The organism is Leptolyngbya sp. NK1-12 (genome assembly GCF_032598965.1).
Taxonomy (GTDB): domain Bacteria; phylum Cyanobacteriota; class Cyanobacteriia; order Elainellales; family Elainellaceae; genus Elainella.
In genome coordinates, this window is the sequence record NZ_CP053587.1 from 227,761 (window position 1) to 285,431 (window position 57,671).

At 48.0% G+C, this 57,671-nt stretch carries 33 protein-coding genes (1 of these 33 running past the window's edge); 18 read left to right on the forward strand and 15 right to left on the reverse strand.

All coding sequences use genetic code 11. The features are described 5' to 3' along the window. Positions 1 to 190 precede the first annotated feature (190 nt). Entirely contained in the window at positions 191 to 1,009 is an 819-nt protein-coding gene (locus tag HJG54_RS29520; RefSeq protein ID WP_316436666.1) for an alpha/beta fold hydrolase, read from the forward strand. An 82-nt stretch (positions 1,010 to 1,091) separates the two neighbouring features. On the opposite strand, the gene HJG54_RS29525 is transcribed toward HJG54_RS29520, so the two are convergent. From HJG54_RS29525 to HJG54_RS29540, 4 genes are all read right to left on the reverse strand, one after another. Continuing rightward, positions 1,092 to 2,945 carry a vanadium-dependent haloperoxidase gene (locus HJG54_RS29525; protein ID WP_316436667.1) on the reverse strand — a complete coding sequence of 618 codons (1,854 nt, stop codon included), beginning with the start codon at positions 2,943 to 2,945 and terminating at the stop codon, positions 1,092 to 1,094. A gap of 956 nt (positions 2,946 to 3,901) precedes the next feature. After that, entirely contained in the window at positions 3,902 to 4,129 is a 228-nt protein-coding gene (locus tag HJG54_RS29530; RefSeq protein WP_316436669.1) for a hypothetical protein, read from the reverse strand. Between the two features lie 11 nt (positions 4,130 to 4,140). Continuing rightward, positions 4,141 to 4,371: a hypothetical protein gene (locus HJG54_RS29535; RefSeq protein WP_316436670.1), complete on the reverse strand. Its 231-nt coding sequence runs from the start codon at positions 4,369 to 4,371 to the stop codon at positions 4,141 to 4,143. Positions 4,372 to 4,378: 7 nt separating this feature from the next. Beyond that, positions 4,379 to 5,485, reverse strand: a complete 1,107-nt coding sequence (locus tag HJG54_RS29540) for an aliphatic sulfonate ABC transporter substrate-binding protein (protein ID WP_316436671.1) — start codon at positions 5,483 to 5,485, stop codon at positions 4,379 to 4,381. 971 nt (positions 5,486 to 6,456) lie between these two features. Here HJG54_RS29540 and HJG54_RS29545 point away from each other — a divergent pair. From HJG54_RS29545 to HJG54_RS29560, 4 genes are all read left to right on the forward strand, one after another. After that, positions 6,457 to 8,364 (forward strand): iron uptake porin, encoded by a 1,908-nt coding sequence (locus tag HJG54_RS29545; protein ID WP_316436672.1) that lies wholly within the window; start codon positions 6,457 to 6,459, stop codon positions 8,362 to 8,364. 126 nt (positions 8,365 to 8,490) lie between these two features. Beyond that, a complete protein-coding gene (locus HJG54_RS29550) occupies positions 8,491 to 9,963 on the forward strand; it encodes a polysaccharide pyruvyl transferase family protein (protein WP_316436673.1) in 1,473 nt (490 codons plus the stop codon). A 390-nt stretch (positions 9,964 to 10,353) separates the two neighbouring features. Further along, on the forward strand, positions 10,354 to 11,973 hold the full coding sequence (locus tag HJG54_RS29555; protein ID WP_316436674.1) for an FAD-binding protein: 1,620 nt from the start codon (positions 10,354 to 10,356) through the stop codon (positions 11,971 to 11,973). Then, entirely contained in the window at positions 11,970 to 12,296 is a 327-nt protein-coding gene (locus tag HJG54_RS29560; protein WP_316436675.1) for a ferredoxin family protein, read from the forward strand. Before HJG54_RS29555 ends, HJG54_RS29560 begins: the two co-directional genes overlap by 4 nt. A gap of 284 nt (positions 12,297 to 12,580) precedes the next feature. Here the strand turns inward: HJG54_RS29560 and dacB are convergent, their stop codons facing one another. The 3 genes from dacB to HJG54_RS29575 form a co-directional block, all read right to left on the reverse strand. Beyond that, positions 12,581 to 14,092: a D-alanyl-D-alanine carboxypeptidase/D-alanyl-D-alanine-endopeptidase gene (gene dacB / locus HJG54_RS29565; RefSeq protein WP_316436676.1), complete on the reverse strand. Its 1,512-nt coding sequence runs from the start codon at positions 14,090 to 14,092 to the stop codon at positions 12,581 to 12,583. A gap of 239 nt (positions 14,093 to 14,331) precedes the next feature. Continuing rightward, the gene (locus tag HJG54_RS29570) at positions 14,332 to 15,507 is read right to left on the reverse strand and encodes a serine hydrolase domain-containing protein (protein ID WP_316436678.1); all 1,176 of its coding nucleotides are present in this window, start codon (positions 15,505 to 15,507) and stop codon (positions 14,332 to 14,334) included. 703 nt (positions 15,508 to 16,210) lie between these two features. Next, the gene (locus tag HJG54_RS29575; RefSeq protein ID WP_316436680.1) at positions 16,211 to 16,984 is read right to left on the reverse strand and encodes a penicillin-insensitive murein endopeptidase; all 774 of its coding nucleotides are present in this window, start codon (positions 16,982 to 16,984) and stop codon (positions 16,211 to 16,213) included. 1,278 nt (positions 16,985 to 18,262) lie between these two features. On the opposite strand from HJG54_RS29575, the gene HJG54_RS29580 reads away from it, so the two are divergent. From HJG54_RS29580 to HJG54_RS29610, 7 genes are all read left to right on the forward strand, one after another. Next, a complete protein-coding gene (locus tag HJG54_RS29580; RefSeq protein ID WP_316436681.1) occupies positions 18,263 to 21,316 on the forward strand; it encodes a hypothetical protein in 3,054 nt (1,017 codons plus the stop codon). Positions 21,317 to 21,742: 426 nt separating this feature from the next. Further along, positions 21,743 to 23,923 (forward strand): putative Ig domain-containing protein, encoded by a 2,181-nt coding sequence (locus tag HJG54_RS29585; protein WP_316436682.1) that lies wholly within the window; start codon positions 21,743 to 21,745, stop codon positions 23,921 to 23,923. Between the two features lie 427 nt (positions 23,924 to 24,350). Further along, positions 24,351 to 26,687: a tachylectin-related carbohydrate-binding protein gene (locus tag HJG54_RS29590; protein ID WP_316436683.1), complete on the forward strand. Its 2,337-nt coding sequence runs from the start codon at positions 24,351 to 24,353 to the stop codon at positions 26,685 to 26,687. Between the two features lie 16 nt (positions 26,688 to 26,703). Then, positions 26,704 to 28,239, forward strand: coding sequence for a serine hydrolase (locus HJG54_RS29595; RefSeq protein WP_316436684.1), 1,536 nt, complete (start codon positions 26,704 to 26,706; stop codon positions 28,237 to 28,239). Between the two features lie 55 nt (positions 28,240 to 28,294). Next, the gene (locus tag HJG54_RS29600) at positions 28,295 to 33,628 is read left to right on the forward strand and encodes a tachylectin-related carbohydrate-binding protein (protein ID WP_316436685.1); all 5,334 of its coding nucleotides are present in this window, start codon (positions 28,295 to 28,297) and stop codon (positions 33,626 to 33,628) included. Between the two features lie 727 nt (positions 33,629 to 34,355). Further along, a complete protein-coding gene (locus HJG54_RS29605; protein ID WP_316436687.1) occupies positions 34,356 to 36,086 on the forward strand; it encodes an AAA-like domain-containing protein in 1,731 nt (576 codons plus the stop codon). Between the two features lie 97 nt (positions 36,087 to 36,183). Next, positions 36,184 to 39,849: an AAA-like domain-containing protein gene (locus tag HJG54_RS29610; RefSeq protein ID WP_316436688.1), complete on the forward strand. Its 3,666-nt coding sequence runs from the start codon at positions 36,184 to 36,186 to the stop codon at positions 39,847 to 39,849. 328 nt (positions 39,850 to 40,177) lie between these two features. On the opposite strand, the gene HJG54_RS29615 is transcribed toward HJG54_RS29610, so the two are convergent. Next, positions 40,178 to 41,194 (reverse strand): AAA-like domain-containing protein, encoded by a 1,017-nt coding sequence (locus tag HJG54_RS29615; protein WP_316436689.1) that lies wholly within the window; start codon positions 41,192 to 41,194, stop codon positions 40,178 to 40,180. 1,079 nt (positions 41,195 to 42,273) lie between these two features. Between HJG54_RS29615 and HJG54_RS29620 the strand changes: the two genes are divergently transcribed. From HJG54_RS29620 to HJG54_RS29630, 3 genes are all read left to right on the forward strand, one after another. After that, positions 42,274 to 43,050, forward strand: coding sequence for a phosphatase PAP2 family protein (locus tag HJG54_RS29620; RefSeq protein WP_316436690.1), 777 nt, complete (start codon positions 42,274 to 42,276; stop codon positions 43,048 to 43,050). A 519-nt stretch (positions 43,051 to 43,569) separates the two neighbouring features. Beyond that, entirely contained in the window at positions 43,570 to 44,880 is a 1,311-nt protein-coding gene (locus HJG54_RS29625) for a 2OG-Fe(II) oxygenase (protein WP_316436691.1), read from the forward strand. A gap of 71 nt (positions 44,881 to 44,951) precedes the next feature. Further along, the gene (locus HJG54_RS29630) at positions 44,952 to 46,109 is read left to right on the forward strand and encodes a glycosyltransferase (protein ID WP_316436692.1); all 1,158 of its coding nucleotides are present in this window, start codon (positions 44,952 to 44,954) and stop codon (positions 46,107 to 46,109) included. Positions 46,110 to 46,133: 24 nt separating this feature from the next. On the opposite strand, the gene HJG54_RS29635 is transcribed toward HJG54_RS29630, so the two are convergent. From HJG54_RS29635 to HJG54_RS29645, 3 genes are all read right to left on the reverse strand, one after another. Further along, positions 46,134 to 47,000, reverse strand: coding sequence for a helix-turn-helix domain-containing protein (locus tag HJG54_RS29635; protein ID WP_316436694.1), 867 nt, complete (start codon positions 46,998 to 47,000; stop codon positions 46,134 to 46,136). Positions 47,001 to 47,191: 191 nt separating this feature from the next. After that, positions 47,192 to 47,455 (reverse strand): DUF4327 family protein, encoded by a 264-nt coding sequence (locus HJG54_RS29640; RefSeq protein WP_420717428.1) that lies wholly within the window; start codon positions 47,453 to 47,455, stop codon positions 47,192 to 47,194. A gap of 64 nt (positions 47,456 to 47,519) precedes the next feature. Then, positions 47,520 to 48,062 (reverse strand): PadR family transcriptional regulator, encoded by a 543-nt coding sequence (locus HJG54_RS29645; RefSeq protein WP_316436695.1) that lies wholly within the window; start codon positions 48,060 to 48,062, stop codon positions 47,520 to 47,522. Positions 48,063 to 48,454: 392 nt separating this feature from the next. Between HJG54_RS29645 and HJG54_RS29650 the strand changes: the two genes are divergently transcribed. Continuing rightward, a complete protein-coding gene (locus tag HJG54_RS29650) occupies positions 48,455 to 48,868 on the forward strand; it encodes a hypothetical protein (RefSeq protein ID WP_316436697.1) in 414 nt (137 codons plus the stop codon). Between the two features lie 195 nt (positions 48,869 to 49,063). Here HJG54_RS29650 and HJG54_RS29655 read toward each other — a convergent pair whose 3' ends face one another. The 4 genes from HJG54_RS29655 to HJG54_RS29670 all read right to left on the reverse strand — a co-directional run bounded on the left by HJG54_RS29655 (position 49,064) and on the right by HJG54_RS29670 (position 54,679). Then, positions 49,064 to 49,288, reverse strand: a complete 225-nt coding sequence (locus HJG54_RS29655; RefSeq protein WP_316436698.1) for an alpha/beta hydrolase — start codon at positions 49,286 to 49,288, stop codon at positions 49,064 to 49,066. A gap of 63 nt (positions 49,289 to 49,351) precedes the next feature. Continuing rightward, positions 49,352 to 49,747 carry a response regulator gene (locus tag HJG54_RS29660; protein WP_316436700.1) on the reverse strand — a complete coding sequence of 132 codons (396 nt, stop codon included), beginning with the start codon at positions 49,745 to 49,747 and terminating at the stop codon, positions 49,352 to 49,354. A gap of 225 nt (positions 49,748 to 49,972) precedes the next feature. After that, complete coding sequence (locus HJG54_RS29665) at positions 49,973 to 50,386, reverse strand: response regulator (protein WP_316436701.1); 414 nt, start codon at positions 50,384 to 50,386, stop codon at positions 49,973 to 49,975. A gap of 1,449 nt (positions 50,387 to 51,835) precedes the next feature. Beyond that, positions 51,836 to 54,679, reverse strand: coding sequence for a cation-transporting P-type ATPase (locus HJG54_RS29670; protein ID WP_316436702.1), 2,844 nt, complete (start codon positions 54,677 to 54,679; stop codon positions 51,836 to 51,838). A 561-nt stretch (positions 54,680 to 55,240) separates the two neighbouring features. Between HJG54_RS29670 and HJG54_RS29675 the strand changes: the two genes are divergently transcribed. Both HJG54_RS29675 and HJG54_RS29680 read left to right on the forward strand, forming a co-directional pair. Beyond that, a complete protein-coding gene (locus HJG54_RS29675) occupies positions 55,241 to 55,513 on the forward strand; it encodes a GlsB/YeaQ/YmgE family stress response membrane protein (protein ID WP_316436703.1) in 273 nt (90 codons plus the stop codon). A gap of 343 nt (positions 55,514 to 55,856) precedes the next feature. Further along, positions 55,857 to 57,671, forward strand: the 5' portion of a protein-coding gene (locus tag HJG54_RS29680; protein WP_316436704.1) for a cation:proton antiporter. The gene runs 249 nt beyond the window's last position; the window shows 1,815 of its 2,064 coding nt (coding positions 1-1,815); the start codon lies at positions 55,857 to 55,859; its stop codon lies off the right edge, out of view.

The following is a 57,671-nucleotide window of genomic DNA, read 5'->3' on the forward strand; positions in this document are numbered from 1 at the left end:
ACTATACATCGATCGACATATCGTAGTTTAACGCTTAAACTCTGAGAAAGCACTCAAATTCTGAAGGAGCAAAAAAGTCCGTTTAAGCTGCTCTATCGAGTGGGGTAGCTTAACTGAAACTACCCGCTGCTAGACCTGTGATTGTAGCTTCTGCGAAAATTGAGGTTTGCACCTTAGCTAGGATGTCCTAATGCCTACCATCAAGCTGCGCGGCATCGATCTGTATTACGAAACGCACGGAGCAGGACAGCCTTTGGTTTTAATTCAGGGGTTGGGGTTAGACAGCGGTGCTTGGTCGGCTCAAATTACTTCACTTTCGCGGCGGCATCGAATTATTTGCTTCGACAATCGAGGCATCGGACGCACCGTGGCTCCGGAGCAGCTCCACTCTACAAGCGAGATGGCAGATGACCTGATTGCCCTGCTAGATGCACTGCAAATTCAGCGTGCCGATATCCTAGGTTTCTCTCTAGGAGGCTGCATTGCTCAATCTCTAGCGTTAAGATATCCAGACCGCGTGAATCGTTTGATTCTGGTTAGCACTGCTGCCAAATTTCCAGCCCTCACACTTCAGGTGATTCAAACTTGGTCAAGCATGCTTCAGGAGGTTCGTGATGGCAGGATGAATCCGAAGTTATATATAAAAGCGCAATTGCCCTGGATATTCACAGATACATTCTTCCAAGATCATCAGCAAATAGAAACCTTGATAGGCGATGCTTTAGCCTATCCCTATCAGCCAACAGTAACTGGATTTGCCAATCAAGTCGCGGCTTGTGTAGCGCATGATTCGCTCAAGCAACTACACCAAATCCAGACACCAACGTTAATTTTAGTAGGTGAAGCAGATTTGCTCACGCCTGTAGCACTCGCTCAAACGCTATCTGCGAAACTACCAAATGCTGAGCTGAAAGTGATTGCAGGAGCCGGTCATAACTTCTTCTGGGAAGTTTCTGCTGCTTTTAACCAAGCTGTGCTAGATTTCACTTCTTCTGAAGCAAGTGACTGACTTGATCATTAAGTCTACAGCAGCTTGTCAAGCATCTGCGTGCCAAAGCTATCATACCTCGACCGTACTCAATCCCAACCTGCTAGATCGTCACCTTGGTGCCGTCAAATTTAGTGAAGGTGAAGCCACCAAAGTTTTCACGGTAGGTCGCTTTTTCATCTCTGAGAATGCTAATCGCTAGCGCCTCACCGAGCGCTAACGAAGCGGCTGCATCGGAGCGCCAGTGGATTCCAGCCGCATTACGGCCATATGCATAGTTGAGTGCCAATTTGTTTAATTCGCCACCAACAGTGAGCGGTGCACCTGTGTAGGGAATTACTTTAGTTGGATCGTTTGGATCGGGCACTACCGGATCGGGAATCACAAAATTTTCATCAAACAGAGCTTTTAGCAAAGTGGCATGAGCGCCAGCAATGATTGCTGCACCGCCTGGGTAGGATGGATGGATGGGTGCACCTTCAGGATATGCTTGAGGTAATAAATAAGTGCCAAACTTGCTGAAACTGCGAGCTAATGCTTGGGAATTTAACACCTGACTGTGAATTGGATAGTCAGCTCGATTCGCCGCGTTGTGATGCACCAGTCCACCATAAGCTTCTGGGCGCAGCGTGCGATGCACATAAAACTTTTGCCAGTACGCTACGCGAATAGCTCGTGAAGTAGTTGAAGGCAGCAGCCCCTGTACATAGGCTAATCCAAATGTACTCGCTCCGCCCGCCTGAGTCTTTGAGTTGACGTAGGGATTACTGGGGTTGAACGGTGCGCCAATGCCGCCCACAACCAGATTACCAGGGCTGGGCTTTGTTCCTAAAATTGCCGCTGCTCCGCCAAATAGTGCCCCTGCATTATGCACAAATTCAGCTAAATCACGCGGTGTAGAAATATAGCGCCCGGTTGAATCAAATTGAATTTTCTTGCCTGATTCATTGCCATTCTGAACCGTTAGCCATTCCTCGTATTCAACCTGAAAATCATTGCCGGGTAAAGCGGTTTGAATCAGTGGCGAAGTCACCTGTGGTCCGACTGGAATATCTCGCAGCAGAAATTGGGAAATATATGGTCCTTCTAAAACTCCGGGCGGAATTACATAAATTGCGGACTGCCCAGTCGGATCAGCCAGATCAGCATAGGTAACGCTGCCCCGGAACAGGATTTGAGGCGTAACTCGACCATTCAGTTTGGGTCCTCGAAAGTCTACAAGCTGATTGATTTCTTCGATTGCCGCTAGCACTAACGGGTTGCTGGTGTTGTCTTGAAACTCGGCAAAAGACACATCTCGTAGCAGCGCGTTCCAGTAGAGTTCAACCGCTTCTGCTGCTCGCTCTGGGCTGTCTAGTCTGGGGGCTGGAGGAATGGCTAACTGAGTGGCATTGCATCCGGTCAAACTGACGGCAAGAGAACCGATCGGATTGAGTTGCTTGCGGGTTCCGCCTAAAATAATCTGCTCAAAATCGTTGGGATCGCCTGTTGTATAAGCTTTAACGGCGCTTTGAAACGCCTGCAAATCCACTTCGCCTCGCTCATTATGCGGCAACGCTCGACTGTCGCTACCAATTTTGTTGGCATAGCGTTCTTCATCGCCGTTGGTAGGATGCGGAGGAATTGCCACCTGATAATTTTCATCAGCAACCTTGACGCGCACCTGACGCGCTTTCAGACGAAATTGCTCATGAGAGTTTAATTCAGCCGTTTGAGCAGAGGCCGTTTGAGCAGAAGCTGATTGAGCAGAGGCAGGATTTTGTTTGGCAGCGAACGGCGAACCAACCATCCCTGCCACAACACTCGTTGTCGTAAACAAACCGGCATGACCTAGAAACGAGCGTCTACCAACCCGCAATGACCGCTTACGATGGTGTTCAATTTCAGGCTGAGGGTTAGTTTGATCAACAGTTGACCGATCGTTAGACACTGACTGATGCACATTTGAATCTGACATGAAACATTCTCCACCATAAGGAAATCAATAAAAGCGAAGCTTATTTTTTCTCATTCCAGTTCTCATTCAGACCTTATCTACTGCTTCACAAAGTTTGGGACTACCGTTAGTCCGAAAACACTCAAAAGTCGAGCTTTTACACTGAATTGCAACTAAGCAAAAACTCAATAGTTTGACCCATAAAACTAATCAGGCGTGAAGCTAGTAATACTAGATTTCTGATTCAGGCAAAGAACAACCTAACCAGAGATTGAATCCAATATGCATTTAGCTAGTTTCAACATAAACTCTATCTAAAATCGCCTAAAGCCCAGCTCCTAAGTAGAACAGAGAGCAGTTAAGAACGGTTCGAGCAAGGAAGATGTTTTTGTATACCGAAGCACCAAAAACAGATACTTAAGCCGAGTCTGAGGAAAATACTCTTCAAATCTACTCAAATTTACGGTAAGTACGTCAAGTTAAAGTAGATTTCACTTATGAGAATTACATAAATTAAATTTAAAATCAAGCTGTCAAAGAAATTAAATTGCTGTATATTCTTTAGTTATTCTTTGGGCTGATAATAGAAAAAAGCGATATCGTCCAAGACAAAATATGTAATAATACGGGATGTAACGCTTATATTCTCGACTTGTTTTCGTAGATTCGAGCGGCATCAGAGTCGCTGTCAAACTCCTGCCTTTGCAAGTGGCTCAATCTTGAAAACAGACTGAAACTTTCACAGCAAAACAATACTCACCAATGAATGCAATCACTTTATCGCTATTGACCTTTTCAATTGGATTTGGATTAATCATTGCTAAATACACTTCTGTCACTCTCAGCCGTTTGACTAACGAGGTGGAGTATGCAACCCGCTGTTTTCCGACTGGCAATGACAGAAGCTCATCGCAAGATCCTCCTTCACCATCGCCATCACCCTCACCCTCACCGTCTCCTACTCCTACTCCATCTCGTTAATGAACCTGAATGGTAACAAACTTGAATAAACCTGCTCCTCCATACCGAATTGGAGTTCCGGCTGCCTGGGCTTTGATGGGTGGTGTCGAGCCTGTGCCGCCAAAATCAATTTCACGTGCCGCTAATCTAGTAATCGTCTCGCGCCCGTCTCGATAACTCACCCATTCTGCCGTCTGCCCAATCGAATCGAGCAGGTCTTGCAGCAGTTCTGGCTTTTTGCTCAACACATACAGCGTCAGATTGCTGGTACGTTGCCGCCTTCGCGAAATGGTCCTGGCAGCTTATGGCTATAGTGCGATTCACGAATTGCCGGATCATCTGAGGCGCGCAGTGAACGAAATCGGATACCCTCTGCGGCAAAAGCGTGATCGAGTCGTCCCAAATCCAGCGCAAGGCTGGAAACAGTTGGGACAGGGCAACGAGTATACCAAAGTTCTTGAATTGTAAAACCTGGTGTTACAGCCATAGTTCAACTATGCTTTTGCTAGTATTATCTCTGGAATCACCTTGGCATACTCAGCGTCTGTCAAGAAGCCTTGCTTGACATCTACCTTTTTAGGAATCAGATTCAAGCTAAACCACAGGTCAGCTACCTCCTGTTGCTTGGTGATGATTTGCGACGTAATCGGTTTTACACCCCATTCGTCGGTTTTGTCATACATCACCTTGAGAGAGGCTGGATCAAGCTGCGTTACGGGCGCTAACAGTTCGGTGATAGCTTTAGGGTTGGCTTTTGCCCAAAGCTCGGTCTTCTCTAGTTCTTCAAAAAACACCTTTAGTACCTCTGGATGTTTTTCGAGAAATTCGCGCCGAGTTGAATAGAAGTTAGTTGTATCTCGCAGACCATTACCACCATCTAGCAAAACTCGACCAATTTTCTTTTGCACAGTTCGAGTCACAAACGGTTCCCAGATAAACCAAGCATCGACGCTACCCGAAGCAAATGCAGAGGCGGCATCCGGCGGCGGCAGAAACACAGACTCGACATCACTTAGCTCCAAGCCTTCTCGTTGCAATGCTTTTACAGTCAAATAGTGCCCAATCGACGCTTTTTGGAAAGCGATGCGTTTACCTTTGAGATCGGCAATGCTTTTAGCAGTAGAAGTAGTGGGCACTAAAAGCGAAATCAACCTACCGTTAACTGGCACTGCTGCCAAGTAGACCAACGGGGCACCTGCCGCTTGAGAAAACACCGGGGGCGACTCTGCGGTAAGCGCTAGATCAAGGCTGCCCGCATTCAGCGCTTCCAACTGTTGGGGACCTGCTAAATACTCATCCCACGAAACGGCAAAACCTAGCGGCTCCAGGGCTTTCTCCAAGGTGCCTCGTTTTTCTAATGCAGCCAAAGCTGTAAGTTGCTTGCTGCGCACAACATGAAACACTTTGCCGTCGGTTGAAACATTGGCCTGAGGACTAGCGCTTGCTTGCGGAGAATTGCTGGTCTGCTGCTGAGCCGTATCTGATTTTGCACAGCCCCAGAGCGCTGTAGAAATAGCCAAACCATAACCAGCAGTGAATAGGGCAGTCCGCCGAGTTATTTTCGACTGCATTAAGCGTTCAATTCTATTGATGTCATTCATACAATTCTTTCTCACAGCCCAATGAATAGGTTGAGGAATAGCAGGGTAGACAGCTTTAGGTAAGCCTGCCCACCCTGTGAGGAGAACCGGGTAGGGGGGAAATCATTAACAAACTGCTTCAACAACCAAATGGTGCGGAGAGCCTATCTTGTCAACCATTGGTCTTGTCACCATTTGAAGTTGTTTTTTAAGAGCCTGTTATTGCCTTTTGCTCAAACTACTAAAAATCTATCGACTTAAAGTAGATTAGTTTAAAGTCTCACATATCCTTCTTAAAAGCAAGCAAATTCAGGTCAATTTAACAATTAAATCTTTCAATAAATTGCTTTTATTATTGGTTGAAATTTCCAAGAAAAGTATTATGAAGAAGGCTGACTTGTCACTGATGAAGAAATGTAATTCTACTGACAATTTCTGAAGCAAATACGCGAAATTTATCTTGAAAAAATTGTGTATCAAAGTACATTTTTTAATTGTTCTAATTCAGTAGAAATTGACAAAAACCTTTTCCATTAAGCTTTTAGAGTTTGCGTTGAAGCCGAATCTATAACAGGAATAACTCACTGTATTTGGTTTAATCGAGTATCAGTTTTTAGCTATAATTGACTTCTTGTAAAAGCCATATAATTATGTTAATTACTTAAAAAGTACTTAAATTCGATCAATTTATCGTATTTAAATCGCAAGAGTCTTGCGATCGTTTATTCCACTTGTCTTAACTCAGGTAGACAAACTTGAGACTTTAAATGGACTTCTGTCACCTGATTCAGTTCAGGTGTCGAGGTTCGCTATTTCACTGTTGATTTTACTGCTGCAATTTTAGAACCTGTTTGAGAAAGGGGCGGATCAGCCGACGCAATCCTTTTCAAACTGCTTCTAAGGTTTCGCTTAATCTACTGGTTTTGGTGTGAGGGTTTTAGTTCATGATCAAATTCTTTTGGAGTGTTTTAACTATCTCTCCAGTGCTCTTGATGTCTGTTCCGACAACGGTTGCTTCAGCAAATACGCAAGTAGATGCCAAACCTGGTGAGCCGTCGCAAACGGTCTCGCGATCAGAGTTCTTGGAGGAACAGGAACTAGCAGATCGAAGAGATGAAGATCATAGCGATGTATCTTTGAACAGCGAGTTGGCACAGCCCCCTGTAGCCGATCTGCTGCCTGAATCGGTACCTGAGACAAGTGTGCAACCACTCTCGCAAACTGCTGCTAGCCCGACGTTACCCAGCTCTGAAAGTAATGCTGTTACTTCAACTGTTACTTCAACTGTTACTTCAACCGTAGGGTCTGATTTAGCGCCAGTTCGCTCGGACGCCCTAGAGCCAGCTAGCCCTGTCAATCCTACGTCTTCAGAGAATTCTCTCTTGAATCAGGTTGCTGATTACAGTAACCCGACCCGTAATCCGAATGGCTCCAGCAATCCCCTCGCCCAACTTACCTCGATTACTCAACTTTCGGATGTTCAACCCACAGATTGGGCTTATCAGGCTCTGCAATCGCTGGTCGAGCGCTATGGCTGCATTGTCGGCTATCCAGACCAAACCTTTAGAGGCCAGCGTGCCCTGAGTCGATTTGAGTTTGCTGCCGGTGTGAATGCCTGTTTAGATCGGATTAGCGAGCTGTTGGCCGCATCTACGGCGGATCTAGCAACCAAAGAAGATCTGGCTACGCTCCAACGGTTGCAAGAAGAGTTTGCGGCTGAGTTGGCTGCTTTGCGAGGGCGAGTCGATGTGCTAGAGGCGCGCACAGCAGAATTGGAAGCCAATCAGTTCTCTACGACCACAAAGCTATCGGGAGACGCCTACTTCACCGTTTCCGATCTATTCGGTGAGGATGTAGCCGATGACAACAACACTGTATTCCAATATCGTTCACGCTTGATTTTTACCAGCAGCTTTTCGGGCGAGGATCAGCTAGGAGTAATTTTGCAAGCCGGTAATGTACAGCGCTTCATTCAGCCTGGAAATGAAATTCGCCTAGCAGGTGAAGCCAGTACAAACGGAACTATTGTCATCGATACACTCAACTATGTATTTCCAATCGGCGATCGGGCACTAGTGGCTTTGTTTGGCAACGCGGCTGGATTGGATTCATTGAGCTTTGGTGTGATTACGCCTTTTGATATTGGTGCGGCCAGAGGGGCAGTGTCGCGGTTTGGTCAGCGTCCGCCGATTTACCGGGTTGCCAATGTCAGTACAGGAGCTGCCGTTAATCTTTTTCTCACTGACGAAATCAGTCTTCAGCTAGGCTATGCAGGCGGAGAAGCTGGCAGTCCAGAACCGGGCAATGGTCTGTTTAACGGCAATTACGGGCTGATCGGTCAGCTCAAAGCCAGAAATTTATTTGACATTCTGGATCTATCGTTGACCTACGTTAATTCCTATACGGGAATCAGCACCACCACTTCCGGTGCCATCACTGCTGGTATTCAGACGGGAACCGGCAGCTTATTGGCCGCTGTCGATGCCGATCGCCCGGTTGTAGCCAATTCCTACGGTGTAGCAGCTAATCTCAAGTTTGATGGTTTTCAAATCGGCGGCTGGGCTGGTTTCTCGGCGATTCGCGCCCTTGAACTTGGCGATGCCGATGTTTGGAACTATGGGTTGACGTTAGCTTTTCCAGATTTGGGAGGGCAAGGAAATTTGGGTGGAATTGTGGTTGGCATCCAGCCCCGCTTGACCGGCAGCACACCTAGCTTGGGCGCAGCGCTAGGACGCAGACGCGATCCCGATACCGGGCTGCATGTGGAAGCATTCTATCGAATTGCACTCAACGACAACATTGACATTACGCCTGCCGTTGTTTGGCTTACGGCTCCGAATCACAATCAAGACAATGCTGATATCTTCTTTGGTGCAGTCCGAACTACGTTCAGATTCTAGCTTTTCTGTTATCCATCAGTCCATCAACCTAAAATTCTAGAATTGGATTCAATGATGCAACTTTCTAGCACCGACTCATTTCCTGAAAGCGCACATTCGGCAGGGCCACTATCGTTATTGACTTCCATGCCATCAACGCCCCCGTTGTCATTGCCGCAAATCCGCTTCGATGATTACTTTTGGGACGATGCAATTGCCTTTTTGAGAGACCATGCTTCCCTCGAACAGCGTTTTCTGCTTCCAGACGAATTATGTAACTTGTTCTTAAATGCGTCTTCCTATCACCAAGTCCATGCCGAAACCAGCCCACAGTTTGACTGGGCGCTATTACACAAAGGTAGACTCTTTAGCCTATCGGATTCCGTTTTAGAGACGATTTGTCGATCGTTTGTTCCGGTTTTTGCTAATGAAGTATTTGTTTTGTTCTCAAGTCTTCAGATTTCTCGTCTCAAAACCATTCCTCCACTGATTCGCTCACCCCATGTCAAGGCATTACAACTCAAGCTGCGCGAACGAAACGTCAAACAATCGCTGCACGCTCAACCAATCTCCAAATTCTTAAAGCAAGGCAACACCAAGCCTAAGTTGACGCTGTTGATTGAGCAAGATAAACGCAACCATTGGTTTAGTCGTCCAGTTGATTTTGTGCCCTTGTCTTGGGCAGCCACATCGAGTAAGCATCCCTATGCCAATCTGGGTGACGCTCTTAGTCCAATTTTGGTGAGTGCTTTGTCTGGTCTACCGGTGGTTCATCGTGACTTTGATTCTTGGCAAAGACGACTAGCTTGCGCCGGAACGATTGCGCATGGGTTCAAACATGGAGCCGTGCATTTTTGGGGAACTGGAATTGACCGCAAGAAGAATCCAGTCGATGCCAACTTGCTCAATTATCAAAAACCAGCTAATACGAACTTTCATGTTCATGCGGTTAGAGGCCCATTCACAGCCGAGATTTTGCAACGGCAAGGGATTGCAGTTCCGTCCGTTTATGGCGATCCGGTCTGGTTTCTACCGTCGTTGATCAAGCCTGCCCCAGAGCAGCGGTATGAGTTGGGTGTGGTTGTGCATCTGACTGAGTTGGCAGAGCGGACCAATCGGGCTAGCGTTGACCCTAACCTGTTGCGCTATCAGATTCCACCCTCGCTGCAAGACAGCATTCGGATCATTACAACCTTAACCGAACCATCGTTTGCGGCGTTAGAAGCACGAGTTCAAGCGATCACGGCCTGCAAGCGGATTGTCAGCACGAGTTTGCATGGTCTGGTAATCAGCGAAGCGTATGGAATTCCCTGCGTGGCGCTGCGCACAACCAGACGAGGAGCCGCCTTCGCGCGACTAGAAGATGAACGGGAACGAGTCGATTGGCGAATTCGTGATTTCTACAGCGGTGTAGGAGTTCAGCAACTGTTTGTCTACGGTCAACAACGATTTGAACCCACGGACTGGGAGAATCTAATCGCGGCTATTGATCGCTATTGGAGTCCGCTGACTTGGTCGCCCGACTGTTTCTTAGATGCCTTCCCGCTACCCTTGACGTTTAACCCACTTGAAGGCAAGCCGTTTGGAAATCGACACTTGCTTGAAAAAATCAAGCTGTGAACGTTGAGGAGAATATCGCTAGATTCATAACCTGCGTCAACTATGCTACGTGAAATTCATTTGAACCCAATTGTACAGGCATTTTGGCTAATGCTGGATTGTACAGGCGTTTCGGCTAATGCTGGATTGTACAGGCGTTTCGGCTAATGCTGGATTGTACAGGCGTTTCGCCGAAACGCCTCTACGCGAACGCTGGCTGATCAACCGGATTTGATATGGCTTCTGGCTTCTGGCTCCCGTTCTATGGACTTGCTTTTTCAGGACAGCTGTGCAATACTTCTAATCAAATCTACGGTTTATTGGTAGATTTACAGTAGATTATGATTTCAGGGCGGCTTGGGCTAACAGGCGAATGGTCGCTCATGTCCTAGTCGATTGTGGAGATTCGGCATGAACAGTACCCACAGCTCAGCAGCAAGGGATTTCAACTTAGATTTACAGGCAGATGTCTTAGTGATCGGCGGCGGGCCGGCAGGAACTTGGGCCGCTTGGTCGGCAGCTTCGGAAGCAGCCAACGTCATACTGGTCGATAAGGGCTACTGTGGTACAACCGGCGCAACGGCAGCAGCAGGAACCGGCATTTGGTATGTCGCTCCAGATCCTGATGCTCGCAAAGCGGCAATGGCGAGCCGAGAAGCACTAGGCGGATATTTAGCCCATCGGGACTGGATGATGCGAGTTTTGGATCGCACCTATGCCAATGTCAATTCGCTAGCCGAGTGGGGCTACCCGTTTCCGCTTGACGACACCGGGCAACCCCAACGCAATTCGCTGCAAGGTCCCGATTATATGCGGCTGATGCGACAAAAGATTAAGCGGGCAGGTGTAACGGTGTTAGATCATAGTCCGGCGTTAGAGTTGCTCGTAGACCACGAGGGGGCTGTAGGCGGTGCAATCGGGATTCAACGACAGACAGGTGAACGCTGGCGGATACGCTCGAATGCCGTTGTGATTGCCACTGGCGGCTGTGCGTTTCTCAGCAAAGCTTTGGGCTGCAATGTGCTGACTGGAGATGGATATCTAATGGCGGCTGAGGCCGGAGCCGACTTTTCCGGCATGGAGTTTTCTAACGCCTACGGTATTTCACCAGCTTTTGCCACCGTTACCAAAACTTTGTTTTACAATTGGGCTAGTTTTACCTACGAAGATGGTACTGTGATTCCAGGAGCAGGTTCCCAGAAAGGGCGTTCGGTGATTGCTCAAACGCTGCTGACGCAACCTGTATACGCCATTCTCGACAAAGCAACCGAGGACATGCGTTCGATTATGCGCAACGCTCAGCCCAACTTCTTCTTGCCGTTCGACCGTATGGGAATCGATCCATTCACACAGCGATTTCCAGTTACGTTACGCTTAGAGGGAACCGTGCGCGGCACAGGCGGGATCAGAATTGTGGATCAGTCTTGTGCTACAGTTGTGCCCGGACTTTATGCGGCAGGCGATGCCGCCACCCGTGAGCTGATCTGCGGCGGATTTACAGGCGGCGGTAGCCACAATGCAGCTTGGGCAACTTCTTCTGGCTATTGGTCAGGACAGGCGGCTGCAATCTATGCTCGCAGATCAGGAGAGCAAGCCATACAGCGACAAGTGGAGCCAGCCGGAACGCTGCCGCCGGAACGCAAACAAACGCTCGATCCCAAGGCAGTAGTGGCAGCAGTGCAGGCCGAAGTGTTTCCCTACGACCGTAACTATTTCCGTAATCAAAGCAGTTTAACCGCTTCCTTAGAACGATTGGATTCGCTGTGGCAAACAATCCGAGAAACTGGCATGGCTACCACTGTGCAAGCGCGTGAAGCAGCCGCGATGGTGGCAACGGCCCGCTGGATGTATCGGAGTGCGATTGAGCGACGAGAATCGCGCGGAATGCACAAACACACTGACTATCCGCAGCTTGATCCGGCGCAGCAGCATCACTTAGTGAGCGGTGGCTTAGACCAAGTTTGGGTTCAATCCCAGCCGCTTTCAGATCAGGTAGTCGCAGTAAAAGTGGCAGTAGGAGCAGGACAGTGATTGAATTAGTCAGTGAATCTCGCTGCATTCATTGCAATTTATGTATTCATGTCTGCCCAACGAATGTGTTTGAGCCAGTCGCTGGCCAACCACCACGAATTGCTCGTCAGAGCGATTGCCAGACTTGCTTTATCTGCGAAGTGTACTGTCCGGTTGATGCACTGTATGTGGCACCTGAGGCAGATATGAATGTGCCGGTGAATGAAGCTGAACTAGCAGAAGCCAAGCTATTGGGCAGCTATCGAGCCAACATCGGCTGGGGAACTGGACGCCAAAAGCAGGCCCAGCAGGATCAAACGTTTCACCTGTTGAGAAAACTATAATCAATGCAACTGCTCTAAAAGATCAACATCATTAATTCGAAGATCTGTACTGTAAGCGTCTTGCTTACACGGGCAAGATGGCCACACTACATCTACCGTTTAATCTGGTTAAACTACTTAGCAACATTCCAATAGAAAACCCTTGAAGCATCATCTGCCCTCGCTCAATCATCTGCCAGGGAATGTCCTGCTATTGAGGTTTAGCTTGGCTTAGCTCTAGATGGTCTGGAAAACAAAACCAGTCTTTCAGGTTTAAATCAATCTTCAAGAAATATCTCCAATCCTCAAAGGCCTTGCTGAACAGCAACTTCCAGCGCTCCTAAGTCGCCATCCGCTGTGAAAAGCTCATCGAGAGAGGCAAGGGGCACATCTCGCAGCATCACCGCAGAAACGAGCTGACGACCGCTTTCTGCTTCGATGTAGCCAACATGGGTCAGTCCAGTGATCAGGAACCGATCGTCGGGTGTGCCGTGGATTCTACTGCCGGTTTTGGCTTGCACCTTCCCAGCGGCAGGGCTATCTTTTTGATTGGTTGCCAGTGTGCCATCGACTCCTAAAATGGGTAACCCCTCGCGGAAGGCCGCACCATAGGGCTGTTGGGCAACAGCGCGCAGGAAGGTGGTCATGTCGGTGGACGTCGTACGGTCGCGTTCGTCTGAACCAGCTCCGTCAAACATAAAAGTACTGTTTTGAGACACTCCCAACTGGGTGATGGTTGTGATCACGGGAGCAATCCCAGCCGGACAGTCGCGATCACCGTTTTGGACCGCCACCAGACACACCATCAGGTCTGCTGCCCGGTTATAGCTGACCTTGAGAATCACCTTAGTGAACTCAGACAGCGGCGGTGAGGTATGCTCTGCCAGCTTTTGAGTCTCTGAATAAGTAGCAGCAGGGGGCAACAGGTTAGTAGGGTTGGCTCCTGTGGCGATAGCGCTCACCGTAATGCCTGCCCGAGCGAGTGCTTCAATGAAGGCGGTTCGGGCAAAATCAGCCGGATTGGGAATTTGCCAGATCTGGAGCGGGTTAGCATCTGCTGCGATCTGACCGCTAATTTGCACTACGCCCGACTGCACGAGTTCGGCGTTGAGCTGAGTTTCCCCACCCGCTGGCACAATTCGGATGTCTCCGGCTCTAACGCTGTAAGCCGCGGTTTGAGGACGCCAGTCTACCGTGACCTGCTGCCCTGCCGGGGTGACGGTAATATCCAGCACGTTTTCGTTGACCCAGATCGGTGCAATTGAGCCATCGGGCCAGCCGTCAAAGGTTTCAAACAAGCGGTCGTCAATGATTACGTCGCCCTGCACCTCCCGGATGCCAGCAGCCTGCACCTGAGCAGCGAGCTGATTCAAGGCCGCGAGTGGATCGCTGTCTTTGAGCAGGACGGGACCGGGCAATCCCGTATCGGCATAATTGTGATCCACTTCTGGCAGGCTGTTGAATGCGAGGGTACCGTCTGCCTGGTCGCGTAGCCCAAAGCTAAAGTCTCCTGAGGCTACCAGCACCAAATTACCAGTCAAAACTCCGTCTTGAATCGCTCCAATCCCATAGACAGGAGTCTGAAACCGATAGTCGGGTGTATAGACAGCTAGAGCGGCAACGGTGCTGTAGGCTTTTAGAATTGAACCGGTGACAAACATCGTGTCGTTGGTCTGCGAAAGTAGAGCTTCACCCGTTGCCAGATCGCTCACCTCATATCCCCAGGTGCTGTGAGTGTAGAGCGGTTTAGAAGTAATCTGGGAGATTGTGTCAGTGACAGACGTGGACGGATTGGGAGAGGCCGGTGTACCCGTCATCTGTGCGTTTGCAGCCTGATTAGAATTATTAGTGATCAATATGCCGGTGAATAGAGAGAAAACAAAAGCTGCGATTGCGAACAGGATCAGACGCTTTAAACCAACAGAGATCTTGCGAATTCGGATTTTTGGCATTTTGGAGATAGTTAGAATTCTGAGAAATTCTGAGTAATAATGAGTAATACTAGAACGTTGATATTCAGTTAACTTGCCTGTTAACTGAATAGTTGATAGGAAAATTAACAGGGTAGGAGAGTCGGAACATGTTGCGGTGTCAGCACAGATGCAATCGCATCCCATAGCGCCGATGCAGCAGTCTTACCATTGGCACAGATATCAGAATTTCCCAAGATCACCAAGGTGGCAGCTTTTTCTGGCATATGATACACAACGGCGTTGTAGCCTGGTAATGTTCCTGTATGGCCAATCCAACCTTTGTTGTAGACCACTCCCATTCCGTACTTGTAATCCCCAGTATTGGGCGGTAGGGTGACCCACGTGAGACGATAGCGCTGCATTTCCTCAGAGAGCAGTCCTTCACCAGTCACAATTGCTTTAGCGTAGATTCTCAAATCGTCGAGTGTTGAAATCAAGTTGCCCACTCCCCAACCCCAGCTCGGATTCCAGAAAGTAGCGTCTCCCTGGGTGCCGTCCAGCGTCTGTTTGGTGTAGCCGTGGGCAAAAGGTTCGGGCATAGCAGCAGTTGTCGGAAAGACAGTTTGGCGCAGCTGTAAGGGCGCAAAAATCTGCTCTTGAAACACTTGCTGAAGCGGTTTTCTGGTCACCTGTTCGACCACCATCCCCAGCAGTACGGTGTTGGTATTGTTGTAATTCCATTCAGCGCCTGGATCGGAGAGAGGTTCATGCTTGAATGCAATGTCAACCAGTTCGCGGGGCGTCCAGGTACGCGACGGATCGCTTTTTAGCTGCTTTTGCCAGTTCTCATCAAAGGTATAGGGGTAAAGCCCACTGGTCATATTGGCCAGCATTTCTAGCGTAATTTTGTCTCCATTAGGAACAAAGGGGAGGTATTTCCCCACTGAATCGGTGGTACTCAACCGTTGCTGCTCTGCGAGTTGCAGAATAGCAGTAACCGTTGTTGTTTTCGTGACGCTACCGATACGAAAGTGGCTATTGAGGAGCATCGGAGCTTGTGTCGATAGATCGCTGGTGCCTTTTGCCGCCAGCCAGTTTCCTTGTCCCGGAATCCACACTCCAATCACAGCACCCGGAATGTTGTGGTTGGCGATGGTGCGATCAACCGCTTCGTTCAACTGTGCTTGAACCTCAGGCGGAAATTCAGCCTCTGCTCCGTCACTGCTTGAATGCGGCATTCGATTGCCTTGAAGGTAGACAGCAGCTCCTACAGTGCCTAATCCAATCAGCAGCGATCGTCGGCTTAATCTTATATACATCGCCTTTTTCCTTAGTACCTCAGTTCTATTCCATCACAGACTGACTGCACAAACGAGCTATACTTTCCCAACCGCTGAAACTAACCAGGCTGAAGTTGACAATTCATTCAAAAGGACCAGGATTTGCATCATATATAAACATATTTGGTATTAGAAGCTGTTTGCAAAGAATTTCGTCGTCTGGATCCGTCTTCTGCATCCCCCCACTGGTGGGAGACTTTGAACAGCGATGGTTCGGGAAAGTTCCCCTCTGGCGGAGTTGCGTAACGATTTGACATTTTTTGTAAACTTTGAGAATATAGCTTGAGTCAAGTTCAATTCAAAGTTGATTTAACTTAAATACGCACAGTATCGTACATACAGTATTGACGAAGTAGTTGATACGTAAGTCAACCAAGCCTACTAGAGAATCTAAAGCGCGACTCTCCAACTCAGACAGAATTAGTATTACCGTACTGCTAATGCTCTCAGACAGATACTAAATCAGAGCTACAGCGTTTTTCACTCATATGAGGTGGGGTGTGGGGGCAGTGCCCCTGCACCTCGTTTTTCGTAGTTCACTAGCCTGAAAAAGGCTGTATGTACTATAAAGCCTTCTGGCAAAAGGCTAGTTGAACAACTGCTAATCTAGCATGTCCATCTTCAAAATTACTCTATTGATCTTGCAACTTAAGCTCCAACTTAAGCTCCAACCTAGAGACGTTCAACGAGCGAGCCTTCCCACAAGTTGCGCTAATTTTGCTTGTGTCATCGGCCCCACAATGCCGTCTACATCCAATCCCTGCTCAGCTTGAAACCGTCGCACCGCCGCATCGGTTGCAACTCCAAAGTCACCATCGACTTCGATAGACATACCCACCTTAACTAAATCTGCTTGCAGCTTGCGGACTCGCTCACCTTTCATCCGAGGGGCCACCAACCGCAGATAGCCCTGTTGGTCGCTGCTAAAAGCTGCTGCACTCACTCCGGGAGAGAGAAAACTAACATGAAAATGATTGTCATGCCCTGCCCAAGGTTCAACACCTCTAATTTTAGGGTCGTTAAAGAAGACAACTCGGATACCGAGGATAGGATTATTCAAAAATAGGTCGATGAGCTGTTGAGTACGCTCGCGGGAGTATTTGGGATGCTTCCAGGTTAGTGCAATTTCCTCATTGGTATTAGCAACCAAAGCAATATCGACATCAATACCTCGATCATGTGAAGCGTGGGGCGGCATTGGACCACCATTCGGCAAACTGATGTCTCCAATTCCCACTCTTGGTCCATTTGGATACAGTTTCTCCCATTGTGCACAGATATACTTGACTGCCTCAATCACTTCCGGGAGTCCATGACGCTCACCAGAAGTTGAATAGCAATCGTAGCCAGGGCCAGCTTGTGGCATTTGGGCATAGACTCCTCTGAAGCCCCAGCTAAATTGTTCAACTTCAGCTTCAGTTAAACCAACTGCTGCAGTACAGGGAACTTTAGGCATAGCTGCTCTGCTGACGTTTGCACCAGAATCAAATTCCTGAAAAGGTGTCATTGTTCACTCCAAATTGAGGCGGCAGGTTGGGTAATGGTAGAGCCATCCCGATGGGTATACTGCTTCAACTGGTCCGCCCTTCCATCCCCGACTAACGGGGAACTCTGAACAGCAACGGCTCGGGAAAGTCTCCCAGAATAGGGAATGTAGGGAGCTTTTCAAACGGATTCTAAGCGTCGTAGTCTAAGCGTTCATTAGATGCTAGCTTTTACATCATTATGATAGTGATTTTTTAACATATCTTAATTCATATCTTTATTCTTTGCCTAGGCAATAGCTGGAGTAGTTCTCATTGCCGAGCGCTTCGATTGTTTTTGAATGCAGCGTGGTTTCCTGGCTTGAGGCAATTGTAGTTTAGCAGCTCCACTACTCCATTAATAGGGACTCGCTTAACTGCTGTGCTGCTCAGGTTGCTGCCACCAAGATCTAGGCAGATTCAACTGCAGTTATGATGAGCTTAAGTTGCAGTCTAAGTTGCAGTGTAGGAGGGGTGATGCGGTCAACGGGCATGATAGACTGATTACATTGAGTTGAAGCTTTAATCATCAAAGTTAGGCACAGCTCACTCAAAGGATTTCACGATACATCTACCACTTTCATCTTTGATTGAATCTGGGTTATGCATCTATTCCATTAGTGCACCTGAGAGAAGTGCTGAGAGACAGTGCATCTGAAAAATAGATCGAAGAACCGCTAGCTTAAATCCCAGACTCAAAAACGGCATCAAAGAATCTTCGAGATGCCCTAATCACTCGGATAGATGTTTCGTTTACTGGAATAGTTGGGATTACTTCCAATCATCGAGATACAGCCTTTTTCAGGCTAGTGAAGTACGAAAAACGGGGTGCAGGGGCAGTGCTTCTGCGTGGGGGCTTCGCCCACACACACCCTATACCTCACATGAGTGAAAAACTTTTGCAGCCAAGTGAACGGTCTAGCAGATCGCCCATTGGCTTGACCTGTTCCTCCAGAAGTTGAATCCATTCTGGTTCCTCGCTCCCATTCTCATAATACTAACGTGCTTATAGCTTTTTCCACTCTGGTAAGGTACGAGGGGTGGGGGCTTCGCCTCCACGCAGGGACCGTGCCCCTGCACCCCATTTTTTGTACTTCATTAGCCTGAAAAAGGCTGTAATTCAGCCATTACAAAGTTGATGCACAGATTGCTATGCGCCAATTTTGATGTTTTCGACAGAACCAATAGTTGAAGATAATTGAGGGAATGAGATGGTTTTTGCAAACACTAATCCCAATTACTACCGAGACGATAATGTACAAGAGTTAGATCCGGAGCTGGCTATCCTTTATCCAGCCAGAACTCTAATCTATTACACAGGCGACAACCTGAATTTAGGACAAGCTACACAAACAGGTTTCGATGAACATATTGAAGACATTAAGAGCGATCGCCACTTAACCGTATGTGCTAAGAGCATTACACTCTATGGTTCGATTACCATTCCTCGTGGCGATGTCAAGCTGTATTGCCGTAAGTTAACGGTACCAGACATCAAAGGTTTACCTGCGGTAATCAATGTATCGGCCGGAAAACTGCCCATCCAATATCTAAACGGCGATCAGCAAAAGACCTATTCAGCTCCGCCCAACACCAGCGGTCCCGGAGCAGCGGGCATGGACGCACAAGCAATGCTGGACAGCCTAAACAAAGGGAAAGACCCTAAAGACTATCAGCGGTGGGGCCAGAACGGAGCGGACGGCGGTTCAATCACGATTATTTGCGATGAAATTGACCTGCAAGGCACGCTGACCCTGAACGCCAACGGTGGTGATGGTTACCCCGGTGTGGATGGGCAAGACGGCACGAACGGTGTTCCAGGTGTAGATGGCTTGAAAGTAGAGGTGTGCTCCGAGGGGTATGAAGGACCAGCCTACTGTCATGATGAGCTGAAGAGTAGTCCGACTGAAGGGAGCCAAGGTGGGGCTGGAGGTGCTGCCCTAGGTGGTGGCAATGGTGGTGACGGCGGATGTATCAAATTTCACTACTGCTCTGGTACAGGTGAGCAAAACATCACTATTCAACTTGAATTTGGTCAACCTGGCCTTGCCGGACAGCCCGGTAAGGGCGGCAAACGGGGCAGAGGTGGCAAACTTTACTACCAAAATATTTTCAATGAAAAAGCGGTTGTCTCTCAAGCGAAGCCAACGGACAGCGACCCAGATGAGTGGGCAGCCAGTGGCAAAGCGTCTGAACTGGCTGAAACAGGAGAACATGGCGCTCACATTCTGCCGTTACAGGTTGACGATTTAATTCCTCTGGGAGATGAGTGCGACAATGTCTTTTTCCTGATGTTGCTGCAATCAATTAAATATCGTTATCTAAACTGCGATCCGCAATTGTTTCGGGGCAAGGAGATTAGTTTTCAGAGAGGCAGCAAAGAGGAATGGCAGGCGATCGGCAAAGAGATTGACTGGCTAGTGAATGTGTTAAGTGACTTTCAGGCATTTGACCCAACCTGCGATGACGCTACCAAGAAGAACTTTATTCTCAAGAAAGCCGTCACACTCCAGACTAAGTACAAGGCAAACAAAACCTTTTACAATCATTTACCATCCTGGGTACCTAGAGAAGCTTTTGATAGCTTGAGCAAGACATTCGAGCAAAACGCTGATCTACTCGACTCGTTTGAAAAAGAATTTTTGAACCTGGCAAAGAGCTACACCGATGCCAACGCAAAGAAACTGGACAAACAACAAGTTTTGGCTCAGCTTGATGCCTCTCAACATCGCAATCAGGAAAGCTTTAAGCTGATGACAGATCTTGTCTTTACTGCAAAAGGTAAGATCGATACCGCTGTGACCGCATACGAAGCCGCTAAGGTAGAGCTAAAAAAATCGGAGACAGCGTTACAAACTGCTATCACCAGCAAGTTTAACTGTAATTTTGACACTGTCATTAAAGCGCTTGAAATGATGGCAATGTCTCACGATGTTAAGACGGCAGCAACAATGGGGGCTGTGGAATTAGCCAACATTGTGTATGAAGGGATCACTAAAATCAAAACCAATGATGGTCGTGATGTAGACAAAACCTATGTGATTAGTCAGCTTGCTAGCCTGGGAGATGATCTTGTCGCAGGTTTTCGCAGTCAAGCAATGGATACCGGTGGCACGATTAAACTGGACGAAAAATCCATTCATTTCATGACTCAGCTTGACAAGCTCGATGAGCAAGTTGATAGCATTAGCGGCGCAGTTTCCACGGTAGAAATTAAACAAGTTATTCAGGACTATCGCAATGCCTTAGTGTCTCGCAGCGATGCGATTATTGAGTACAACACAACAATTCTGTTAGCGGCTCAATATGCTCAAGAGGCTGAGAATGATGCTGCACAAATCAAGCAGTTAAACAATCAAACTCAACCATTTAATCCCCATGATGTTGAGGTTTTTTCCTACTACGCTCATCGCTATCAAGATCTAGTGGATCAAGTGCTATTTCTGATACATCAAGCGGAACGTAAATATGCCTTTCTCACGCTTGGAGGACTTCCCAATCTAGACGACTACTGGAAAAATTGGTTGAATTTGTGGGTTGATTCGGCACCCAGTGAACACAATGTTCAATCCTTTAAAGCTCAAATGACTTCACTGACGACCGAGCAGGAGAGTTACTATGGCAATCAAAATAGTCCTAACTCTCCTTTCCCCGATGAAAGTGATAACAAAGTTCGCCTGAGTTTAATTCAAGTTAAGTTGCCGGATTCTTTAGTGAATACACTAAAAAGAAGCAACGCTGTGACATTTAAAACAGTGCCTGAAACCGCAGCTCCTAAAGCATCTGATGAGGTCATGGTATCTAATGCACAGGATAAAGTAGACATCCGCATCACACATATTCGTCCCCATATATATGCACCAGTGCTCGATGAAAAAAAGAAGCCAAAAGTTGATGAAAATGGCAATCTGATCGATTCAGGAGTTACCGCGTCAAAAAAGATAGCTATTTCTATCAAGCATCAAGGTATTAGTCGCATCCAAAGTAATACAGACATGTTTGAGTTTACTCATGACTATGTTGAGACCAGTTTTGTTCATTTCACCAATTTTAATCCACAGCAATCTGAGTATCAATCAGCAAATAGCGGGGAAGAAGGAAAATTATCGGATTCAGTTTTAGACATGGTTGGAATTTACGGGACTTGGACACTTTCTATTGAAAAGGATGAAGATGAACTCAACACAAATTATCGTCTTGACCTTAGTAAGGTTTCTGCGGTCTATATCTATTTCAAAGGATACTTTCGTAACAAGCATAAGTAACTAAATGTAGGATGCATGAGTGACAACGTAACGCATCAATGCTTTGAAGAATGGGTTACGTCTTTAGAAGATGTTTGAAAAATATCAAACGTGTTGCATTGCCCCCCAACCCCCCACGAGTGGGGGACTTCCGATCCCGTATGTCTGTTCAACGTCCCCCTCGCGCTTCGAGCGCGGCAACGAACAGAATGGGGGATGCAGGGGGCAGTTCGGGTCGCATCGGCGACTTTTAAAACACCCTCTTAGCACGAACTCAGTCAAATGTTTTGCTAATTCATCCCATAGATAATCAGGTTTGCCTACTTACAGAATTTCAGCAGATCACAAATTTAACATAGGATGATCATCTCGGTTTTTGTGCGGGCAAGATGACTGCTTCACAAGCTTTTAGCCAAATTTAGTTCAATTCAATTCAGAAGGAAGAAAATGAGCACGAACATCCAAGCAACGACTGCAAGCATTCAACACCAAAATGCCGTGAAATTTTGGGCAGATATGAGTAATCTCAAGTTTTTGCCACTGGTGTTGTCATGGAAGTCTCAACAGCTGAATGATCAGTATGATGATCTTGATTTGACGGATAGCTTCCTGAGTGATTTTGAAGCATTTCTGCAGGATAAGTTAGGATATGCCACCACGATCGCTGAAGTTGCTTCGTTTGACACAACTCCTACCAGCTTTGATGAAGCGCGCAATGAACAACTCGACTTTTGGCGCGGCAGCTATTTCCTGTTTGACCCTCAAGGCAATCACTATGTGTTGTCGATTAGGAAACAAGATCCTGCAACGGGTAAAAATCCGATCGTCTTTGATGGCGTTTCAATTGTTGACTACACCTTCCACAACAGCACCCTCAAACTAAACGACGATATTACCGGATCACTCACGTTCTCTATGCCCACAATGCCTGACAATGATACGGTGCAGGGGGATCCAGTACAATGGTTGCGCGACCGCACCTCCTTCCAGCGCAAATGCACGGGAGACATCACCTACAACGACAAGCCACTATATCTGATTGGCAGACAGGGCAGCTATACCTTCCAGGGTGCCAAAGATGACACCCACTGTGATCCTCTCGACTATTGGACAGGAGTTTACAACGCCGTCATCACCGATGCTACAGACGACGACTCAACCAATCCCGATCCCACAGTGGAATATAAAACCGACCTGGAAGTTCGCCTCACCAATGGCACCCTATCTCTTAACCTGTTGAATGGAATCACTGTCGCCCAATACCGCTATTTCAATAACCGCGTCAGTTGGGGTGATGACAATAACGGCGGGCAACTCACCTTTGATGCAACCTTCAACAGCAAACGCCGTATGGGTGGCACGATTACCGTGAATGGAAAACCCTGGACAGTGGGCGGCTACTTCAGACATGGGCTTGTGGCGCAACCCGCAACCCGCTTAAGCAATATCACCGTTAGAGCCACAGGCATCTCCATCGATAAGATTGTGGCGACGCTACCTGAGGGTGATTACTCTGCAACTTTGACCGCAACAGGTGGAACTGCTCCCTATACCTGGACTGCCACAGAAGTGCCCCCTGGATTCACCCTCACACCTGCTGGAGTCCTTTCAGGAAAAGCCCCCAAGGATTTGGGCAACTACACCCTGAAAGTTACCGTCACCGATGCTAACAAAGCTACCAAGACAGACAATTTAACCTTAAAAGTTGTGTCACCAACCCTCAAAATCATCACAGATGCACTACCGACTGTTTCTAAAGATAAGGACTATGCCGTCGTGCTGGATGCGGAAGGAGGCGATGAAGAAGCCTATAAGTGGGAACTGGTTTCAGGAGAATTGCCATCCGGTCTTAAGTTTAATGGTGATACAGGAAGAATTAGCGGCAAATTCACCACCTCTGACATTGACCCCAAAGACATTGCCGCCTTTAGAGTCAAAGTGTCATGCCCTGTGGCTGGGCGTACCCTGACCGCCAGCCGTACCTTTACGCTCAAATGCACCAGCACCCTATCAACCTCAGAGATTCTGGAAATTTCTACCCTGGTTGTTGAATTTTTGATGGGTGCCGGACTAGTTGAGTTAATCTTGAAAGCTGTCAAACTTAGACGGGAAGCCAAAAAAGAAAAAGATAAGAGTGGAGCAGATAGCGATACAACGAATGAAGCTGTTGATAAATCAAATAAGGCTTCCTCGAGATCTCAATCCTTAGCAAAGGAAAGTGTAAAAGTAGATAATGATGCAAGTGATGTGAAGAAAAGCCTGAGCAAAAGTGACTTAGATGAGGTCAAAAGCCGATTATCCAGTGTATCAGGAAATATAGACGGAAAAAGTAAAAGTTCAGATTCTAAAAACTCTGGATTACAGAAGATAAAGGAAACCATAGATAAAACAATTCAAACTCTAGCTAGTACCAGAGAAGAAATTGTAAACGAGTTAAGCAAAACAAGCGATCCAGCCCTCAAAAAAGAAATTCAAGAAAGAATAGATGAAGTAGATGCTGAACAGAAAGATTTATTGAATGAGGCTATAGAGAATAGTCATAGCCAGATTCAGGTTGAAGCAGAAAAGGAACATAACAGTGAAGAGGAAGATGATGCAGATAACGCAACAAGTTCACTCGAGGAGTGAAATAATCTACGTAGGTTGGGTCAGCAACAGTGAAACCCACCACCGCTCCTCAAAGTCCCCCTTAGCAAGGGGGATTTAGGGGGATCAAACTCAAACTGTGACTAAGCCAAAAGGTTCATCGAACCGATCCCCCCTAGCTCCCCTTAACAAGGGGGGAGTTGGATTCAGAGTCTTCCTGCATTAGGGGAATTTAACCCACGTAGGTTAGGTGGCGGCGTCGCTCAACACCACGCGTCACCCAACATCACCACTCCTCAAAGTCCCCCTTAGCAAGGGGGATCAAATTAAACTGTGACTGAGCCGAAGATGTCGGTTTCGCGTTGTACTGCTACCCAGGGGCAGGCTCCAACCCAACTTACAGAAAAGATTTACCGATTTTCAGAAACAGGGATTGCGTCTTACCAGGACACTGTTGTGGAGATTTGGCATGAAAAAGTATCTGTTGCTTATTTTCGTAATTCTATGGTCGCTGGTTGGACTGGGTGCTCCAGTATGGGCAACCGAAGTTGGGAACCATCCGCCTGTCGATCCGTTTGCGGACTTGCCCAAAATCTATGTTTCTGCTAGCGCAGGCAAAGACACCAACTCAGGCACGAAAAAAGATCAGCCTTTCGCCACAATTTCCAAAGGCATTGCAGAGGCTATGAAAAATAACAAGCCAACACTGGTTGAAATTACAGCAGGAGTATATGACGAAGCAGTAGATGTGAAACCTAACATTCACCTGCGGGGTAGTTATGAAAAAGACTTTAGTAAGTTTACGGTCATATCGGCCAAAGACAGAAAGTCGAAATTGCGCAAGGCTTCAGACTACGCTGCCTACACCGTGATTACAAACTCCAAAGGCAACACGGTAATTACTGCTAACAACATTACTAGCAACACTACGCTGAATAACCTGGTTGTGATTGGAACGGATTTTGACACCCGCACCGATGGCACCAGCAGCTATGCCATCAAGGTTGATAATTCCACCGCCCAAGCCACTCCATTCCTGACCCTGGATACTGTAAAAGTCGTTGCAGGCAACGGAGCCAAGGGCAAACCAGGAGCATCCAGAACCACTCCTTTCGCTTCTCAACACCCCACCAAGGGCGGTGCCGGGGGCAAAAGTGAAAAGCAAGGTAGGGATGATGACATGAAAGCAGGTATGTGGCATTGTATCAGCTTTGGTGGTACTGCTGCACCGGATTTTGTGGTTGGGGGTTCGGTTCTGGCAAAAGGCGGAGCAGGCGGACCAGCAGGAGGATATGAAGAATGTTACCAGCGTTCAGGAGCAACAGGAAGTGCCGGTGGTGGGAATCCTGGAGCACCCGGAGCATCTCCAACCCAGGCGGCGGCGGGAGGAAAAGCCAACCCAGACACAGCGGGAATGTTTAACGCTGCCCTGATTTGGGCTGGAGCAAAGGGGGCTGAAGGTGAGACAGGAATTCCCGGAGCAGGCGGCGGCGGTGGTGGTGCCGGTGGCTCCACAATTATCAATTGGTTTTTCTGTAAGTCTTCAATACTGCTTGGCGGCTGGGGTGGAGATGGCGGCAGAGGAGGTGCAGGCGGACTGGGCGGATTGGGTGGCAATCCCGGAGGAAGCTCCTTTGGGCTGGTGGTTCATAACGCCAAAGTCAACGTCTCAAACGTAGCCATTCATCTGGGAGATGGCGGACAGGGTGGTAACGGTGCCAATGGGGAAGCCGGGTTTGACGGGGAAGCGGGGCAGCCTGGTGCTCCAGGAAAACAAGATAAATGTCTGGAAGACTCCCGCCATTCCGGTGATGGTAAAGAAGGGGGCAAGGGCGGCAAGGGGGCTGATGGTGGCGGGGGCGCGGGCGGCAACGGTGGGGTCTCTGTTGGCATCGCGTGTCTCACTAAGGACTGCTACAAGGCAACAGGTGACCTGGAACTCATGGGAGGTAAAGGTGGCAAGGGGGGTGACCCAGGAACAGGCGGCAAGGGGGCTGAAGTTGGTAAAACTGGACTGACAGCGGAAACAAAAACCTATACTGTGCCATCTGGAATTGCTGGAGCAAGCTGGGTAAGCGAGTCAGGGAATGTGATTGACACAGGTTGGGGCTATGCCACCGATGCCTTTTCAACCGGGAAAGGAGTGATTTACACAGTTAACTCAAGTGGATACCTTAGATGGTTCAAGAACACTACTAACAATGGCACGTCAGGTTGGGCTGCTGGTCACGCATCAATAGTTGGTTCCGACTGGACACAATTTAAGAGCCTTGTTGCGGACATCAGCGGCAATGGAGTGATTTATGCGATCGCTAAGAATGCACCTGGAACTCTTGCCATCTATAAAGGTAGTGATCAGTCTGGTCCGCTCTCGTCGGTCACCAGTACGGTGATTCCAGATACTAGCGGTTGGCAGACCTTCAAGAGTGTCTTTTCTGGAGGGAATGGAATACTTTATGCCATTACAGAGGACGGCAAGCTGTTGTGGTATAAGGATACAAAACAGGATGGTACCGCATCCTTTGCTCCTGGTTCAGGAAATGCGATCGGAGCGGGTTGGGCACGCTTCAAGCAAGTTCTTGCTGATGAAAGAGGCAATATCTATGCCATTGAGCCAGACGGCACCCTCAAATGGTATTTCGACCCCACGCGAGACGGCACTACATGGTGTGTGGGAGGCGATGTGATTGAAAGTGACTGGTTGAAAAATGCCAAGCACATCTTCTCTGGTGGCGACGGAGTCGTTTATGCCATCAACGATAAGGGCGAATTGCTGTGGAACCGATTTGCTATCGACAACAAATAAATTCGGAGAAGGACTCATGACGACTGCTAACAAAACACTAGCTTACGAAAAATCTGAATCATTGAACGCTTCACTCAATCAATTCGAGACTTATGTTGAAAAAGTGCGGAACAGTTGGAATGTACCAGGAATCGCGATCGCCGCAGTCGCGAAGGACGAGATTATCTACCAACGTGGGTTTGGAGTAAAGCAGTACGGTAGCCATGATCCAGTCGATCCTCACACCCTCTTTCAAATCGGTTCCACGACAAAAGCGTTTACCAGCGCCCTAGTTGCCAAACTTGTAGATGCAGGCTATCTGCAATGGGGCGATCGCGTCATTGATCATTTGCCCAACTTCACCACCTCTGATCCTTGGGTGACGCAGGCATTTCTAGTGCGAGACTTGATGGCTCAACATTCTGGGTTTGAACATCATGCAACTGATGATTTGACGTTCGTCGGGTTTGATCGCGTCCATGTCATCAATTCCCTTAAATACCTTCAACCCGTTACTAGTTTCCGTTCTTCCTACGCTTATGTAAACAATTTGTTTATCGTCGCGGCAGCGTTGGTTGAAAAATACACGGGCAAGACATGGGAACAAGCGCTGACCCAACAGATTTTTGAGCCGCTGCACATGCAGGAAAGCAGTGCCACAAAAGATGGATTCTTTACGGCTGCCAATCGAACTGGGCTGCATGTCCAACTCGATGGCAAGATGGTCATACTCGACAAAGACTGGCCGTTTCACCAATGGCTATATACAGCGGGACCTGCTGGTAGCATCAACTCCAATGTGTTGAATATGGCTCAGTGGCTGCGGCTCCAGTTAGGGCATGGCACCTTTGAAGGCAAAGAAATTGTTAGCGCTGGCAATCTTCAATTTACTCGTACACCCCAAACCGTGTATATGGCAGGCGAAAACCTTCCACCTCATCCACTGGGAGGAATTGGTGCCTTCTATGCAGAGGGATGGGTTTATGCCTACGCCGAGCCTGCTCCAATTGTCTGGCACACGGGCGGAACCAGTGGTTGTGCAACGGTAGTTGCCTTTGTACCTACAGCGAATGTGGGCGTTGTGGTATTGACTAATTTGAGTGGGACTATGGTTCCAGAGATTCTTGCCCAGAAGTTCTTTGATTTATATTTTGGTGCTCTCGAGCGCGATTGGAATCAAATTGGCTTAGATAAGAAGCAGCAAGCGATTGCCAAACAAACTGCTGCTGCCAAAATTCCACCATCGCATCCCTCTCCCCCAGCGCTGCCTTTGTCTAACTATACAGGCACGTATTCTAATAAGATTTACGGCAATGTGACGATCGCTGTTCAGAGCAACAAGCTAATTGCGACCATTGGTCCAAATCAAGTCAAAGTGAATTTGCTGCATTGGGATCGAGATACCTTCCGCTGGTGCTACGAAGCGGGTTGGGGACCTGATTCCCACGAGAGCCTAACCAGTTTTGAAATTCAGGATGGCAAAGTTACAAACTTAATCGTGGAGTTTTTTAAGGCAGAAGGTGCAGGCATATTTAAGCGATCCCTTGGAGATAACGTTAAATCTTCAGTATAATGATACCGATTAGAACGACTGTACAACATTTTTCATAAAATAAGGAGAAAGATCAATGGCAGCTATTACAGTTCAACCAATCACTGTTAACACTATTAAGAGCGCATTTGCGGATATTAGTGGCAATGGAGTGATCTACACAATTACCTCTGAGGGATCACTGAAGTGGTATAAGTACATAGGGCAAAATGGTGACAGAACATGGGCACCTGGGTCAGGCAGTGTCATTCCCGGTACTTCTGGTTGGCAGCCTTTCAAGAGCATCTTTTCCGGTGGTAACGGAGTGATCTATGCGATCAGAACCAATGGCGACCTTGAATGCTATAAAGACATAAAACAGGATGGTTCTGGAGAATTTTTATCAGGCACTATTGGTGTTGGTTGGTCACAATTTAAGCAAGTATTTTCGGGTGGCAATGGCGTGATTTATGCCATCACCAGCGATGGTAAGCTCCTGTGGTACAGGGACAAGAAACAGAATGGTCAGCAAGATTGGGAATACGGTACGGGTAAGGCGATTGGCAATGGCTGGGGCAACTACAAGTTCGTATTTCCAGGTGGAAATGGAACAATCTATGCCATCACTGTTGACGGTGATTTGTTGTGGTTTAACTATGTTGCTCAAGACGGTAGCCCAGGGTTTGCAGTTGGCTCAGGTCAGATCGTTAGCCAGGGTTGGGCAGACTTTAGAAGTGTATTTGCGGGTGGCAATGGCGTGATCTATGGCATTACCGAAAACGGAGAATTGAGATGGTACAAGGATATTACTCATAGAGACAAGGTAGCTTGGGCTTCTGGGTCAGGCAATGCGATCGACAGCGGCTGGAGCGATGCGATTAGCGCATTTTCAAGTGGCAACGGAGTAATTTATAAGATTGATTCAAATGGCCATCTCAAGTGGCACAAGGATATGGCAAACAATGGCACGATGAGTTGGGACGCCAATTATGGTAAAGATCTGGGTGGCGGCTGGAACACTCTTAAAAACGTATTTGCTGATTTAAGCGGTGATGTTGGAATTTACGCGACAGGTGACGATAAACTCTTGTTTTATAAAAGTAAAGATCAAGCCAGCTTTCCTGCTTTGTCAGGTGATCCACAACGTAACGCCATTCCTGGTACTTCTGGTTGGCAGGGCCTTAAGAGTGTATTTTCGGGTGGCAACGGCGTGATCTATGGCATATTTGCTAGCGGCGAACTCAAATGGTATAAGGACACAGTTCAAGATGGCACTGCTGCATTTGCAGGGAACTCAGGGGCGGTTGTTGGTAGTGATTGGGCAAAGTGCAAGCATGTCTTGGCTGATGGGAAAGGGAGCATCTTTGCTGTTGCCGATGATGGCAAACTCCTACTCTATTTAGATTCCGACCAAAATGGCACACCAGTTTTTGCGCCTGCATACAATGTTGTTGGCATGGGTTGGGCAAACTACAAACACGTCTTTTCCGGTGGTAATGGGATAATCTATGCCATCACCAACGACGGCAAACTGCTGTGGCACCGATTTGCAATTCAAACTACCGCTGCCGACTGGGACCCTGGATCAGATAACGTCATTAATGATGGTTGGGTGTTTGAGGACACCATCAATGTCATGAATCGGGGAAATCTCAAACTGGTGAGTGAAGTGACCAATCTTGCTGTCACACCAACCTACGATCCCCTCCTATCGTTAAGTAATTCTGATGCCGCAGACTACATTAACTATACAGAACTCAACTCGATTGGAGTGCCCAGTTCATTCAACAACATCGAAATTACCTACAGCAATACAGAAACCGATGCCAGCAAACCACCTCAATACAAGCCGTCGATTCAACCTAAAGATATTTACATTTCAGGACTGGTTTTAAATTGGAAAAGTGATCTTGGACAGTCTGTACTTAGGGCTGTGTTTGTAGATAATAACGGCAAGCCAAGAATCGACATCCAAAATCTTTACATGTATGCAGATACTGTGATTATTGGACGAGAACTGCATTTCCCTCAAACGAATGTGACGATTTATGCCCGAAGATTAATTATTCAGGGCAACGGCAAAATTGACACTACTCCACTGGCCTTTAAAAATCCTTATCCCTCCTTCCTACCAAACCAAGACAGAGATCCTGCCAAAAGAGAACCCAAATATGCCACCAACGCTGGGGCAGATGGAGCTAGTGCTGGCAACATCACCCTCTACGTCAAACAAATTGAAGGTGGGTCTCAAACAACGCCTTGGTTAATTCTCAATGGATCAGACGGGCAGAAGGGCGAAAAAGGAGGCGTGAAAACTCGTGATGCTGAGAAAGATAAGCTATATGTGCCAGTGCAATGGTCGGATGTGCTGGAGGGAGTGCTAAATTTTGACCTCATCAAGGGAAATCAAACGAATTGGCACTGGCCAGAAGGCATGCATGACGAACTCCAGAGTGGATATGTTGGAGGTATAACGGTTACAGCACATAACCCGTATACGCGTAGTCGGGATGGCACTTGGCGGAGCAACTCGTATGGTCTCTCCAACCATAGAGGAGTTTCGTCAGATAAGCGCCACCCACAAAGCGGAGCAGATGCCTATCCCTCTGGAATTGCTGGGGTTGGCGGTAATGGAGGCATCTTGGCGACAACTGTGCAACTTTCTGGATATAGCTCAGAACAGAAAGGGGGAAAGGGAGGACTTTCTGAATTTGTTGCTGGCAGCGAACCTGCGGCAGGTGCAAAGCCACTCATGATCAGGTCAGCTAGGGTTATTCACATTAGTTGTACCCAGGAGTTTTGGGATAGGGCGGGAGGTCTAGCAAACACTGAGGTGGGGAGAATCAATGCTAGGAAAGGCGATGATTATGCAGGAAGTCAAGCACGGTCTGGAGAATCAGGACGGATTAAGTTACTGTCAACGGAACAGAACATATGGCTGCATCCCAACCTAATTGATGTGGTATTGCAGTATGCCAAAGATATGTTCTTAAAAGGCGATCGCAGACCTGCAAAATGGCTGCTTCCAAAGTATCAGGTTGCTTTCAAGAAACTCTCTGCGTCAGAAAATTCATTACTGCTCAACAACCTCCAACATGAGGTTGATCTGATTCGCTCGCGAGCTACTGCCAATGTCGATTATTTTGGTAATTTGTTGGGTTGGACTCCCCGTTTAGCCTCAGTTACCCAAGTTCAACTTTTCAACGACATCCTGCCAGGTGTTGCTAAAGTCCTGTATTTTTGCCAGAAGTTGCTGAGGCAAGACAGCCAAAACCAAATGGATGAACAATCGGCAAGTGCTTTTATCAACTATTTAAGTCAACGCATCCAAGCAGCCCGGACATCTATCCAATCCTCGATGAATGATCTCTCCAGCGTTCAATCAGAGATCAATAGTTGGCAGAGTGAAGTTGAAAGGATCACGCACAAAATTAAAGACCTGCATGATGAGATTGTCGTGAACGAAAAAATTAACGCCGAGCACCAAGCTATCCTAAAGGGCGCACTTCAGATTTGTAGTGGAATCGTTAAGTGCATTCCTTATGGACAGCCCTATTTAGGGGAGGCGGCAGGCGGTGTGTTGGAGGCATTTTCCAACATCGATCTTTCTGGCTCATCAGAGCAGCTAGCAGCCGACTCCTTAAAGGGATTCAAAGATGCAGGCGCAAATCTAGGTGGTTACATCACAAAGAATAAAAAAGACCTGAGTACCGAAGCAACCTCTGACTTAACCAGAAAGATTGATGAAGCACAGGGAGATTTGAGTAAGGTTGATAAGGACATCGCTGATCTCACGAAGAAAGCAGACAAAGCTGTGAAGGACAAGTTTGGTGCTCAAATATCCCTACTAAACAGTTATATTAGTGCCAAATCATCCATTCGGAATAAAAGTGAATTCGACTATTTCTACAGCAAGGATTACGGACAAGTTTTAGCAGATCTTGATCAGATCAAGAAGGATCTCGAAAAAACCGAACAGGATGCTGATGTTGAAAGAAAAAATAAACTTACAGCAGAAACAAGGAAACTGCTTGGTAAAAAGTTTAGTGAACTGGAAACAGAACAGAAAGACTTGGTCAAAAACCTAAAGACGCTTAAACAAAATAAGGAAGCCCGAACGAAAACAGTTGATTCGGCACTTACAAAAGTTGCATCTATTGCTAATGGAACAGGGCAGATTTTGGGAGGAATTAGCACAATCGTGACTCCGATTGATGTTACCAGCAAAGAGTTTGAAGCCAGAGTTCAGAAGATACAAGATACGAAATACAAGGCTGTGTTTAAGGAATTGAATGAGGATGTTGCTAAATTCAGCGCGAAGAAGCAAAAGGCTATGGCCCAACTGCTAGACCTATTTGATGCCATCAACACAGCAGGACAACATATTAGCAGCAGTTTGATCCAGACGGCGCAGCTCTCAGAGCAGCGATCGCAGTCTATTCAAAATCAACTGCTACCATCCACTCAATTGTTTCTTAAACGAGTCATGCAAGATGCCAAGGAACTACTGACTGAGCAAACTTACTATCTGATCAAGTCTTATGAATATGCTTATTTGCAGAAGTGTCCTCTGACTGATGCATACAACATGGGTAAGGTAGCAGAGGAAATTGCTAACAAGATTTCACCTGGACAAGAGCTAACCGAAGCAGAATACGTCAAATATTTTGTGGAAGTTATCCAAGTAAACTTTATCAAATTCTTGATGGAGATTCTGGAGAAAACACAGTACGAGGGCAACAGCCCTATTTCAGACACACGAACCATTGTCATTACTGATCGGACGGAACTGGCAAACGGCAGTAGGTTTTTGGACCTCCTCAATCAAATTGTGCCGGTTAGCTATAAATTAGACGATGGCACAATCGAGACTTTTCCACGCAGGCAGGTAACCTTTAAGCTACACGAATTAAAAGATGCAGGCAATACTCCCACTGGAGGTGAAGTGCTTTCTAGAATCAAAAACATTAAGTTCAACATGATAGAAACTAGCAGCACTTCTACTAACGTCAACTTTGACTTTGCTCTAATCCACTCTGGAGACTCTATTATTAGAGACTTTACTAACACGGACAATTTCTACTTCTTTACTTCCAAAACTCCTGAAACAAACGAGAAAGTTGTGTTACCAGTCAGAACGTGGGGAGGAACCTATGAATCAACTCGAACGCCAGAACCAATTGTAGAAAGTATAAGTTCCGGTCATAAATCGGATGAAGAGCTTTTAAATGCATTACTTAAACAGTTCGGCCAAAGTAGTGTCAGAATTGATTATAAGGAAGCTTATCCGGGAGCAACCTCAGATCTCACGCTGATTGTCGATCAAAGAGGTCGGGAAACTACACCTACAGCGTTCAAAATTACCAAGATTGTATTTACTCTGGAGTACGAATGTATTCCATTGTCAAGGCTTAAAAAGCCAACGATTTGACTAGTGCTGTAAATACGAATAGAAGTAACTTTTCTGCCAGACTACGTGAGTAACGTTACAGTCTGGCTTTACAGTTTTTTGTGTAAAGTTTATGAATGATATTACAACGATCGATTCAGGCAACTCTAAACTGCCTATAAAGCTATTTTGTACCTGTTAAAGCCCATTGCATTGAACAGAACAACAAAACTAAATACAAAACCAGAGATGTTGTTGCTGACCTTTACATGACAATATTCTAATCTTCGTTCTAATTATATTGTGTTACTTACTTGCTGAATTACTGGCTCAGTAGAGATATTGTCGAGCGTTGCAACAGTGCTATTGCATATTTAAAGCTGACATCAGTTAGAAAGTACTGCTATTTGCAGCTCCCTTGTCATGAGTATAGAGATTGAGCAGTTGTGGAGAAGCCATCTGAAGGCCCCAAAGCTTTCCAATGTAATTTCTTGGGTAACATAATTCTGCAAAGTAGAACCATGAAGATAGTGTGTAGTTTTAGCGAGATGCCCTGAATCGCTTTAAATCACAAGAATATTGAAGATATGAAAGCAGAAATCTTGCTTCAGTAGTTCTCTAGAACTTATTTCAAAATGAACCTTAACTTAGCATAAAGATAAGGTCTAACTCTTAACTATTACCAAAGAAAAGACGATCGCTGCACAGCAACGGTATTTAAACTTTGCAAAAAACTCACAACCCCCTGAGCGAAGGAGAACCTAAGTTGATGAGTAGTTCAAGGAAGAACTCTAAGCAGAAGACCATCCTTTTTCTAGCCGCTAATCCCCAGAACTCAACCCCGCTTGATTTAGCCAGAGAAGTAAAAGAGATCGAAGAGGGATTGCAGCGATCGCAGAAGCGGGACAAATTTCTGCTAGAGCAGGTGTGGGCTGTGACTCCCGGTGATGTACAGCGAGCAATGCTGAATTACAGACCTCAGATTGTCCACTTCTCTGGGCATGGCATGGGTGAGGTTGGCTTAGTTTTAGAGAATGCGGCTGGACAGGGACAGTTTGTTAAATCTACGGCCTTGGCAGGCTTGTTTGAGCTGTTTGCAGACAAAGTGGAGTGTGTTGTGCTAAATGCTTGTTACTCTGAGGTACAGGCAGTAGCGATTGCTCATCACATTCCCTTTGTTGTTGGAATGAATCAGGCCGTTGGCGATCGGGCCGCTAGAGTGTTTGCCGTTGGGTTTTATGATGCACTGGGGGCTGGGGAATCCTTTGACTTTGCCTATAAGTTGGGGTGTAACCGGATTGCTCTAGAAGGAATTGCAGAAGACTCAACTCCGGTCATCACTCGCAAACTTGAGGTTGCGTCTTTGCCTTTACCTGAGCCATCCGAACCTGACAACGCCATACCAGCACCAGTGGCAGTACTGGCACCCGTAGTCGTAGAACCTTCTCGCTCCGGTTCAATGACTCTTGCTTCTGAACAGGTTGCGTTGGAAGAGCTAGGAGGACAGGTTCCGTTAGACTCTCTCTTCTATATCAAGCGTCCACCAATTGAGGAACAGTGTTACGACGCAATTGTCAGACCCGGCGCACTAATTCGAGTTAAAGCACCGCGCCAAATGGGTAAATCTTCTTTGACCATCCGAATTCTGGATTATGCAGAGAAACAGGGATATCGCACAACCTGGTTGAACCTACAGCGTGCAGGAGATCAAGCTTTGTCTAGTCTAGATGCTTTTCTGAGGTGGCTATGCGACCGCACAACTCGCAATCTTCGCTTGCCAAACCAGGTTGAGGAGTATTGGCAGGGCATTGCGGGCAGTATGGACAAATGCACCGATTATTTTGAACTGTATTTGTTAGAAGAGATTAACGCCCCCCTAGCACTCTGCCTAGATGAAGTAGATGAGGTATTTAAGCATCCGGCAATTGCCAGCGATTTTTTGGGATTACTTCGTTCCTGGCATGAAGAATCGAAAATTAGTTCTGTTAGCGCATGGCGAAATTTGCGATTGGTGTTGACTCACTCAGAAGAGGTGTATATTCCCCTCAATATCAACCAATCCCCCTTTAATGTAGGTGTACCGATTGAGTTGCCGCCCTTTACTCAAGCCCAGCTTGCGGATTTAGTACAGCGCCATGGTTTGCAATGGTCAGAAGCTGAAATTGGACAACTGATGGCGATGGTAGGTGGGCATCCCTATCTAACGCGGGTGGCATTGCAACAAATTGTCCGAGGAGAGGTAACGTTGATCCAATTTTTACAAGTTGCTCCAACTCAGGAGTGGCTATTCGGCAGCCACTTGCGGCGTCATCTTGGTAATCTAGAGGAGCGAAATTTGGCGAGCGCCATGAAGCAGGTGGTTACGTCAGATCAACCTGTGCGACTTTCTAGTGCTGAGGCCTCAAAGCTGGACAACATGGGGTTAGTGCGGTTTCAAGGGAACGATGTATATCCGCTGTGTGATCTGTATCGGCACTATTTTAAGGAGATACTAAAGTGAACACAGAGTGTTATGGTACAACTCATTCAAGTCAGCAGTTCCGCAGCACTTATCTCAGAATGAAAATTCCGAAGTACCTTGGAGCGTTGGTACAGACATGACAGACCTATCTCCTGCTGCCTACTATGCCTACAACTATCAGAGTGAGGGTGGAGCACTGCAAATTGACTCACCCACCTATGTAACCCGAAAAGCAGATGACGAGCTTTTTGAGGCGCTGAAGGCAGGACAACTCTGCTATGTGCTGAATGCGCGGCAGATGGGAAAGTCGAGTTTAAAGGTGCGAACAATTCAACGGCTGCAATCAATAAAAGTTACTTGTGCTGCCGTGGATTTGCAGGGAATTGGTACATCTGTAACCGAGGAGCAGTGGTACTTCAGCATCATTAACCGAATTGCGCGCTCGCTTCAACTCCGACGGCAGTTCAACGTCAATCACTGGTGGGCTGAGTATAATCTGTTGAGCTACGGGCAGCGCTTCGGATTGTTTTTGGAAACGGTGCTGCTGCCTGCGGTCAGTGGAGTAATCGCCATCTTAATTGATGAGGTAGATCTCACCCTCAGCTTACCCTTCAGCACCGATGATTTCTTTGGTATATTGCGAGAATGCTACAATCGGCGCGCTGATGAAGTAGAGTTTCGGCGGCTGACATTTGCGCTGTTTGGAGTGGCCGCACCCTCTGATCTAATTCAGAACAAGCAAATTACGCCGTTTAATATTGGACAACCCATTGACTTGATGGGATTCCAGTTCTCAGAAGCGCAACCCTTAGCGCAGGGATTAGCAGCAAAATCGAGCAATCCTGAAGCGTTAATGCAGGCAGTACTAGACTGGACAGGTGGGCAGCCATTTCTAACTCAGAAGGTGTGCAAGCTAATTGTACGGGCTGAAGATGAAGTACCCGCAGGACAAGAGGCCCAATGGATCGAAGCATTGGTGCAAGCCAGAATCATCGAAAACTGGGAAGCACAGGATACACCAGAGCATTTGAAAACGATTCGCGAACGCCTCTTGAGTGGAGAACAACGGAGCGGGCTGCTGCTAGGGTTGTATCAGCAAATTGTGAAGCAAGGCGAGATTCCAGCCACGGATAGTTCAGAACAAGTGGCACTGCGATTGACCGGATTAGTGGTTAAGCGAAATGAACGGCTGCAAGTCTACAACCGCATTTATCAACATGTGTTCGATCACGCTTGGGTCGAAGCAGAACTGGCGAAGCTGCGTCCAGCTTATTACAGGGTGGCAATTGCTGAGTGGCGAAGATCGGGAGATGAGTCGCATCTGCTGCGGGGTGAGGCACTGAAAGATGCGATGTTGTGGTCTGACGGAAAACAGCTGAGTGATGAGGATTCGCGTTTTTTGCGGGCGAGTCAGGAAGCGGAAACACGGAAGGTAGAACAACTGCTGGCAGCAGAAGCAGAGGCCAATCAAATTCTGAAAGCAGCACGGCAGCAGGCGGAAACAGAGTTGGAAATGGCAAATCAGCAGCTCTTAGAAACAGAACGGCGGGTGCAGCACAACAGAAAAACTTTAACGATCACATCTGCTTTGGCATTGGCAGCAGCGGCACTGGCGGTAGGTGCGTTCAGCTTAGCAGGCAATCGCTTGAGTATGGCTAGAGATGCCACAGCAACTTTGGTCGAGGCACGGGCAGTAACCCAGATAGAGCGACTCAGCACCCTAGCACTGCGTCAGTTTGAGAAAGATCAAATACTGGGACTGCTCACTGCAATGCAGGCAGGACAGCAACTGCAAGCCATAATTGACCAGAGATCCCCGTCAACAGCTACCGCTCTGGTGGATAAACAGCCGCCTCTGATTGAATATCCTACTTTTAGCCCCATTTATTCTCTAAACCATATTATAAATCATATTAAGTATCGTTCCATTCTAGCTCGTCAAGGTATTATCCATAGTGTAAGCTGGGCTGGAGATGGCCAAACCCTGGCTACTGGTGGAGAGGATGGCAGCCTTAAGTTCTGGAATCGCGATGGAGAATTACTCTACACCCTCGACACTCAGCAGGGCATTGTCCATAGTGTGAGTTGGGCCAAAGATGGCCAAACCCTTGTTACAGGTGGAGACGATGGCAACGTTAAATTTTGGAGTCGCGATGGAGAATTACTCCATTCCCTCGACGCTCAGCAGAGCATTGTTCACAGTGTGAGTTGGACTAAAGACGGGCAAACCCTGGCTACAGGCGGCGCGAATGGTAGCGTTAAATTCTGGAATCACCATAGAGAACAACTCCGTATCCTCGATACTCAGCAGGGCGTTGTCCACAGTGTGAGTTGGATTGAAGACGGGCAAACCCTGGCTACAGGCGGCGCGGATGGTAGCGTTAAATTCTGGAATCGCGATGGAGAATTACTCCATACCCTTGATGCTCAGCAGGGCGTTGTCCACAGTGTGAGTTGGGCTGAAGATGAACAAATCCTTGCTACGGGCGGCGCGGATGGTAGCGTTAAATTCTGGAATCGTGATGGAGAATTACTCTACACCTTTGATGCTCAGCAAGGCGTTGTCCACAGTGTGAGTTGGGCTGGAGATGGACAAATCCTCGCTACAGGCGGAGAGGGTGGCGCTGTTCAGCTTTGGACTCAAAATAGGCAGTCGCTCTATACCTTCGATACTCAACAGAGTAGTGTTTGGAGTATAAGCTGGACTGGAGATGGACAAATCCTCGCCACAGGTGGAGCAGATGGTAGCGTTAAATTCTGGAATCGCGATGGAAAACTGCTTCACACGCTTAATACCCAACAGGGTATTGTTCATAGCGTGAGCTGGGCTGGAGATGGACAAATCCTCGCCACAGGCGGAGCAGATGGTAGCGTTAAATTCTGGAATCGCGATGGAGAATTACTCCATACCCTTGATGCTCAGCAGGGCGTTGTCCACAGTGTGAGTTGGGCTGGAGATGGACAAATCCTCGCTACAGGCGGAGCAGATGGTAGTGTGAAGCTTTGGAGCCGTAATGGACAACTCCTTCACGCCCTCGATGCGCAACAACGTAGTGTCTACAGTGTGATCTGGACTGGAGATAGCCAAATTCTGGCTAGCAGTGGAGCAGACGACCGCATTAAGCTCTGGAGCCGTAATGGACAACTCCTTTACGCCTTCGATGCTCAGCAGAGTAGTGTTTGGAGTATGAGTTGGGCTGGAGATGGCCAAACCCTTGCTACGGGTGGAGTAGACGGTAGTGTCAAGCTTTGGAGCCGTAGTGGGGAACTCATCCATACCCTCGATGCTCAACAAAGTAGTATCTGGAGTATGAGTTGGGCTGGGCAAATCCTTGCTGTAGTTAAAGCGGATGGTAGTGTCAAGCTCTGGAGCCATAATGGGGAACTGCTTCACACCCTCGATACTCAGCAAGGCATTGTCTATAGTGTGAGTTGGACCGGAGATGGTCAAACTCTTGCTACCGGTGGAGCAGATGGTAGTGTCAAACTGCTGACAGTGAATAAACTAGAGAGAATGCTGGAGCAAGGCTGTAATTGGCTACGCAGCTATTTAATTGCCAGCCCAACTGATCTACAAAAACTGACCGTCTGCCAGATTCCTGATCTGCTTCCTGCCGCTGCCTCTAACTTAGTAGCGGATAGCGACACTCTTGCCCGACAGGGTAATCTGAAAGCTGCTATACAGGGGTATAAGATTGCTCAGACGTGGAATTCTAGTCTCCGTTTTGACCCCGCTGGCAGGGCAAATCAACTTGCTCAGGAACCCTGTTGTAATTCCCAGGGCCAAACTAACCACGAATAGAAGTGATCGATGCAGCCTCGCCGCTTTTTGCTGCTGAATCAGTTGAGTTGCGATCGCTTGTGCTAGCTCCAGTTTTTTGGTTGTTCCTGTTGGTCTAGCATCTGGGATACCGTAAAAATTGATAATTGTGATTGCTCAACCGTTTTCCCTCTGCCCATTTCTGGGCATCCTTTAATGTTTGTCCTGTTTGTCCTGTCAATAAGCGCAAGTCATTAGTACAGTTGGAATGAAGCCGTGCCGGCAAGTTTGCTCCATAGGGATGTAATTGAGCAAGTTTCTGCTCCCCTTCTGTCAACATGATATTGAAAGGTTTGAGAACTAATCATTCTCAAGCTTTATTCCTGTTGAAGCAACTTGCTCCTGTGAATGGAATAACCACACTTGTTGAACCTGGCTGGGTCGTTTCGATGAATTGCTCAAAGGTCAGCTGTTGATATTGAATTTGCGAAAGAGCCTTGTGGAGTAAAAATGGATGCCCGCCGATGAAGTTAGCCAGATATCTGACTTGCTCCGAACTCCAATTCAATCCGTATTGCTGAATCATCATTAACGTCTGCTCTGGGGTAAATTCTGTAAGTTCAATCGAAAATCCTACATTAAAGGGGGATTGATGAATGTTGATGGGAACGGCTGCATCTGATGAGTAGACGATAATAAAACGCAAATTCTGCCATATTTTACTTGCCTCATCATCATACTGCGCTTTTTCGTACCAGGCACGTAGAATTCCAAAGAAATTTTGGGCAATTGCCGGATATTGAAACAGAACCTCTACATCATCAAGCGCTAGAATAATAGGCTGATCTGTCTGCTTAAGCAAATACTGCTCAAAATAGCAGGTGCAATTGTAATTACTACCAAACATGTCATCCCAGTAGCTAGAAACTTTGTTTGGTAGGCCAAGATTGTGCGTCACGATTGCACAAAATCTAGATAAAAACTTATTTACATCATCGCCAAATGAGATATCTGCGAGGCGCATGCTGAGGAATAGTATTTTCCATCCTCGTTGCCTTACTCGATTTAATATCTGAATCGTCAAAGATGTTTTGCCCATGCGTTTTGGAGCCTTGATCAGGACCAATCCACCTGGTTTAGTGATTTCGTTGTCGCAACGCTCTTCAATTGGGTGTCGCTTGATATAGAATTTGGGAGAAAACAATATTGAACCTGTCTGATCTACTCCAGAGGAAGAAATTAAATCATAATTTGTGTAGAGTGCAGGCGTTCGCATGTAATCATCGGGTTGCAATGTCAACCCAAAAGCATTGAAATAAATGGCTAGCGAACTTCGATCAACAGCGATCTTACGCTGTTGAATCTTGAGCACCGTGTTTTGACTCAAACTGGTTTGCTTTGCCAGCTCCTCCAATGTGTAAGCAGCTCCCCTATTGTTCACCAATCTAGCTTGGTGCTGGGCTTTCTGGATCCGTTGATAACCAGAGGTCGTTAGAATGAAACCTCTCGTTCGTTTTGGGGGCGTACAATCCTTCATCATTCACTCAAGTGACCTTAGGATTTAGCTCGATTTTAGTTTCAGCACAATTGGGCTGGTTATCAGCGTTATTATTCTGTACCTACAGAACTTGTTTAAGCAGCCGCAGCAATGCAGTCAAGAGAACATAGCAAATTTTGCTCCAGCAGCTTAGTGACTTGATCAAGAACCAAAACTCAAGCTGGATTAAAAGTTTAATGTGCTGAACAGCCTTTTCGTTGTTAAAACTCGAAAGTAACAAGATATCTGAGCAGCTCAGGGTAATCAAAGAATAATATATCTTTGGATAGATGCGCTTGTACTTACCTATTCTTTATTCTTAACACAAAAAAGCTTTAGTTAGGTTAACTTTTAGAAATTTAAACTCTTTTCGCAGTGCATTCTCGCATTACCAAAGTAACCACCGACTTGTGCACAATCGAGTTGTTAGGCACTTTGCCTTCCCAGTCGGTATCTGTCAGTTTTGCCAAAACGGCTTATGCAGTCCTCCCCCCAAAATTTTGTTGAATATTTAAGCAAACCTCCAAACGCCGTAAACCAGGCAGGATGGCGGAAGTATTAAAGCTGCTTCAGCAAATCTGACGAGAGATCAACAGTAACCCGATAGGCTTACTGATCTTTGATGAATTATAATAACTTATCAAGTCATTGTACTGACTGGATTTGCTATAGCTCATCCAGCTATACAGCGTTTTTCACTCATGAGAGGTATGGGGGGTGGGGGGCTTTGCCCCTGCGTGGGGGCAAAGCCCCTGCACCCCGTTTTTCGTACTTCACTAGCCTGAAAAAGGCTGTAAATACCAGTATCTCGATAAGTCTATGGGAGTTTTTGTACCTGAATAGCAAAACCTGAAGCCAACCGCGCCTTCATGATTGCCAGCAGAATTAAGTAAATACGTAAAATTAAACTAGCTCATCAATCAATAACCATGCAGCCTTTCAATCCTTGGGGCCGTCTTCAGTCGTTTGTCTATTTTCTGAATCAGTGGTTACAGCGCAACTGGCAGCCGTTACTGTTCCTTTTTGGCACCTATGTGCCGCTTGCCATCTTTGCTATTTTGGCGATGCAGATCTGGCAGTTGGAGGAGGGGTTGGGTTGGGATGTCGCGATCATGCAAGCAATCCACGCTACGGCCAACCCCATCCTCGACCGGATTGCCGCTGCTTGGACCAACGTGGGCACTAAATGGGGCGTATTTCCAGCCTCTGTGCTGATTGGGATTGGCTTCCTCTACGCCCGTCGCTGGCGCTTCCTCACCTATTGGTTGATCGCTCTCCCAGGCTGTGTTTTGATTAACCGGGTCGCAAAGCTGTGGCTGCATCGAGTTCGCCCTAGTTTATGGGACTATCCACCAGTTCCAGAATTTTCGTTTCCGAGCGGCCATGCGATGGCGAGTATGGGGTTTGTAGCAGCGCTGATGGTTTTGACCTGGAACACAAGCTGGCGAATCTGGGTTTGGCTGCTGGGCGGTGGCTTTGTGGTCTCAATTGGCTGGACGCGGCTGTATTTGGGTGTGCATTATCCCAGTGATATCGTAGCTGGCTGGATGTTGTCGATTGCGTGGGCCGTCGGTGTATGTTTGATTGTCAAACCCCTATCGTTAACTACGATCTCAGGATCACCTCTGGCATTGAGCGATCAGGGTGGGAGGAGTCAGGCTTCCCAGAGCATCAGCCAACGAAAATCAGGTGTCGGAGGTAAGTAGGATCTGTAGGAAGTTATCCATTGAGCAAGTTGTGACGCCGCTAAGTTTACCAGAGACTCAGGTGCAGGTGTTACGTTCCTCGGACGCAGGCTATTTCCCTTGAGGCAAGCTGACAAGCTAGGCTCAGTTGGGCTTACAGCCTGCGAATCTGAAAGCTTCTGGATCGAGGGCAGCAATGGCCAACTCTAAGACGGACCCGCTTGGATAGCCAATCCGCCGCTGGCCTGTCACTTTCTGATCACTTTTGCTGGATAGGGTGTTTCTCAATCCTGAAATGCACCCACTGTGTATTCAGGCATGACGTCATCCTAGTGGCGTCTCTACTAAATGTAGCGCTAGCCCATTGGGGAGAGGGGAGCCGTACCTCCCGGTTTACTCCTCTACCCCATTCTGGTCTGAATTCTGGTCTGAATTTATGGAATCACTCTTGCTACATTACCTACCTGCAACGTTCAGAATCGCATTCTGAAAATTACCTGGTCAGGAGCGCTCGATGCAATGATTTGAAGCAAAGTCCTTATGATGTCTCTAACGGTTGGCGATCCAGTTCCCTGGTTCATGCTTCCTTCCACATCCAATCCCACCTTTCACTTCGATACGGTTGGTGGATACTATGTTGTTTTATTTTTCTTCGGCAGTTCTAAATATTATAAGGCAGCGGTTCCCTTAAGAGACTTTTGCCAGCGGCAAACCCAGTTTCTAACTCTCAAAATTCCCTTCTTTGGTATCAGTGTTGATTCAGACGATGCCGCTTTAGCGGAACTCGTAGAGCATCCGAGTCATTTCAAGTTGATGTGGGATTTTGAGGCGGAAGTCAGCAGGCAATATGGAGTGTGTCAGCTTCAGGGTGAAACGATCAGCTACCAGCCGATTACCTTGGTACTAGACCCAACACTGCGCGTTTTGCAGATTTTCCCAATCCAGAACCCGTCGGAGCATGTCAATCAGGTGATGCAGTTTCTGGAAACGTTGCCAGCTCCAGAACCGCACCAAATGGCTGCGCGACAAGCTCCCGTTTTGCTGATTCCTAGAGTATTTGAACCGGAGTTTTGTCGTCATCTGATCCAGCTATTTGATGCCGATGGCGGTGAAGAGTCTGGCTTTATGCGAGAAAAAGAAGGCAAGACAATCAGCGTCACCGATTACAGCTTCAAGAAACGCCGTGACTTGAACTTGGCCGATACTCATCCAGACTTGCTGCCGACGATCAATGAATTGGTGATTCGGCGAGTCCAGCCAGAAATTGAAAAGGCGTTCCAGTTCAGCATCACTCGATTTGAGCGGCATGTGGTCGCCTGTTATGACGGTAAAACTGGAGGGTTTTTCAATCGCCACCGCGATAACACCACCAAGGGCACGGCTCACCGTCGCTTTGCTATGACGATCAATTTGAATACGGGAGACTACGAAGGAGGTTGCCTGTGGTTCCCTGAATACGGCACGCGGCTCTATCGTCCCGGTGTGGGGGAAGCGGTGATTTTCTCTTGCTCCCTTCTGCACGAAGCTACCCCTGTGCTGAGCGGGCGGCGCTTTGCTCTGCTATCCTTCTTCTACAACGATGAAGACGCCGAATTACGTGAACGCAACCGTAAATTTCTGGCCGTTGAGCCAAAGCCAGATCGTGCAGCCGCACCGGAAACCATCAATTTAACTCCCGCTCATCTATCTCCTCATTCGTCCCTATCCTCAGGCAATCCACCTGCTGCCGCTGTCGCTCGTGCCAGTGGAGCAGCCCAAGCTAACCCCAAAGCAGCCGGCTTCCAATCCAAATCTCCGCAACCGAAAGCAAAAGGCTTCCAATCCAAATCCAAATCTAAAAAAAAACGTTAAATCGAATTACCAAAAATCAGGCGAAGCGAATTCTGCTGCTGCATCCCAACTTTCCAGCCCAGTTTCGCCATTTGGCTAAAGCGTTAGCCGAACGTCCAAATTACCAGGTGGTGTTTGGTACTGCCTGCAAAGAAGGCCAAATTTCAGGGATTCATAAAGCTGTTTACAGCCCCGCTCGCGATGTATCCAATAATATTCACAACTATGTAGAACCTCTAGAAGCAGCAGTATTACAGGGACAGGCTGCTTATCGCATGGCTCAAGATCTGCGGGTCGAAGGATTCATTCCTGATGTAATCTATGGTCACTCGGGTTGGGGGCCAACCCTATTCATGAAGGATATTTTCCCATCCGCTAAACTCCTCTGCTATTTCGAGTGGTTTTACCATGCTCACGGCTCCGATTGTAATTTTGATCCAGCCTACTCATTGAGTGCCGATGACGAAGCGCGAGTGCGAGTCAGAAATGCTCCGATTTTGCTCGATTTATCCGCCTGCGACCAAGGACTCTCTCCCACCGATTGGCAACGCCAGCAGTTTCCCAGCGAGTTTCACCCGAAGTTGACCGTGCTGCACGATGGCATCGATACTCATTTTTTCCGTCCGCATCTGGGAGCGACTCTGGTATTACCTCGGCTGGATCTGGATCTGAGCCATGTAGACGAGTTAGTCACCTATGTGGCGCGAGGCATGGAACCCTATCGCGGCTTTCCGCAGTTTATCGAGGCAGTGGCTTTGCTTCAGCAGCAGCGACCCCAATGCCATGTTGTGATTGTGGGGGAAGATCGGGTTGCCTATAGCCCACCTCGATCGGATGGCAAAACTTACAAACAATATATGTTAGAGACTGTACCGCTCGATCTCGAGCGTATTCACTTTACTGACAGTATTCCATATTCAGAGCATCTCCAAGTCCTGCAAGCCTCCTCGGTGCATGTTTACCTGACCTATCCGTTCGTCCTATCCTGGTCCATGCTGGAGGCCATGTCCACCGGCTGTTTAGTGGTGGCATCCGACACACCTCCCGTGAGAGAAGTAATTCAGGATGGATTCAATGGCTTTTTGGTTGATTTCTTTTCACCAGAGCAAATCGCCGAGCGGATTATTGAAGTTCTCGATCATCCTACCCGTATGGCTGAGATCAGAAGCCAAGCGCGGCAGACTATCCTGGAACGCTACGACCTCAATCTCCTGTTGCCACGGCAGATCAAATGGCTCAATGGCATGTAGGAGTACTTTTGATTCTGTTGCCGGCTATGCCCCATTGCGATAGGCTCTGGGCGTCTGGCCAGTAAGCTGGCGAAACTGTTTACTGAGATGACTGTGGCTATTAAACCCGCACATCAAAGCAATCTCCATAATGGCTCGATCGGTTTGTTTCAACAACTGCTTAGCCCGCTCGATGCGCTGCTGCAACAAATATTGGTAGGGCGAGATGCCAAGCGACTGCTTAAATAAATGGCTGAAATGGAATTGGCTCATATCCAGCAGCGTTGCTAAATCCGCTAGCTTGATGTCCTGCTCCAAATGGGCATGCATATACTCCAATACCTGCCCAAGTTGAGGTTGCGCCAAACCGCCCTGGTAAACAGGCAAATGGACTGGAGCTGCCATGTATTGCCTCAGCAGGTGCACCGCCAAAACATTAGCCAGGGATTCCAAATAGAGCTGGCTCCCCACATGCGCCTGGAGTTCAGCCAGCAACAGATACCCAATCGACTCGATCTGCGCATCGCGAATCTGAAAGCTGGGCACTATCTCTAACGAATTGACAGTTTGGTTCAGAGTTTCTCTAGCAACATGGTCTACAAACCCAGCGGCTAGGCCCATCTGCAAGTAGTGGTCATCACTTTCCCAGCGGGCAAACAGCGGCTGATTAGCAGGAGCAATCGAAATATCGCCTTTGCGATACAGCCCCTGATAGACTTTGCCATCGTGAATTTGCAGCAACCGCACAGGCCGAGCCGCTAAGGATAGGAAAATGGTGTGGGTATCGCGATCAAAACAGTTTGCTTCTCCGGCTGGGTACTGGCATTGCTCGACCCAAATCGGGTTCCCCTTCTGCTGCCTGACCGAAGACGAGCCACTCGCTGCTGTGGGATGGGAGGTCGTTGGCTGCATGATAGCTCTCCGAATGGCTAGGCTAAACCCCAATTGGTTGAGTTCAATAGTCTAGCCCAAAGTCTAGCCCAATTGTACTGGCTCACCCACCACGCTGACCGAACGACCAGGACACTGATCAACCAGGAAACTGACCGCGAATGCTTCCTCGGTGGAATTCGCGGGTTGTCACTTGTATCAATTACTCCAAATTAATCCTCATACCAGGTTTCGCATCCGATCAAATCTAGAATTTGATCTCGCAACAAAAAATCGTATCGTTCCAGCTCACATTCAATTGCGTCCCACTCAGAGGTCGGAAAGTGGCGGCACAGTGCATAGATTGGCTGTTTGCGGTCAATCACACCCTGACGCACCAGCTCACAAGCTTCATCCCGAATGGCATCTAGCGAATAGCGCACCTGTTGCAGCATGACTTCATCACCTCGGAAAACACCAAGCCCATTGATTGCCATCTTTAAGATTAGGGCAAGAACGTGAGGAAGTTGTGAGGACACTAGTTGGGTCTGCCACTCGCGGCTATGATTGGGATTGGCTCTGCAAGGTTGCAATCGCATCTTGGAGCCAGTTGATGTAGGTTTTCTCGCGACGGGTGACCAGATCCAAAACTAAATGATGCAATTGCTGCTGTCGTTCAGTTAAATTCTCTGCTGCTGGGATAACGACAGCCTCACATTCGGCTAGCTTCTTCTGACGGACTGTTAACTCCTGTTCCAACAGTTGAATAATCGCCGGATTCGGTATCTGGGCTGCAAAGTAGAGCTGCACGAGCAGAGGTTCTCGCACAATAGGGGGGATCTGATGGAATTGGAGCCATTGCCGGAGTTCGGTGTCACCCGCTTCAGTGATCCGATAAACTTTACGATTGGGTCGATCGTGCTGAATCTCCACGGTGCAACTCACCCAACCCTGCGCCTCCAATCGATCGAGAGTGCGATAAATCTGGGCCTGATCGGCTTGCCAAAGGTGGGCAATGCAATCGTCAAAGCACTCGGTTTTGAGGTCGTACCCAGTTCGCTGCTGCTGTTGCAAGAGGCCGAGAATCACGTAGGGAAGAGACATAGGCGCAAGAGATCAATAATTAGATACAAATCATCTAGATACAAATCATCGAAATTTCGAGAATGGGGCTGAATGATATCAGCCAGGGGTGCAGCTCAACCGAGCAGTTGAACATACAGGTCAAGGAATATCAGCCAGGCATATGAGCGGTTTACCGTACCTGAGCGGACGACAAACCCTACTCGTGCAGCAACTCTTTCCTTATGCTATTATATGACTAGTCATACATAAGATAAAGCATATATGTGCTGCTATATGCCGCTCAAACTGTGAGTTTCCGGTTGCTGTAATTCGCCTCCCTGCGCAAAATCGCTACACTTGCCTCATTATCCACTCGCGTTCTGATCAGACCCTCAACCCATCGCAACCATCGTAAGAGGATAGAACCACCCATGCTTAACACACTGCAATATCGCATCCATCAGCATCAACGCTTAGCAAATTTACGGCTAAGATTGCTGCACCTTCACAAACTGCTGCTAGAAACGGAACGAATTGCCTATGAGCAGCGGCAAGGCAAGGTGTCGAGAGGTGAACTGCTGCAATTGGTGATCAATCATGATCAGTTTGCGTGGCTGCATCGACTTTCGGAACTGATTGTGCAAATCGACGAATTGCTGCAAGCCGATGAACCCGTAACTTCAGAAACAATAGACATGCTGTTCAGCGATATCTCGATTTTGCTGACGCCAAGTGAGTTAGGTGATGACTTCGCTAGCAAGTATGATGCCGCCCTCCAGCATAGCCCGGATGTGGTGTTGGCCCATGCCGATGTAATGGCATTGCTTGCCTCTAGTGGCTTCTAAGAGTCTATCCGAAAACCCCTTCGGGGTTTTGAAATTCAAAAACTCTGAGTAGATCGAAAATGAATGCGTTTTGATGACTAGACTTAGGTATGATCCCCCTAAATCCCCCTTCATAAGGGGGACTTGAAGCTACGGTTGGCCTGTTTCCCCTCTTTGGTAAGGGGGGCTAGGGGGGATCTCAACAGGATTTGCGATCTACTGAGTCCAACTAAATTCTCGGATTGCCTCAGCAAACTGGTGATTGCGCTCCATAAGGGCCAGATGTCCTCCCGGAGCCAAAATCTCTAGTTTGGCTTGAGGCATTTCTGCTCTCATACGTTGGCTGGCTACTGGTCGAGTGGCAATGTCTGACTTGCCTACCAGCACCAAGGTCGGAACAGAAATTTGGGAGAGGGTTGCTGTTTCCTCAAAGCGGAACATGGCTAGCACACCCCTTGCTAACACACCTGGTGATGCCTTGATGCCAATTAAACACCAACGCGCTCAAGACGAGCAGGTCTTCTGCTGCACCTGCAGAAATGTTTCGATTCTGGACAACAGCTTATCGAATTCGATAGGTTTGCGGATAAAATCGTTTGCTCCTAAGGCTATACCTTGAGCCGCATCCGCATCCGCATGGGCCGTAACCAGCAAGATTGGGATATCGGGTAAGTTTCGGTTTTGACGAATCCGACGCGTTACTTCATATCCGTTCATATCCGGCATCATCACGTCTACCAGAATCAGATCCGGCGGCAGTTGCTCTACCTTGGCCAAAGCCAATCTACCGTTGTCTGCCGTATCAACCTCGTATCCTTCTGCTTCTAGTACCGTTTGCAGCAGGAACAGGTTATCAATTAAGTCATCTACAACCAGAATGCGGGAGGATGAATTAGACACAGGCACTGCAACTCAAGAATAAGGATAGGCTAAGGCGATAGGACCTGCTCCATTTTGCTCGATCTTCGGGATCAGCACTTCCCACTTTAGACAGATGTTCGCTTTCATACATCTACTACGTACTGCCGAGAGCACGCCTTCGAAATAGCGGAAGTAGATGCTTGCTTCACTAAATTTCAGCCCAAATCAATTTCAGCCCAAAACTAAGCCCCAGACTCCTATTTGCTAAGCACTCAATCGACTATGGACTGCTAATTCCGCAATCGTATCGACTAGAACCTTCAAATCAATCGGTTTTCGCAAGAATGCATCATACCCCATTGACAGCGCCTTCCAGCGATCGTCGGGTAGTGCCGTAACCGCGATAGCAGGAGTGGTCCGGGTTTGGCTGGCTTCAAGTTGTGTGATTTTGCGAATTAAGGAGTATCCATCTTCTCCGGGCATGGCAATATCGCTGATCAAAATATCAGGCCGGAGTCGGACAAATGCTTCTAGCGCTTCACGGGCAGACCGCACAAAGTGCACCTCAATGCGGTACAGTTCAAGTCCCAATGTCAAAAATTCGCCGGAATCTACATCATCATCTACCAGCAATACGCGCAAACCAGATAGGGAAGAGCGGACAGCCATGTCTGCCATAAAAAAGAAATTGTTATAAGGATATGAACAACGTGTAGTGAGGCGGAAAAGCAGATAAAATTGCTCTCAATTCATTTTCTAATGAATAAAGGCCGAGCGATTTGTATGAATCTTGCTTTTTGTTAAAGTATCCTCCTGCCTTGGGTAGATTTTCGTCAAAAAATCACGGTAAGTAAGTATCGAATTGTAAATTCCTATTATTCAAAAATTGGTGATCATAGCTCAGGTACTGGTACCTGCCATGCTGGAATTAGAGTCAGATATGGAGAGAATACTGCCATCCTTCAGCGTGCAGGTTTTTGCCCTGGGCGGTGAATTTCTGCCCACTTTACATACATCTTGATTCTTGGCTCCAGCTAGACTTGGCATCGGTTCACTTGGTAAAGTCGGAAGCCAATCTTTGGTTCCTTCATTCTAGGCTGGGCAAAAGCTATAAAAACATCAGTTCCTGTTTCCAACTCAAGCAGAAATATATCTCTGGCATACGTGAATGACATAACACAGATTAATCTCACAGATTGAAAATTTCAAGAAGAACATCAGTAACAATACTAGAAAAACAAATCAGCAAAATAATAGTAGAAAGCACAAGAATGAGCATACAACAGCAACGGAGATGTGATCTTGATAGCTCAAGCACCAGCTACTCCCCAAACACCAAACCCTTTACTTAATTAACCCGAGCGCTTTATAGTCAACCCCCACACCGCTCGGCTGATTTTTCTGGCCCCATGGGGGCAGTGCGCTCGCGTCGAAGCCCCTCACCCCCTACCCCTCACCCCTCACCCCTCACCCCCCACCCCTCACCGAAACACTATTCACCATTTACTGCTCTCCTTAGTAAGTGCCAACCCCTAACTACCGGCGCTATACCCTGAGAGATTTTTACCTAAGCAGCGATTGCTACAAGCTATGCTGTTATGAACCTAAAAGAATTTTTGATTCACACGGTTTTTCTCAAGAGAACACGGTATAAGAAGATAGCACCCTATCCAATCCCTGTTGATCCATATGACACCGCCATTGCTCGATTCGACCTTTCTCTTCATCCCTTTCCTGATTGAGGGAATCGTGCCGAGTCGAGGCAGGCAACTCCAGCGAGCAAGGATTGGCTTTTGGCTGCTGGCAATGGTTACGGCCATCACTTGTGTATCAGCCTGATTCAACCACAATTTTTGCCCTTCCCATTCAGCAGCAATCGGTCGTTCCGGGTGGAGTTGGGGGAAGCAGATGAAGGTTGTGGGGGGCGTAGGGGCGCGGTAGGGGCATCCAAAAGGGCTAAAGCAAGATTAACCAGTAATACCATTTCCCTTTGATTGGGCTATAGATCACCAAGCTCAACCGGCTAGATTGGGCAGGGTCCGTAACTCAAAACTCAAAACTCAAAACTAAGAACTGGTATAACAAAGCAGACATTGACATCGTCTTACCATTGGGTTTGGTATCCCATCAATCCAATGGATCAAACCGATTTACTCCAGCCGCGATCAGCAGCATCGGTAATCCCGCTGCCAAACAAATCAACCACTGCATCGAATTCAAAGGAGCAGTAGAAAAGAGCGCATTCATTACACTCCACTGACTGAAGATGACTTGCAGCATCACGGTGGCAATGATACCAAGCCCAATTGCCCCAGCGTCGCGGATGCAAACGGCCTGCCCCCGTAGTCTGGCTGCCATTGCCCTGCCGATCTGACTGATGCTCAGCAGGTAGAAAATCCGACCTGCCACCAGTGCCTGAATCGCCATTGTGCGGGCTAAATCCACCTCACCTGTAGTTTGGCGAATCCATTCAAACATGCCGAAAATTAGAATCCAGTTAAATACCGAGATCACCAGAATCCGCTTGAGGAGATTAGCCGACAGCAACGGCTGATTCGGATGGCGAGGCGGACGCTGCATCACCCGCTCCGATTTTGGCTCGAACGCTAATGGCACCGTCATGGCAATCGAGTTGACCATATTCAGCCACAGCACCTGAAGCGCCAAAATCGGCAATTCTCGCGCCAACAGCACGCTGATCAAGATCGTCATTGATTCACCGCCATTGACTGGCAAAATAAACGCGATCGCTTTCAGCAAATTTCGATAAACGGTGCGGCCTTCCTCCACGGCGGCTTCAATCGAAGCAAAGTTATCGTCGGTCAGGATCATGTCTGCTGCTTCTTTGGCGACTTCGGTACCAGCTCGTCCCATTGCAATGCCGATATCGGCCTGTCGGAGGGCCGGTGCATCGTTCACGCCATCTCCGGTCATGGCCACCACTTCGCCTTTGGCCTGCAAGGCTTCCACCAGCCGCAGCTTTTGTTCGGGCGCGACTCGGGCAAACACCACTCTATCCTCGACTACGGTAGGCAGTTCGCTATCGTTGAGCTGGGCCAACTCCTGCCCGGTCAGGGCTTTCACATCTCCGTGTTTTTGGATGCCCATCTGATGAGCAATGGCGGCAGCGGTGGCCGCGTGATCTCCGGTAATCATCTTCACCTGCACTCCGGCCGTCTGGCAGGCCCGCACCGCTCGAATCGCTTCGGCTCGCGGCGGATCGATCATGCCCTGCAACCCTAGAAAGACCAGATCAGACGCCACATCCGGATGATCAATCGCGTCCTGAGTCGTCGGCACCGATTTGGAAGCAAATGCCAGCACCCGCAGCCCCTGAGCCGCCATTTGATCCACCTGCCGATGTACCTCTGCCGGATCCAGGCCAACGAGTTGGCCGTCTTGATCCATCCCCTGCCGACAGCGTTGCAAAATCGCCTCCACCGAGCCTTTCACATAGATAGTATTCAAACTCTGAGATAGCTGAATTGCCCCATTCTCCTGATTTCTACCTTCCGCCTCCCACCTCCCGTCGGCTGACGCTCTGGGAAGCCTGACTCCTGACTCCCTGCCCCCCCGATGCAACGTCGCCATATACTGATATTCCGATTCAAACGGAATGCTATCAAGGCGGGGCTGTTGGGTTTCTAGTTCCTCTCTGTTTAATCCGGCTTTGTTGGCTACAGTCAGCAGTGCACCTTCGGTAGGGTCGCCAACAACACTCCAAAACCCATCCTTGACGGTCAAGTGTGAGTCGTTGCACAGTAAACCGGCAATTAAACAAGCTTGCAGCGCTGGGTTTGCGTTGAAATCTGAATTTGGGTCTGCTGCTGCTCGTTCATGGGAGTGGTGCGGAGCGCTAATCTCGCCCTTGGGGTCGTAGCCGCTGCCCGTGACGCGATAGGATTCCCCACCGGCATAAATGGCCTGCACCGTCATCTGGTTTTCGGTCAGGGTGCCGGTTTTGTCTGAGCAGATCACGGTGGTGCTGCCCATCGTTTCTACGGCTGGCAGTTTACGCACAATCACATGGCGGCGAGCCATCCGCGACACCCCGATGGCAAGCGTAATGGTAACCACGGCAGGTAAGCCTTCTGGAATTGCGCTCACGGCCAGCGCCACAGCCGCCTCAAACATTGTCACCCAGGAGTTGCCGTAGCCCAACCCCACAACAAAGGTGAAGGCCGCCACCGCCAAAATGATGTAGAGCAGGATGCGGCTAAACTGATCAAACTTGCGGGTGAGAGGCGTCGATAAATTGGTGCGTTGGTCAATCAACTGGGAAATCCGTCCGGTTTCGGTTTGGTCGCCAATCGCCACCACCATGCCTCGGCCCTGCCCGGCGGTGACAAAGCTGCCGGCATAGGCCATATTGGTGCGTTCGGCTAGGGGAGTTTCAGCGGCAAGGATAGCGGTTGTTTTAGAGACGGCCAGCGATTCTCCGGTTAAAGCGGATTCGTTTATCTGGAGGTTTTTGACCTGGATCAGGCGCAGATCGGCAGGCACCTTGTCGCCAGAGGCCAGCAGTACCAGATCTCCCGGGACCAATTCGGTTGAGGCGATTTGTTGCTTAACTCCTTCTCGCACGACGGTTGCATCCGTTTGGACCGAAGAGGCCAGGGCGGCAATGGCGTTTTCGGCTTTGGATTCCTGTACAAACCCGATAATGGCGTTAATCACTGTGACGCCCCAGATCACGCCCGCGTTCACCCATTCGGCCAAAAACGCCTTGATTGCGCCCGCTACCAGCAAAATATAGAGCAACGGCTGATGAAATTGCAGCAAAAAGCGCAGGATGGGATGGGTGCCGGATTTGGCGGTCAGTTCGTTGGCACCAAACTGTTGGCGTCGCGTCTGGACTTCTGCGCTGGTCAAACCTTTGGTTAAGTGAGTATTCAGCCGCTGCACCAGTTCCTGCTCTGACAGCTCATGCCACGGTTGGTTGAAGATGGCCTTTGTCTCCTGTGCCTGCATTACCATCACTCCATCGGGAAACGTTGTAATACCAATTTGAATCTGTTTTGCGATTCGTTTTGCAATCTGTTTTACGATTCGTAGTTCGCAAACTAAAGTGCGTTATAAATATTGTGGTTGTTAAACTTCACTAATACATACCTTTTAGAAACCAAAGTTTAAGCTGTAGAATTACTGAATATTTTCTGACTTGTTTGTCTAGCAATTTCTGAGGAGGATTACACTGATCAATTGAAAACTGAGAACTAAAAACTCAGCAGTCTTTCAAAGGTGATAATTCAAAGTTGGTAATTCACTGACGACTGAGGTTGAAACTGAAGTCAGAGATAAACTATCCCACTATTCTAAAGCTTAAAAGTGAAGCAAATATGACGTTCTCCACCACCAATAGGCGATCACCTTTGAATCACATTTGTTCCCCATACTAACTGACAATACACCCTCACCTACAGAAAGTGCCCTCAAAATCTTGCTTGAGGGCTTCCCTAATGGTTGAAAAACTTAATGGTTAAAGAATTACGCGACTAAATCAAAAGTAATCGCTTTTTGGAGAGTTGAATCATGAACATCATTGCTTGGATTATTTTAGGGTTGCTTGCTGGGGCGCTAGCTAAATTAATCTATCCAGGACGGCAAGGCGGCGGCATTCTTACCACAATGCTGCTTGGTATCATTGGTGCATTCATTGGAGGCAGTTTACTCACCTTACTAGAAACTGGAACTTTACAGCTAACAGCCGCTAGCCTCAGTATTCCCGGTATCCTGGTTGCGATTATTGGCGCAATGATCGCTATCTTTATCTGGGAATCTTTAACCCGCCGTCGCCCTCTGTGATGCTTCATAGTCGGCAGATCGAGCAGATTTGGATCAATTAGGATGGCGGTGTCAGAGTCGGTTTAGCAGGTCATACAGACGTTAAAAACCAAATTGAGCCATTGTAGAGCGGGCGTCTCGCCTGCCGCAGGTTGGATGCCTGCCCTACGGAATTACCGCTTTCAAAAAAACCTGCCTTTAGACCCTAGTCAAATCTATCTTTTGGTGGTTGTATTGGTCACTTAGATTTTGCTATCGGCGCGTACTTTAATTTCTCTCTGCTGTATCTTTCCAAAATTAGGTTCCTCGTTAAAAATAGGATGTTGCGCAAGCAGCAAACCAACGGCAAGAAGGAATGAACTCAATGCAGCAGACTTGGCAGACGCTGACCGAAATCTGGAGCACCGTAGCCGAATGGCTGACCCCTTCGGTGCTGACCGGGCCAATTACCGATCCAGTGCCTGTGTTTCTGATCATCATCGCCATCATGCTGGTGGCTCCGCTGCTGTTTGAGCGGTTCAGGCTGCCTGGAATTGTCGGCTTAATTTTGGCTGGGGTGATTGTGGGACCGAATGGCCTAGGATTGCTAGAGCGTGACAGTACTATCGTTTTACTGGGAACGGTCGGACTGCTGTTCCTGATGTTTATGGCTGGTTTAGAAACCAGTCTGGATGACTTGCGCTATAACGCTGATAAGGCGGTGGTATTTGGGCTGGCGACCTTTGCGGTGCCCATGATCATCGGGACGGCAGCCATGCTGCTGCTCAACTACTCGCTTCTAGCATCAATCTTAGTCGCGTCCTGTTTTGCCTCCCATACCCTATTGGCCTTACCCATAGCCACCAAGCTAGGCATTATGCGTTCCCAAGCGGTAACGGTGACGCTAGGCGGCACCTTAATTACCAATGTTCTGGCTTTATTAGTACTGGCTGTGGTGGTAAAGGCCCATCAGGGCGACCTGACGCTGGGATTCTGGCTGTTTTTGATCCCCTCCCTCGTTATTTATACCGTTGCGACGCTGTGGGGCGTTCCTAAGGTGGGACGCTGGTTTTTTCGTCAGTTTGGTCACGATGAGGGAGCTGAGTTTACCTTTGTGGTGGCCTCACTGCTGGTGGTTTCCTATGCGGCCGAATTGATTGACATCGAGCCGATTATTGGCGCCTTTTTAGCTGGCATTGCCATTACCCAGCTGATTCCCCAACTCAGTCCATTAATGAACCGAATTCAATTCATTGGCAATACCCTATTCATTCCCTTTTTCTTGATCTCAGTTGGGATGTTGGTGAATCCAGCCGTATTGCTACAGGAACCGCGCTCGCTGCTGGTGTCGGGCGTGATGGTGGTGGTTGCGATTGTGGCCAAATGGCTACCTGCGGTGGGCACAGGCAAACTGTTTCGGTTTGACCACTCCAGCAACATGGTCGTGTTTGGCCTGTCGGTGGCTCAAGCGGCCTCAACTCTGGCCGCCATTACCGTGGCTTACAAAATTGAACTGGTGGATCAGCTCACGGTGAACGGCACGATTGCCATGATCCTAGTGACCTGCATCGCCTCTCCCTGGATCACTCAACGCTGGGGGCAAACGCTGCAACCCAAACCAGTCGATGCAAAACCAGCTTTGGCCAATTCAACCAGTTCGACCCCGCCCCGCTATCGGATTTTGGTGCCTGTTGCTAACCCCAACACCGAAGACAACCTGCTGCAACTAGCACTGCTGCTGGCTAAGACCACCGAAGGCACCCTGCTGCCGCTGCACATTTTGTTAGACCATGCGGGGTCCATCTCGGCAGAGGCCAAGACTCGACAAGAGCAGCTATTGGCCGCGGCAGAAACCGTTGCCCATGCGGCTGTCACCGATGTTGAACCCATTGGCCGAATTGATGAGTCAATTGACAAAGGCATTTTGCGAACTGCGCAAGAGCGCAACGCCAATCTAATTATCTGCGGCTGGAAGGGTTACTCTACCTATCGCGATAACTTCTTTGGCAGCGCTATCGATAATGTGCTGCGTCGGGCTGTTGTTCCCGTGCTGGTGACTCGCTTTACCCATCCGATTAAAACCACCCAGCGAGTTTTTCTAGCCGTTGATGAGGCGAATCTCATGGCCGCTAGCTTTCCTCAGGTGCTGAACCTAGCTAAAAGCCTTGCTGTTGAACTCAAAGCCTCTTTCTGCCTGCTG

Excerpts from the sequence above, each read along its gene's own strand:
- HJG54_RS29520 (WP_316436666.1), top strand. The coding sequence starts at position 191 with ATGCCTACCATCAAGCTGCGCGGCATCGATCTGTATTACGAAACGCAC.
- HJG54_RS29525 (WP_316436667.1), bottom strand. The coding sequence starts at position 2,945 with ATGTCAGATTCAAATGTGCATCAGTCAGTGTCTAACGATCGGTCAACT.
- HJG54_RS29535 (WP_316436670.1), bottom strand. The coding sequence starts at position 4,371 with ATGGCTGTAACACCAGGTTTTACAATTCAAGAACTTTGGTATACTCGT.
- HJG54_RS29540 (WP_316436671.1), bottom strand. The coding sequence starts at position 5,485 with ATGAATGACATCAATAGAATTGAACGCTTAATGCAGTCGAAAATAACT.
- HJG54_RS29545 (WP_316436672.1), top strand. The coding sequence starts at position 6,457 with ATGTCTGTTCCGACAACGGTTGCTTCAGCAAATACGCAAGTAGATGCC.
- HJG54_RS29550 (WP_316436673.1), top strand. The coding sequence starts at position 8,491 with ATGCCATCAACGCCCCCGTTGTCATTGCCGCAAATCCGCTTCGATGAT.
- HJG54_RS29555 (WP_316436674.1), top strand. The coding sequence starts at position 10,354 with ATGAACAGTACCCACAGCTCAGCAGCAAGGGATTTCAACTTAGATTTA.
- dacB (WP_316436676.1), bottom strand. The coding sequence starts at position 14,092 with ATGACGGGTACACCGGCCTCTCCCAATCCGTCCACGTCTGTCACTGAC.
- HJG54_RS29570 (WP_316436678.1), bottom strand. The coding sequence starts at position 15,507 with ATGTATATAAGATTAAGCCGACGATCGCTGCTGATTGGATTAGGCACT.
- HJG54_RS29575 (WP_316436680.1), bottom strand. The coding sequence starts at position 16,984 with ATGCCTAAAGTTCCCTGTACTGCAGCAGTTGGTTTAACTGAAGCTGAA.
- HJG54_RS29580 (WP_316436681.1), top strand. The coding sequence starts at position 18,263 with ATGGTTTTTGCAAACACTAATCCCAATTACTACCGAGACGATAATGTA.
- HJG54_RS29585 (WP_316436682.1), top strand. The coding sequence starts at position 21,743 with ATGAGCACGAACATCCAAGCAACGACTGCAAGCATTCAACACCAAAAT.
- HJG54_RS29590 (WP_316436683.1), top strand. The coding sequence starts at position 24,351 with ATGAAAAAGTATCTGTTGCTTATTTTCGTAATTCTATGGTCGCTGGTT.
- HJG54_RS29595 (WP_316436684.1), top strand. The coding sequence starts at position 26,704 with ATGACGACTGCTAACAAAACACTAGCTTACGAAAAATCTGAATCATTG.
- HJG54_RS29600 (WP_316436685.1), top strand. The coding sequence starts at position 28,295 with ATGGCAGCTATTACAGTTCAACCAATCACTGTTAACACTATTAAGAGC.
- HJG54_RS29605 (WP_316436687.1), top strand. The coding sequence starts at position 34,356 with ATGAGTAGTTCAAGGAAGAACTCTAAGCAGAAGACCATCCTTTTTCTA.
- HJG54_RS29610 (WP_316436688.1), top strand. The coding sequence starts at position 36,184 with ATGACAGACCTATCTCCTGCTGCCTACTATGCCTACAACTATCAGAGT.
- HJG54_RS29620 (WP_316436690.1), top strand. The coding sequence starts at position 42,274 with ATGCAGCCTTTCAATCCTTGGGGCCGTCTTCAGTCGTTTGTCTATTTT.
- HJG54_RS29625 (WP_316436691.1), top strand. The coding sequence starts at position 43,570 with ATGATGTCTCTAACGGTTGGCGATCCAGTTCCCTGGTTCATGCTTCCT.
- HJG54_RS29635 (WP_316436694.1), bottom strand. The coding sequence starts at position 47,000 with ATGCAGCCAACGACCTCCCATCCCACAGCAGCGAGTGGCTCGTCTTCG.
- HJG54_RS29640 (WP_420717428.1), bottom strand. The coding sequence starts at position 47,455 with ATGGCAATCAATGGGCTTGGTGTTTTCCGAGGTGATGAAGTCATGCTG.
- HJG54_RS29645 (WP_316436695.1), bottom strand. The coding sequence starts at position 48,062 with ATGTCTCTTCCCTACGTGATTCTCGGCCTCTTGCAACAGCAGCAGCGA.
- HJG54_RS29650 (WP_316436697.1), top strand. The coding sequence starts at position 48,455 with ATGCTTAACACACTGCAATATCGCATCCATCAGCATCAACGCTTAGCA.
- HJG54_RS29655 (WP_316436698.1), bottom strand. The coding sequence starts at position 49,288 with ATGTTCCGCTTTGAGGAAACAGCAACCCTCTCCCAAATTTCTGTTCCG.
- HJG54_RS29665 (WP_316436701.1), bottom strand. The coding sequence starts at position 50,386 with ATGGCAGACATGGCTGTCCGCTCTTCCCTATCTGGTTTGCGCGTATTG.
- HJG54_RS29670 (WP_316436702.1), bottom strand. The coding sequence starts at position 54,679 with ATGCAGGCACAGGAGACAAAGGCCATCTTCAACCAACCGTGGCATGAG.
- HJG54_RS29675 (WP_316436703.1), top strand. The coding sequence starts at position 55,241 with ATGAACATCATTGCTTGGATTATTTTAGGGTTGCTTGCTGGGGCGCTA.